Below are 53,598 nucleotides of genomic sequence, written 5' to 3'. Positions count from 1 at the left end.
GTGGATCGGATCGTATGGCATCTTGCGGTACATGTGCACGTTGATCACGTGCGCATTGGCCAGGATGCCCAGCGTATAGCCATCGGGCGCGGCCCGGCGCAGCGCGCTGGCGCCGATGATGCCGCCGGCGCCGGGCATGTTCTCGACCACCAGCGGCTGGCCGAGCTTCTTGCCCAGCTCCGCCGACAGCGTGCGGGCCACGTTGTCGGGTGTGCTGCCGGCGATAAACGGAACGATCAGCCGGATCGGGCGGCTGGGGTAGCTGGATGAAGCGCTGGCGGCGCGGGCCGGCAGCAGCAGGCTGCCCAGCGCGGCGGCGCCGGCGGTGGCAAGCCAGTTTCGGCGGTTCATGCTTGGTCTCCGTGGTCTTGTCTTATGGTGTTCATGCCGGCGGCGACCGTGCCGCCGGCACGGTCAGGCCTTCTGCTGCTGCAGCGGTTCAAGGATAGCGCGCGCAATGGTGTTGCGCTGGATCTCGCTGGTGCCGGTGAAGATGCGGAACATGCGCAGCTTGCGGAAGGTCTGCTCCACCGGATGGCCGCGCGTGACGCCGACGTTGCCGTGGATCTGCACGGCCTTGTCCGCCACCTCGAAGCAGCGCTCCGAGACAAAGAGCTTGCACGCCGCAGCCTTCATGCGCAGGTCGGCGCCGGCATCGGCCAGCGCGGCGGTATGCGTGATCATGCTCTCGCAGGCCCACAGCGCGGCGGCCATGTCGGCCAGCATGTGCTGGATCGCCTGGAAGCGCGCGATCGGCCCGCCGAACTGGCGGCGCTGGCCGGCATATGCCACCGACGACTCATATGCCCTGGTGGCCAGCCCCAGCATGCTGGGGCAGTGCAGCAGGCGGTTCACGTTGATGCGCGACATGCCCAGCTTGAAGCCGTTGCCTTCGCCGCCAAAGATATTGGCGCGCGGCACGCGCACGTTCTCGAAGCGGATGTCGCCGTCGATATGCTGGCCCGACATCGGCACGTACTCGTTGCTTACCGTCACGCCCGGCAGGTCCAGGTCGACCAGCACCGCGGTGATGGCCGGCGGCGTGGTGGTGGCGTCGGTCACGCACATGACGATGGCAAAGTCGGCGAACGGCGCGCCGCTGATGTAGTGCTTGCCGCCGTTGATGACCAGCTCGTCGCCATCGGCCACGGCCGAGGTCCTGATGCTTTGTGCGTCGGAGCCGGAATGCGTTTCCGTCAGTGCGAAGCAGGTCGACTTCTCGCCGCGGATCACGGGCTCGAAGTAGCGCTTGAGCTGGTCCGGCGTGGCGTACTTGAGCATGTTGCCCACGCGCGGCGGGCCGCCCAGGTCGCCCAGCACGTGCGCGGCCAGGGTGGAGCCGCTGGCGGCCAGGTCGGCCTTGAGCGCGCATTGCTCCTGGATGTTCAGGCCCTTGCCGCCGAGCGATGTCGGCAGGCACGCGGCGTAGAAGCCCAGCTCGCTGGAGCGGCGCCAGACCTTGCGCAGGGTCTCGCGCGGCCACGGGTCTTCAGAGCCCAGGCCGAGTTCCTGTTCCAGCGGGCGCAGTTCTTCGTCGATAAAGCGGCGGATGCCGGCGCGGGTTTCCAGCAGTACGGGATTGGTCAGGTGATCGAACATGGCGGGCTCCTTCAGCTCAGTCCTCAATTCACGCGGCGCCCGACGCCTTGCCAGTAGCGTTCGCGCACGATCTTGCGGGCCAGCTTGCCGCTGGCGTTCTTGGGCAGCTCGGCGACGAAGTCCACCGAGCGCGGCGACTTGTAGTCGGCAATGCGCTCGCGGCAGTGTGCGATCAGTTGCTGCGCGGTGGCCTCGCGCCCGGGGCGCAGCGTGACCACGGCCTTGACGCTTTCGCCCCAGGTGTCGTCCGGCACGCTGATGACGCAGGCTTCCAGTACGTCGGGGTGCTGGTACAGCGTGGCTTCCACTTCGGTCGGATAGACGTTGAAGCCGCCGGAGATGATCATGTCCTTCTTGCGGTCGACCAGGTACAGGTAGCCGGCCTCGTCCACGCGCGCCATGTCGCCGGTGTGCAGCCAGCCATCGATGATGGTCTCGCGCGTCAGCGCGGGCTCGTTGAAGTAGCCGTGGAACACGTCTTCGCCGCGGATCACCAGCTCGCCGATCTCGCCCACGGCGACCTCCTTGCCTTGCTCGTCGACCACGCGCACTTCGGTCTCGCCCAGGGCGCGGCCGCAGGAGGCCAGGCGCTCAGGGTGGTTGGCAATGGCGTCGGCATGGTCGGTGGTGGACAGACGTGTGACGCCCGAGGTCGATTCGCTGGCGCCATAGCCCTGCGACAGGATCGGGCCGATGCGCTCCCAGGCCTCGCGGATGCGTGCCGGTGCCATTGGCGCGGCACCGTAGGCCAGGGTCTTCAGGCTGGACAGATCGGCCTGGGCCAGCGTGGGCTCGGCCAGCAGCATGTTGATCATGGCCGGGACCATGAACACGTGGGTGATGCGTAGCCGCGCCACCTCGGCCAGGAAGTGCGCGGGCTCGAATTTCTCGAACAGCACCAGCGTGGCGCCCTGGTACAGGTAGGGCTGCATCAGCATGCCGGAGGCGTGCGTGACCGGCCCGATCAGCGCCAGCCGGTCGCCGGGGCGGGCCGGGCGGTCCATGCCGGACACCATCTTGCGCAGCGCCGCCATGCGGTTGCCGTAGCTCTGCATGGCAGCCTTGATCTTGCCGGTGGAGCCGGACGAGAAGTGCAGCACGGCCAGGTCGTCGGGGGCGGGGGTGATGTCAGGCGGCGTGGTGCCGGCATTGGCCAGCAGCGCTTCATACTCGACATAGCCCGCCGGCGCATCGCCGATGGCAATAAAGGTCTCGATGCTGCCGAAGCCGGCCGTGGTGCGCGCATAGCCGGTGTAGCCGGGGCCGGCGATCAGCACGCGCGGGGTGCAGTTCCCGACCACGTCGCTGGCCTCGGCCGCGGTGAAGCGCGGGTTGAGCGCCGCCTTGACCAGACCCACCTTGTACAGCGCGCATTCCAGTTCGACCAGCTCGGGCCGGTTGCGCGACTGCACCGCGACGCGGTCGCCGGGCTGCAGGCCCAGTGCCAGCAGCGCATTGGCCAGGCGCGTTGAGCGTTGGTCCAGCTGGCGATAGGTCACCACCCGGTCCTGGTAGAGGATGGCGGGCTGGTCGCCCCAGTAGCGCGCGGCGCGGCGCAGGAAATACGCGAAACCCATGCTGTCTCCGTTGATGCCTGTTGATTCCGGTGAGCGCTTTTACGTGTGCTCGTGCGCCGTAGTCTGTAAGATGGCTGGCATCACCACAATGAAGCATTGGCTATAAAGCCATAACCATCGGGAATGTGAGGCAATGGAGACGCGGGATATCGAATACATCCTCGCCGTGGCGGCGCACGGCGGCATCGGCCGTGCCGCCGACGCGCTGGGAATCAGCCAGCCGGCGCTGACCAAGGCGGTGCAGCGGGTGGAGACCCAGGCCGGGCTGCCGCTGTTCGAGCGCACCGCCAACGGCATGACCGCCACCTACGCCGGCACGCGCTTCCTGGAGCGGGCGCGGCGCATCCAGCTGGAATACGAGGACGGCATCAAGGAGATGCTGGGCATCCGCACCGGCGAGCAGGGCATCCTGCGCGTGGGCTATTCGCCGTCGATCCCGGGCAACGTGATCCTGGGCGCTTGCCGGCAACTGGTGCGCGAGCGTCCCGTGGCACGGCTGCGGCTGCGCCGCAGGCTGGCGCGCGACCTGCTGGACCTGCTGGCGGCGGGGGAACTGGATGTGGCGGTGGCACCGGCGCCGTTGGCAGCCTCATCGACCGGCCTGACGGTGCAGCCGCTCTTTGACGACCGGCTGGTGGTGGTGGCGGACGAGGGCCATGCCTTGCTGCAGCGGCGCAAGCTGCGGCTGGCGGACCTGGCGGACCAGGAATGGCTGCTGCCCGAAGGGCATATCACGCTGCGCCAGCAGGTGGACGCGGCGTTCCGCCAGCGCGGCCTGCCGGAGCCGCAGCCGCGCATCGAGATCGACTTTGGCAGCAGTTCGCTGTTTGCGCTGATGCAGGGCACGCAGATGCTGAGCATCGCCAATGAAGGCGGCGATGCCATGCAGCACGGCCTGCGCGTGCTGCCGCTGGGCGTGGAGGAGCTGGACCTGCGCCGGAACATCGGCGTGATCTCGCGCGAGGGCGCCTACCTGTCGCCGCTGGCGCAGCGCCTGACGGTGCTGCTGAGCGAGCACAGCCGCTGAGGCAGCGGCAGGGCCACGCGGTTATTGCAGCGGGATCTTGGCCACCTCCGCCAGCCGCTTCCAGCGCTGGATCTCGTCCTTCTGGTACTGCAGCATTTCGGCAGGCGATGACAGGATCAGCTTGGTCGACTGGCGCGTGTAGTACTCGCGCACATCCGGGGCCCTGCCGGCCTGCGCAAACAGGTCCTGCAGCCGTTTCACCACTGCCGGCGGCGTCTTTGCCGAGACCGCCGCGGCTACCCAGTTGTAGGCCAGGAAGTCCGGCAGGCCGGCTTCGGCGATGGAGGGCACGTCCGGCAGCAGCGGCGAGCGCTGCGGCGCGGTGTAGGCCAGCGCGCGGACCTTGCCGCCGCGGACCAGTTCGATGGCGCCGGTGGCATCCACCACGGCGAAGTCGACATTGGCCGCCATCACGCCGTTGATGGCATCGCCAGCGCCCTTGTACGGCACGGCGGTGGTCTTGATGCGGGCCAGTTCGTTGAGCCACTCGGAGTAGAGCGTGTAGGAGATCGAGCCCGAGCCGTAATTGAGCGCGCCGGGGCGCTTGCGGGCATCTTCCAGCAGTTCCGTCAGCGTGCGGTAGGGCGAGCTTGCCGGCACGATGATCACGCATGGCCCGCGCGACAGCAGCGTGATCGGCGCAAAGTCGGTCAGCGGGTCATACGGCAGCTTGCGGAAGGTGGCGGCGTTGGTCGACAGCGTGGAATTGCTGCCGATGAAGACGGTGTAGCCGTCTGGCGGCGCGTTCAGCGCGGTCTGCACGCCAATGAAGCCGTTGCCGCCGGGCTTGTTCTCCACCACCACGCCCTGGCCGGTCAGCTCGCCGATCTTCTTGGCGAACATGCGCGCGGTGGTGTCGGTGCCGCTGCCGGAAGGGAAGGGCACGACAAAGCGGATCGGGCGGGACGGGAAGGCGTCGGCGGACTCGGCGGCGGGTGCCGCCAGCGGCGTGGCGGTGCCGATGGCCGCCAGTGCGGCGGCAGCCAGTCCAAGGAAGCGGCGGCGGGAACGGAAAACCTGTTGCATGGTGTCTCCTGAGCGTGGAATGCCCGGCGTGTTCCCGCCGGTGCAAGGGGATAAGCGGGGGGCCTAACGGCGCAAGCCGAGCAGGTCGCGTGCGATGACCCAGCGGTGCACCTCGCTGGGCCCTTCGTAGATGCGCATCAGACGGGTCTCGTTGGCCATCTGCTGCAGCGGCAGCTCCTTGGTCATGCCCATCGCGCCGAAGGTCTGCATGGCGTGGTCGATCACGTCCCACGCCATCTCGGTGGCGAATACCTTGATCATCGATACCTGCGTGCGGGCCTCGTCGCCGGCGTCGATGCGGCTGGCGGCTTCGTAGGTCATCAGGCGGCACGCGTGGATGCGCGTGGCGGCGTCGGCCACCCACCACTGGATCGCCTGGCGCTGCGCCAGCGGCGCGCCGAAGGTCTGGCGCTGCGGCGCGTACTCGCAGATCATGTCCAGCGCCCGCTGCGCCCGGCCGATGCACCACGCGGCCATCTGCACGCGGCGCGTGGACAGCCGCGCCTGCATCGGCGCAAAGCCCTGGCCCTCGGTGCCCAGCAGCTGCGAGGCGGGGATGCGGCAGTCTTCCAGCACCACCTCGTAAGTCGATGCGCCGCCGATCATCGGGATGCGGCGCTCCACCCGGAAGCCCGGCGTGCCGCGCTCGACGATAAAGGCCGAGATGCCGCCGCGCGCGCCCTTGGCCTTGTCGGTCACGGCCATGACGATGGTCCAGTCGGCGCGTGCCGCGCGGCTGATCCAGATCTTGCGCCCATTGAGCACCCAGTGCTCGCCGTCGCGTTCGGCGCGCGTGGTCATCATGGCGGGGTCGCCGCCGGCGCCGGGTTCGGAAATGGCGATGGCCGACACGGTCTCGCCGCGCGCGTAAGGGGCCAGGTAGCGCTCACGCTGGGCCTCGCTGGCGCTCAGCATCAGCATGCGCAGGTTGGGCGAGTCCGGCGGCAATTCGTAGGGCGTGATGGTCTTGCCCAGTTCTTCGTTGACACCCACCATGGCCACCGTGGGCAGGTCGGCGCCGCCCATCTCCGTGGGCGCATCCAGGCCCCACAGGCCCAGTTCGCGCGACATCGCGTCAAGCCGCGCATGCTCTTCCGGCAGCAGCGTCATCTGCCCGCCGGCGGCTTCGCGCGCCAGCACCGCGGGTTCCAGCGGGATCAGCTGCTCGCGCACAAAGCGCGCGACCAGGTCCTTGAGCATCCGGTGTTCGCCGTCCAGTTCAAAGTTCATGCCCTGTCTCCTGCTGATTCGTTATGGTTGGCTGACGCCTTGCGCGAGGCCCAGCTCCTGCAGGACTTCGGCGGTGTGTTCGCCCAGTCCCGGCGCATGGCGGCGCAGCGACAGCGGCGTGGCCGAGAAGCGCGCGGCGGGGCGCACTTCGCGCAGCGGGCCTTCGGTGGGGTGCTGCGTTTCCTGGAACAGGCCGACGGCGCGCAGGTGCGGGTGGTCGACCAGCGCGTCCAGGCCGTAGATCGGCGTGGCGGGGATGTCGAGCGACTCGAACAGCGCCATCCATTCATCGGTGGTGCGCGCCGGCGTCAACTCGGCCAGGTGACCGTACAGCGCGCGGAAATTGGCGTTGCGCTGCGCGCGGTCGGCCACCTCGTAGCGCTCGGCCAGGTCGTCGCGGCCCACGGCGCGGAAGAAGGCTTGCCAGTGGCGCTCGGTGTAGGGCAGGGCGCAGATCCAGCCGTCGCGGGTCGGCGCGGGTCGGCGCCCGCCCTGCAGCAGGCGGGCGTAGCCGGCGCCTGTGGGTGCGGGCTCGAAGGTCAGGCCGCCCAGGTGCTCGGCCATCACGAACGCGGTCATGGTCTCCAGCATCGGCACCTCCACCGACTGGCCGACGCCGTGGCGCTCGCGGTACAGCAGGGCTGCCAGCACGGCGTTGGCCAGTGCCAGCCCGGTGGTCTTGTCGGCGATCAGGCTGGGCACGTACTCGGGGCGATCGCCGGTGGCGGAACCCAGTGCGACCAGCCCGCAGCCGGCCTGGATGATGTCGTCGAAGGCCGGCTTGTCGCGGTGCGGACCGTCCTGGCCGAAGCCGGTGGCCACGCAGTAGACGATGCGCGGATTGATGCGCGCCACTTCGGCATAGCCGAAGCCCAGCCGCTCGATCGCGGCTACGCGCATGTTGTGCACCAGCACGTCGGCGCTGGCGATCAGCCCGCGCAGCGCCTCGGCGCCCTCGGGGGTCTTCAGGTCGAGCACGACCGAGCGCTTGTTGCGGTTCAGCGCCAGGTAGATCGAGCTCATGCCGGCGTGCTGCGAGACGCCGTTGGCGCGCATCAGGTCGCCCTCGGGCCCTTCGATCTTGATCACGTCGGCGCCAAAGTCGGCCAGCACCTGCGTGGCCAGCGGCCCGAGCACGACCGCGGTGAGGTCGAGCACGCGGATGCCGTCCAGCGGGCCGGCCGGCGTGGCGCGGGTGTCTTGTTCGCTCATCGGGGCCACTCCTTCAACGGCGCTTGAAAACAGGGGCGCGGCGCGCGGCCATGGCGGCGACGCCCTCGCGGAAGTCTTCGCTGCGGAACTGTCCGTGCTGGATTGCCAGTTCGCGCTGGTTGATCTCGGCGATGCGGTCGGCCAGCCCTTCGCGCAGCGTGGCGCGCGTGGATTCCACGGCCAGCGGGGCAGAGGCGGCGATCTCTTGCGCCAGGGCCATGGCGCGGGCATTGACCTGCGCCTTTTCCACCAGTTCATCGGCCAGGCCGATCTCGACCGCGTCGGTGCCGGTGATGCGCCGGCCGGTATAGAACAGCAGCGCGGCCTGCTGCTCGCCCACCAGCCGCGGCAGCGTCAGGCTCATGCCGAAACCGGGGTGAAAGCCCAGCCGGTTGAAGTTGGCGCTGAAGCGTGCCTCGGCGCAGGTCACGCGGAAGTCCGCCACCAGCGCCAGCCCCATGCCGGCGCCGATGGCGGCGCCTTCCACCGCGGCCACGATCGGCTTGCGGTTGCGGTAAAGCCTCATCGCATGCGCGTAGAAGCCGCCCGGGTCGTTGGCTATCGCGCCCTGGTCGGCGCCGCTGAAGTCGGCCCCGGCGCAGAAGGCGCTGACGCCGGACGCCAGCACGATGGCGCGGCAGTTCTCGTTGTCGTCCAGCGCCTGCAGGGTGTCGGCCAGGCGCCGCATGATGTCGGCATCGACAAAATTGTGCGGTGGGCGGGACAGGACGATGCGGGCGACGTGGCCTTCATGGGTGACCTGGATATTGGCGTCGGCTGACATGCGGGGCGTTCCTCTGTGGTGGATCGGCTCGGGGGCCGGGATGGACACAGTATTCGCGCCGCGCGGCCGTACCGCTATACTCTAATTTCACTAACTGAAATTATGGCGATGCCGGACGCCGTGCTGCCAGAGCCCTCCACCCGCCGCGTCACGCACCAGACCGGCCGCTTTACCCGCGACACCGCGGGCAGCCAGTCGCTGGAGCGCGGGCTGGTGCTGCTGCGGGCCTTCCGTGTTGGCACCACCAGCCTGACCAATGCCGAGCTGGCGGTGCGCACCAGCCTGCCGCGCCCCACCGTCAGCCGGCTGACGCGCTCGCTGGTGGATGCCGGCTTCCTGCGCTATGACGTGAACGAACGCGCCTACCGGCTGGCGCCGGTGGTGCTGAGCCTGGCCGATGCCTTCCACCAGTCCAGCCGCGCGCCGGACATTGCCTTGCCGCTGATGCGCGAGGTGGCCGAGGCCGGCAAGGTCAACGTGGGGCTGGCCGTGGGCGACCAGCTGGAGATGGTGTACCTGGCGTCGATCCGGCACAGCCGCGATAGCGTGTCGCGCACGCGGCGCGTGGTGCCGGGAACCCGCGTGCCGATGGAGATGACGGCGATCGGGCTGTCATGGCTGGCGGCGCAGCCTGAGGGAGTGAGGGAGGACCTGCTGGCCGGCATCGCCGCGCGCCAGGGCGAGGACTGGATCAACATGCGGGCCAAGGTGCTGCGCGGCATCGCCCAGGCGCAGCGGCACGGCTATTGCACCGCGGCCTACCAGCCCGGGCACCTGCTGGCCGTGGGGGCCGCATTTTCCGGGCCGGACCAGCAGCTTTACGGGCTCAATATCAGCTTCCCGTTCAACGAGAGCGAGCGCAGCCGCGACAATGCCCGCTATGCGGCCCAGCTGGAGCGGCTGGTGGCGGACATCCAGGAGGCCTGGCGCCGCGCCGCCGGATAATCCGGGCTCAGTACACCGACGGCATGCCTGCGGGCCGGTTCTTGAAGCGCCGGTGGATCCAGTAATACTGCTCCGGCATGGTGGCGATCTGGGCTTCGAGGAAGGCGTTCATGCGGCGCGAATCTTCCTCGACGCTGCCCGAGGGGAAGCCTTCCAGCGGGTCGAATATGCGCAGCCGGTAGCCGCGGTAGTCGGGCAGCACTTCGGTGGTGAAGGGCACCACGCGCGCGCCGGTCATGCTGGCCAGGCGCGAGGCCGAGGTCAGCGTGCAGGCCGGCACGCCAAAGAACGGCACGAACACCGAATCGTTGATGCCGAAATCCATGTCCGACGCCAGCATTACCGGGCAGCCGGCGCGCAGCGTGCGCACCACCTGCTTGCCGCTGCCGCTGCGCGGGATCATCTCGGCGCCAAAGCGCCCGCGCTGCGTGCGCGAGATGTCTTCCAGCATCTGGCTGGACATCCTGGTGTACAGCGAGGCCACCGGGTGGCGCATCGAATAGAACATGCAGCCGGCCTCGATGCCGACGAAATGGAAGCCCATGAAGATGGTCGGATGCTCCGCGCACGAGGCCAGGTCGATGCGCGAGTCCAGTTCCACCAGCTTGCCCAGGCGCTCGGCGCTGCCGAACCACTGCACGCCGCGCTCCAGGTAGCTGCGCAGGACGTGGCCGAAGTGGTTCCGTGCCAGCTTGTCGCGCGTGTCTGCATCCATGTCCGGGAAGCACAGGGACAGGTTGGTATGGACAATGCGCCGGCGGCGGCTGGGGATGCGATACAGCAGCTTGCCGATCGCATCGCCCAGGCGTGCGGTGACACCGTACGGCAGGGCGGCGACGAGCTTGAAGACTGCGATGGTGAGCGCAGCCTGGAGCCGGTGTTTCATGTAGATCCTAGGAGCGGCAGCGGCGGCTCGGGCAAAGGCCCCGGGCAGGCGGCTGCGCGGCAATAATTCGGCGCCACTGGCTGGTGGCGAACGGGGTGCACCCGAACGACGGGAAGAGCGAGGGCCGGCCCCCGGCATATGCCCGGCGCCTGGCGCGGCACGGTGTGCGCGTCGGAGGCTGACAAAGCAAGGCGGGACGCCAGGGCGGCGCCCCCGGCACGGCGCGCGGGCCGAAGGGCGGCGTGGGTGCGCTATGCGTCGCTGCGCAAGCTTTCTCTGAAGGGCGCACTGTAGCACGATGGCAGCTGCCCGGCGATGACGGTTACTACCAGTAGCAAACAGGGGGAGATTATTGCAGCGCCTGGGTGATTCAGCGGAAATGCTCGGGCCGGGGCAGGGCATTTCCGACTGTGCCGGGGTGCGATCCGGGGAAGGGAAAATGGCGCTGAATAATACGCGCAGGCGGCGTCGTCACGCCTGCAATAATGACCGGCGGGATTATCGGGCAGGAATTGCTCAGGGTTTTTTCAATTCGCCCAGGTAGTAATTGACCTCGGCCAGCAGGGCGCGGTGGAATTCCGCCGGCAGGACATGGTCGTCGGTCAGCGACATCAACTGGTTGATGCGCTGGCGGAAGCGCTGCTCGGCGCTGGCGCGCGCCGCCGGCGGCAGGCCTGTGGTCAGCGAGCACAGCAGCTCGCGCATCACCAGCAGGCGCGCGCCATACTGGATCATGGCATCGCCTTGTGTCTTGAGGTTTTGCGCCAGCTGTTCCGGCATCGTCTTGCCCGGCTCGCCAGGTGCACCCGGAGCGGGAGATTCGGCGGTGTTGTGGTCATTGTTGTCGGGCGCGGCCGCGCCGGTCTTTTTTCCAAGCATGGTGATCCTGAACATGGGCGAGGCTCCCTGGTACAAGCGGGGCCGGCCTGAAACGCCGGCGGCCTGGATGGCAGTAGCACTCATCATGGAAGCCTGCCGTGCACCGGACTGTGCGGCGGCAGACACTGGGACGCCTTGCGCGGCGTCAGCCGGCCAACGCCGCCGGCGCGGGTTTGCGGCCCTTGCCTGCGCGCGCAGGCGGCAGGCACAGTCCGCAGACGTAGCGGTGGCGCGCATCGTCGGCCTGCACGACATACTCGCCCCGGCAGTCCCTGCAGCGCGCCAGCCGCAGCATGCCGCGCTCATAGAAGCGCACCAGCGTCCAGGCGCGGGTAAAGCTGAGCTGCGAGGCCTCGCCGGTGGCGCACAGCTGTTCGCGGTACATGCGGTAGCTGGACAAGACCGCGCGGATCCCGTCCAGGCTGCCGCGGCTGGTCATGAAGCGGTAGGCGCCAAGCAGCATCGAGGCATGGGCATTCGGGCGCCAGGAGACAAACCAGTCCGTGGAGAACGGCAGCATGCCCTTGGGCGGCGACACCCCGCACAGCTCCTTGTACAGCCGGATCAGGCGCACGCGTGGCAGAGACACTTCGGACTCCAGCACCTGCAGGCGGGCGCCCAGGCCGATCATCTCGATTGCCAGGCGGATCTGCTCAACATCCTGCAGCATGCTCTTGCCGGGACGCGGGGGCCTGGCGCGCGGAACCGGGGCCGGTGAGCCGGCCACAGCCGTGCCGGCGATATCGTGTACATCCATTGTTCTCCTCCGATATATCGGGAATGGGCGCGGGCAAGCCGGTTGCTGATCCGGCTTCCCCGGGCCTGTCACCGATAATCATGACCCGGCGTGTCACCGTGCGCGGCACGGCTCCTCGCGGGTCCGGGGCTCAGGTTTCTCGTAGTCGAGGAGGATTTTTGGATCGATCGGGGCGTTATAACCATGACATGCATCAACAATCATATTTCCGCGATTATTGTGTGTCAGGTACGGCGCCTGGATTTAACCGTCCCCACCCTGGTGTAGGAGAAGTGCCCGCACGCTATCGGACTGACGCCGATTTCATTGGCAGGCCAATGGACTACGCTGCAAGAACACCAACGACGGAGCGACCCATGGCTGCGAACTTCCTGATCAGGCAGACGGCGCAAGGCTGGGAACTGGCGGTCGAAAGTGCCCGCAAGGGCCTGGTGCACTGCGAGGATCGCGAAATCGCCGTCAGTATCGGCATGGCTGCGGCCAGGCGGCGTGGCGTCGCGCTGATCGTGCAGGAGGAAGGGGGCGGCAATGACACCCCGAGCGGCATCACACAACTGGCTGCCTGAGAACAGGCCCGCCCCGCCCGATAGCGCGGTACGGCACCTGGCGTGCCATCAGAACACCCCAAGCCCCAATCCCGCTGCCAACCCCTCACCCAACTCCGCGCAACGCGCCAGGTCCCCGGCTTCGATCTGCTTGGGCGCAAGGATGCGCTCCGGTGTCTGCGCATGCGTACAGACGATCAGCCCCGGCGCCACGGCGTTGAGCCGCCAGCCGGTGGCGATGCGCTCGATCTGGCGCAGCGCATTCTGGCCATCGCTGCCGGCGCAGATCATGGTGGCGTAGGGGCGGCCGTTGATGCGGTCCAGCGCGGCGTAATAGCAGCGATCGAAGAAGTCCTTCATCATCCCTGCCATGGCGGCCAGGTTCTCCGGCGTGGCGAAGAGATAGCCGTCGGCGCCAAGGACATCGTCCGGGCCTGCCTCGGCAGCGGTCTTGAGTACGACCGTGATGCCGGGCTGCTGGCGGGCCGCGCCAGCGGCGGCCTCGGCCATCTGCCGGGTGCCTCCGGTCATGGTGTGATAGACGATCAGCAGCGTTTTCATGCTTGCGTGGGGGCGGTGTGCCGTACGCTGAAGACTGTATCACGCAGGCCGGCGACGACAGTTATCGTAGAATCCGGGGCAGCCATCCTGCGCGCCCGGCGCACGTGCCACCCCGTCATGCCGAAAGCCAAAGCCCCCGCTCTTGACCGCTCCGCCAGCGAGCAGGCCATCCAGTTGCTGGATGCCGCCACCGATCATGTTCTCGCCAATGGCCTGGGCGATCTGTCCTTGCGCAGCGTGGCGGATGCGCTCGGCACGAGCCACCGCATGCTGATCTACTACTTCGGCTCCGGGGATGGCTTCTGGCAGGCACTGTTGCATCGCATCCGCCATGCGGAGCAGGCCGCCCGCGAGCGCGTGATGGTGGAAGGCATGGCTCCCGAAGCCGCGATGGAAGCGGCGTGGGAGCGCTATTCCGCCCCAGGCTACCTGCCGATCATGCAGCTGATGTTCGAGATCTACGGCAAGGCCATCCGCGACCGCGAGCGCTTCAGCGGCTTTCTGGAAGACGTGGTCGGCAGCTGGACAACCACGTTGGCGACGCGCCTGCAGCGCGACCTCGGCCTCGGCGCTGCCGAGGCCGGGCTGCGCGCGCGCGTGGAACTTGCCACCATGCGCGGGCTGCTGCTGGACCTGGTCACCACGGGTGACCGCAAGGGCACGACGGCCGCGCTGAAGTACTTCGCCGCCAGGATGGCGGCGCTTCCCCAAACCGGCAAGTAACGGTTTTTTCCCCGGAAATCCGCGTAAACCCCGATTTTTCCCATTCGTGTACCACGTGGTACATTGCATCCCATGCCTTGCGAACGAGGCGAATCGTGGCAAACCAACAGGGTGCAATATGGATCGGCGACAACTACTGGCCTGGGTGGCCGGGACTGCGGTGGCGATGGCGCTGCCAGGGATCGGGCAGGCGCAAACCTTCCCTTCGAAGCCCGTACGGCTGGTGGTGCCGCAGGCCGGCGGCACCGGCAATGATGTGCTGGCGCGCGCGCTCGCGGAAAAGCTCAGCCGTGCCTGGAACCAGCCGGTGGTGGTGGAGAACAAGCCCGGGGCCAACGGGACGCTGGCGATCAGCTATGTGATCGGGCAGCCCGCCGATGGCTACACGCTGTTCTTCGCCGGCGTTTCCAACCTGAGCTTCAATCCCTTCCTGTATCCGAAGCTGCCCTATAACCCGGGTCGGGACCTGACTGGCGTGGCGATGCTCGCCAACTCGCCCTTTGTCTTTGTCGCGGCGCCGTCGCTCAAGGCTGATACGTTCCAGGATTTCGTGCGGATGGCCAAGGCTCGCCCCGGCGAGATCAGCTTCGCGTCGGGCGGCATCGGCAACTCCACCCACCTGGCGATGGAACTGGTCGCGCAACGCACCGGAGTCCGGCTGCAGCACGTGCCGTTCAATGGCAGCGGCGGCTCGACCAGCCTGATGAACGGGCAGACCCCGGTGATGATGAATGTGCTCGCGGGCGTGCAGCCTTACATCGCCGGCAAGAAGCTGATACCGCTGGCGGTCACCGGCGACAAGCGGCAGCCGGCCTTGCCCGCGGTGCCCACCTTCAAGGAGCTTGGCTATGACGTGCAGGTACCCGGGTGGTACGCGATCGTGGCCCGCACAGGCACGCCTGCAGGCGTTATCCGCAAGGTCAATGCCGACATCAACCAGATCCTGGACGACCCGCAGTTCCAGGAGAAGCTTGCCTTCCAGTTCCTGGATGCAATCAAGGGGCCGCCGTCCGAGGTGGAGCGCTATATGAAGCGCGACGCCGATACCTGGGGCCCGATCATCCGCAACCTTGCCATTTCTCTCTGAGGACCGCTGCCATGGCACATCTCACCAAGGCCGTACAAGGCTATCGCCTGGCGGCGATGCACAGGCTGATGGACAAGCTGCGCGTTGATGCGCTGGTGTTCGGCACGCCTGACTTCTTCCAGTACGCGACCAATTTCCAGCTCGATGTCTGGCCGTGGGAGCGCCCGGTGTTCGTGGTGGTGCCGCGCAATGGCGACACCTTCGCGGTCATGAACGAGCTGTCGACCAACCATATGCGCTTTGCGACCGGGAAGGGCTCGGTCTGGCTTGCCGATGTCACCTACTACGCCGAGCATCCCCGTGTCTCGAATCGCCTGCCGCTGCCTGCGCAGCTGCCGGAAGTGGTTGCCGCGCTGCTGGGGGCCAGGGGGCTCGGCATGTCGCGGATTGCGGTCGACGTCCAGCATCCGATCCTGGCCGGTGCGCAGCGCTACCTGCCTGAACTCACGCTGCGGCCCGCCATGGCGGAGATGCGCAGCCTGCGCTGGGTCAAGCATGCGGAGGAGCTGCAGGTCATGCGCGAGCTAGGTGCGCTGACGGACTGGGTGCAGGATCGCTACCGCGAGAACTTCCGGCCAGGCCGGCTGGTGCAGGAGCTTGACCACGCCATGGCGGCGCTGATGTCGGAGGAGGCGGCGCGGCGCTTTCCGGGCGAGGACTTCGACATCCTCAAATGCTGGACGCTGACCGGGCCAGCTTCGGCATCGCCGCATGGCGATGGCGCCGGATGCGGCGCACGGATTTCCGCCGGCGACACCATCGTCAACCTGGTGCTGCCGCGCCTGAACGGGCTGTATGTCGAGAATGAGCGCACCTGGTTTTGCGGCCGGCCCGGCGACGAGCAGGCGCGGTTCTACCAGGTTGCGGCAAAGGCCACCGACGCTGCCGTTGCCGCGGCGGTGGTCGGCAAGCGCGTCTGCGACATGGATGCGGCCGCGCAGGCTGTGATCGAGCAGGCCGGCTGCGGGGACTATGTCTTTCATCGCACCGGCCACGCGGTCGGTCTGATGCTGCATGAATACCCGGAGGACATGGCCTTCAATACCCGCCCGCTGCTTGCGGGAGAGGTGTATTCGGCGGAGCCGGGCCTCTATGTCTACGGCCTTGGCGGCTTCCGGCTGGACGATACCGTGGTGGTTGGCGACCAGCCGGAGGTCATCATCAAGACGCCGAAGACGCTGGAATACGCAACCGTGGACTAGGCGCCCGCCGCGTAGCTCAGTCGAGTGTCACCCCCGTATCCGCCGTCAGCTTGAGCACCACCGGCAGGTACGCCTTGTACGCCGCCTCTGCCTGTGCCGGGGTATTGCCGAGCGGTTCCGCGCCCATGTCCACGATGCGCCGCTGCATGTCGGCGCTGGCGACCAGGCTGGCGGTCTCGCGGCCCAGGCGGTCGATGATGTCCTGCGGCGTCTTCGCGGGCGCCATCAGCGTGATCGGGCCGGTCAGCCGGAACGGTTCGTCGGCGTAGCCGGCCTCGGCGAAGGTCGGCACGTCTGGCAGGCCCTGTGCGCGGCGCGTGCCGGTGACAGCGAGGGGCCGCAGCTTGCCGGTGGCGAAGTGTTGCTTGAGCGCGGTCACGGAGCCCACCGTCACGTTGACCTGGCCGGCGAGCAGGTCGGTCACCATGGGCCCTTCGCCGCGGTAGGGCACATGCAGCATGTCAGCCTGGTACTGCCTGGCGATGTAGGTCTGGATCGTATGCGGCTGCGTGCCCGCGCCCCACGACCCCATGCGCAGCTTGCCCGGCGATGCCTTGGCATAGGCCAGCAGTTCGGCAACGGTCTTGGCCGGCACGCTGCTGTTGACCGCCAGCACGGTGCGCGCGGTGGCGATGTCGGAGATCGGGCGCAGCTCAGTGCGCGGATCGTAGGGCAGCTTCTTGTACAGCGCCAGGTTGGACGTGATCGGGCCGGGAATGGTCATCAGCAGCGTATAGCCGTCAGGCGCCGACTTGGCGACGTAGTCGGTGCCGATGATGCCGCCGGCACCGCCCTTGTTCTCCACCACCACCGTCTTGCCGAGCTGGCGCGACAGGCCATCGCCGATGGTGCGCGCCAGCGTGTCGGTCAGCCCGCCCGGCGGGTAGGCGACGATCAGGTGGATGGGCTTGGCCGGGTAGGCGCCCTGTGCGCCGGCCGGGGCGGGCGCGGCGGCCAGGGCCAGCACGGTGAGCAGGGGCAGGGCGGCTTGCAGCAGCGGGCCGCGCAGCAGGTGGGCAGCGGTCGTCATGATGGCGTTGTCTCCTTGGGATGGATGGTCCGTGTTGCCCTACGTCGAAGGGGAAGTCTCACTCCAGCTTGATGCCGCGCGCCTTGATCAGCTTGCCCCATTTGCCGATCTCCTGGTCGATGAAGGCGGAAAACGCGCTGCCCGGCTCTGGCTGCGGCTCGAGCCCCAGCCCCAGCAGCTTTTTGCGGATCTCGGCATCGGCCAGCACGGCCGATGCCTCGCGGTTCAGGCGCTCGGAGACGGCGGGCGGCGTGCCGGCCGGCGCGACCAGGCCGAACCAGCCGTAGCCGACCATGCCCGGGTAACCCTGCTCGGCAAAGGTGGGCGCATCCGGATAGACCGGCGAACGCTGTTCCGAGGCCACTGCCAGCACGCGCAGCTTGCCGGCCTTGATAAAGGGCAGCGCCGAGGTGATGGCGGTCAGGGTGGCGTCCGCGCGGCCGGCCAGCAGTTCGGTATAGGCGGTGGCGTCGCCGCGGTAATGGACATTCAGCAGCTGGAACTTGCCGACCTGCCCGAATAGCTCGGCGGTCAGGTGCGGGCCGGAGCCTGCGCCCGGGGAGGCCAGCGTCACGCCATCCGGCTTGTCCCGGGCCATGCGCACGAAGTCGGACACGGTGCGAGCCGGCGAGCTGGCATTGACGATCAGGAAGACCGGGCCCAGCACGCGCGGTCCCACCGGCACGAAGTCCTTGTGGACGTCGTAGCGCTGGGCGATGCCTGCCGCGGTATTGATGGCGAAGGGCGCGGCAGCCCACAGCAGCGTGTAGCCGTCCGGCGCGGCACGGGCCACCTGCTCGGTGGCCAGGCGCGTGCCGGCGCCAGGCTTGTTCTCCACCACCACCTGTTGGCCCAGCTTGTGGCCAAGTGCCTCGGCAAGGATGCGGGCAGAGATGTCATTGGAGCCGCCGGCGCCATATGGCGACACCAGCTTGACCGGCCGCGACGGATACGTTTGCGCCTGCGCCGGGCTGGCCAGGCACAGCATCGCCAGGCCGGCCGTCAGCACGGCCCGGGCGAAGATTGTGGTCCGATTCATGATGCTTCCTTCATGCGGCGGATGGGTGGATAGCGGAAGGTGCGTTCCAGGTGCGTGGTGCCGGGCACGTAGAGGCGCAACGCTACATAGAACGGCTCCGCGGGTGCCGGCAGCCAGTTGCCGGCCAGGGCGTTCTCCGAAGGGGGTTGCGCGCCCAGCACGATGCGCAGGCTGCCATCGGGCGCCGGGCGCAGGGCCGGCGAGCGGTCGCCCAGCGAGTAGCGCTGCAGCGGGTTCTCGACCAGCATGCAGTCCGATTTACGGTACATGGTCAGCGACCAGAATGCGCCCACTTGGGGTAGTCCTTGCCGGGGAAACACCAGTTCATACTGGCGCCTGCCGTCCAGCGGCAAGCCGTCGCCATCGCAATCGGCCATCAGGTACATGGCTTCCTCAACGCCCAGCGCACCGATGTAGTTGCGCGCCACTTCGGCGCGCAGAGCGTAGTGGGTGCCGAACGAGGTGCGGATTTCCACCGGCAGGAACCAGCCGCCGCCCAGCGCGGAGACCCTGGGCGCGGCCAGTTCCGCGTCAACCTGCGTCAGCGCGGTGGCCAGCGCCGCGCGCTGTGCCCCGGTCAGCGGCGCGTTGCTGCCGATGCCGGCCGGGGCAAAGGTGCGGACCAGTTCCGCTTCGGCCGCGGGTGGCGGGTTCTCGCGCAGCATGCGGGTGACGACGGCGGCGTAGCGGTCGGGATCGGCCGGCCGCTCGCCGGCTTGCATGCCAGCATCGAATACGGTTGCTGCGCTGGTGCCGTCCGGCCGGCGCAGGCGGATGCCGTCCTGCAGGGCATGTGCACCCGGCAAATCGGCTTCGCCATCGGCCAGGATGCGGCCGATGATCCAGACCGCGTTGGTGGGGCAGGGCAGCGGCGTTGCGCCGGCCGGCACCTCGCCCCGCCAGGCTGGCCCATGCAGCAGCCAGGTGCCGCCTTGCGTGCCGGTAGTGCGGGTGCCGATATAGCCGAACGGGTTGGTATAGGCGTCGAGCAGGCCTAGCACGTAGTAGCGGCCGCGGCAGTCGGGCACGTCGAGCAGCAGCGGGCCGCCGGACAGGTCGAGCCACGCATTGGTGTAGAGCGTGTCGTTGTTCGGCGTGACGACCTGCCGGTGCTGCGGGCCGAGCAGCGTGCGCACGTGCGTGACCGTGTTGATCCAGCGCAGCGTTGTGTCGGGCCCGTCGCCGGCAAAGACCCCGGCGCCATCGCGCCGCGGGCAGGTGGCGGCGCGCATGCGCGCCATCTCGTACAGCGGCAGCGTGTAGCGCACCGCGTCGCACGCCAGCGTGCCGAGCAGGTTGTCGTGGTGTTCCATGGCGCGCTCCATCAGGCAATGCGCCGCAAGGGCGGGATCACGTAGCCGCCGGCCATGAAGCCATCGGTCGGGTGGTAGAGCCGCAGGATCAGGTAGAACGGGCCGTCCGGTGCCGGCAGCCAGTTGTCCTGCGCCTGCGTGGGGCGCTGGTGCGAGATGGTCAGCGTGAGGCCACCGTCGACATCGTATTGCAGACCAGGACTGCGGTCGCCCAGCGCATAGCGCCCGATGGCGTTGTCGGTGAAGAAGCGGTCGGCGCCGTAGAGCGAGACCGACCAGAACGCCTGCGCCGGCGGCAGGTGTCCCGCGGGGAAGTGCAGGGCGTAGGCGTGGCGGCCGTGCAGCAGTTCGCCGTCGGCGTCGTAGTCGGCAGCGGCATAGACGGCCTCGTCGGCGCGCAGTGCGCCCAGGCCCTTCATCGCGGTGACCGCGCGCTGCATCCAGTCGTCGCCATAGCGGCCCAGCAGCAGGCTGTAGGTCCAGCTCTTGCGCGCATGGCTGCGGGTGTTGGCTTCGATCAGGGCCATGCCTTCGTGCCAGGCGCGGACCAGGCCCTGTTGCACCGCAGGCCGCAGCGCGCCCACATCGACGGCGTCGCCGGCGCGGATGCCGCATTTGCGCAGCAGCGACAGCAGGCCGGCGGCGGAAGGCTCGGCGGGATACTCGCGCAGGGCGTTGAAGATGTTGGCGAAGAAGTCCAGCGCGGGCTCGCCGCCCTCCTGCCAGTCGCGCACGCAGGCGGGCTGCATCCTGGCGCCGCCGGACAGGTAGAAGCCGTTCTCGAAGGCGCTCGCCGCCGGCAGATCGTCGGCACCCGTCACCAGCACGCGGCCCAGCAGCCAGACCAGTGCGGTGGGGCAGCGCACCACGTGGTCGCCTTCGGCCTGCTGCCCGGGGCCGGCCAGCACGATGTCGGCGCCGGCCGCGGGAACGTTGCGCGGGCCCAGGTTCTCGAAGTTGTTGGTCCAGGCGTCCAGCAGCTCCACCACGTAATAGCGGCTGGCGTCCGGCAGCGCCGGCACGTGCAGCGTGACCGGGCCGTCGGCCAGGTTGACCCAGGCGCAGAAGTAGAGCAGGTCATTGGCCGGGGTGACGATGTCGCGGTCCTTGTGTGTCCACTGGTGGGTGCTGGCCGACAGCACGTTGACGGGGGCACGGCCGTAGCCGGTGGCCTGGGCTACGGAGGTCTGCAGCCGGCAGGTGCGCAGGCTTTCAAACAGCGGATAGGTGGCGAGCACCAGCGGCAACGCCGCCGCGGCGGTGAGGGCTTCCTGGGGCGTGTCGATGGGTGCGCCGGCAAGGAAGGGCGCAGCGGGTTGGTTCATGGCGTTGTCTCCGTCGGGTTTTGCTTTACTCGTTGATGCCGTCCCCGGCATGCAGCGTGACCACGGCATCGGCCGCGACCACGCCCTGGGCGGTGACGATCAGCGGATTGATCTCCAGCGTGTCCAGCCGCGGCCCGAGTGCGGCGGCGGCCTGCGACACGCGCACCAGCACTTCGGCCACGGCATCGGCGTCGACCGCGGGATGGCCGCGATGGCCGCACAGCAGCGCTTCGGCTCGGCTTGCGCGCAGCATGGTGCAGGCGCGGGCATGGGTCAGCGGGGCCAGGCCGAACGCGGTCTGCCGGAAGATCTCAACTGCCGTGCCGCCGATGCCGGCCAGCGCTACCAGCCCGAAGACCGGGTCACGCCGCACGCCCACCATCAGCTCGCCCCAGCCGCGCACCATGCCGGCGACCAGCGCGCCCTCGAAGCGCGCCGGGCTGCCGTGGTTGGTAGCGGCGGCCTGCACCTGCGCAAACGCCGCACGCACCGCCTGCGCATCGGCCACGTTCAGCACCACGCCGCCTACGTCGCTCTTGTGCAGGATGTCGGGCGAGCACAGCTTGACGGCAACGGGGTAGCCAATGGACTCGGCGATACGCACGGCCTCGTCGGCATCGCGCGCCAGTCCATGGGGTGCGGTGGGGATGCCGCAGGCGGTGAGCCACTGCATGGCATCGAACTCGGACAGCGACGTGGTGTCGCGCGGAAGGTCCGGCGCAGCCAGGGCCGCGGCAGCTACGGCGGGCTTCGCTTGTGCTGCCGCTGCCTGCGCGGCGGCGCGGGCCAGCACGGCCACGGCCTGCACCGCGTGGGCGGGTTCGCGGAAGACCAGCGTGCCGCGCGCTTCGAGCCAGCGGCGCTTTTCGTCATCGACCAGCCCGCTGAACAGCAGCGGCGCCGCGGTGCCGCTGCTGTTCAGGGTCTCGACAGCATCCTGCAGGCCAGGCCAGATGCGCGGCGCACCAACGCCGCCCGCCAGGAAGGCGACGACACTGCCGTAGTCGGGGCTTTGCGCCGCGGCGGCAATCGCGTCCAGCAGCACTTCCGGCTGCGCCACGATCTGCCCGGTGACATCGATGGGATTGGCCGTGCTGGCAAAGGGGATGGCGCTGCGCAGCGCAGTGGCCGCGGCTTCCGGCATGGGCGGCAGGGGCAGGTCCAGCGCCTCGGCCTGGTCGGCCATCATGATGCCGACGCCGCCCGAAACCGTGACCAATGCGACCGGCGTGACGGCGCTTTCCGGCTCTTTCGCCGAGGGCTGCCAGCGCGTCGGCCGACGCCCGCGCGAGAGCACGTAGCCCAGCCGGAAGAAGTCATCCAGCGTATGGGCGCGGAATACGCCGTACTCGTCGAAGACCGCCTGGTAGACGGCGTCCTCGCCGGCCAGGCTGGCCGTGTGCGATTGCGCGGAGCGGGCCCCGGCCTCGGTGGTGCCGACCTTGGTCACCACCACTGGCTTGCCCGCGGCACGCGCCGCCGCCAGCGCGCGGCGCAGGCGGGTGCCGTCGCGGCAGCCTTCCAGGTAGGCCAGGATCACGCGGGTGGCGTCGTCGTGCGCCAGCCATTCGATCACGTCGGCCACGTGCAGGCCGGCTTCGTTGCCGGTGGTGACCCAGTGACTCAGCCCCAGCGATGCCTCGCGCGCCAGCCCAAAGGCATAGGCGCCGAAGGCGCCGCTCTGGCTGACCAGCCCGACTTCGCCCAGCGGCGGCAGCCCGCTCAGCGGCATCGGCGAGAAAGTGGCAAAGACGCGCTCGCGCAGGTTCATCGCACCCAGGCAGTTGGGCCCCAGCAGCGTGATGCCGTGCGCTTGCGCGAGTGCCGCCAGTTCCGCCTGCATGGCGATGCCGTCGCCGCCGGTTTCAGCAAAGCCCGAAGTGAAGAACACCGCGGCGCGCGTGCCGTTGCGCGCCAGCTGGCGCATGGTGTCCAGGCTGGCACTGACCGGCAGCGCCACGATGGCGAGGTCGGCCGGTGTGTCCAGCGCATCCAGCGAGGGCACCGCAGCCAGCCCCTGTACTTCGCGCGCCGTGGCATGCACGGGAATGATGCGGCCGGCGTAGCCCAGTTCGCTCAGCAGCCGCACCGGCATGCCGCCCACCTTGTCGGGCTGGGTGGAGGCGCCGATCACGGCGATGGTGCGCGGCTGCAACAGGGCGCAGAGGTCTGGCATCGCTTGTCTCCGTATGCGTGCGCCATGACTTCCAAGACGGCGCCGCGAATCTTGTCATTGGTGTGTCCGAGCATGTTGTCATGACATGTTATGATGAGTCAATGTTGTTATGATAAGTAGAAGCCCGCATCGGACATGCCGTGAACACCGCCAATCTCGTGACAACAAGCTCCCTGCCTCGCTTCAAGCAGATCGAAGGCGCGCTGCGCCAGCGCATCGTCAACAACGAATGGACTCCGGGCATCAAGCTGCCGTCTGAGTCTGAGCTGATGGCTGAATTCGGCGTCAGCCGCATCACCGTGCGCCAGTCGCTGGCATCGCTGCTTGCCGAAGGGCTGATCGAGACGGTGCACGGCAAGGGCAGCTTTGTCAGCCGTCCGGCGGGGCAGGCGGACCTGGGGCCGTTGACTGGCTTTTTCGACTACATGCGCGCGCGCGGGCACGAAGCGCACGGCAAGCTGCTGTCGACGCGGCTGATCGCGGCGCCGGCCATCGCCACCGATGCGCTGCGCCTGCCGCCGGGAACCAGGCTGCTGTGCGTGACCATGCTCAAGTCAGTGGCCGGCGTGCCGGTGGCGGTCGGCATGACGATGGCGCCCGAACCGCTGATGCGCGCGATTCTGGAGCACGACCTGGAAAACCACGATGCCCTGATGATCGTGGAGGCCCGCCTGGGTTATCGCCTCAAGTACCTGCACACGGAGAGCGCAGCAATCCCTGCCAATGCCGAAACCGCGCGCCGGCTCAAGGTGGCGCCGGGCGAGCCGCTGCTGCGCATCCGGTTCACGCCGCACGACATCGACGAGAAGCCGCTGGCCTTCTCCGAATTCATGTTTCGTGGCGACAAGTTCACCTACAAAGCCTGCGTGCGGCGCTAGCGTCGCCTGGCAGTGGCGCCGGGGGAACTTTTGTGCCGGTGCCGTGGCCTGAACGGCATCGGCGCTGGCGTTAGAATGTGGCGCCCAGTTCTGCCCCAGCCCAGGAGTCCAAGATGCTTTCGCCGCTTTTCCCGCGTTCCCTGTCCACCGCGCTGGTGATGGCGTTGTCGGTCACGTGCGCGTCGGCGGCGCTGGCCGCGGGGCAGGATGAAGCGCCAAAGCCGCGCGGCAAGGACGAGGCCCCGGAGGCCCCGGTCGCCTGCATGAAGGCGGTCAAGGCAGCGCTGCCCAATCCCGCCAGCTTCAAGTGGGTCAGCGGCAAGGCCCGCAAGGTGGCCGAAGACGCCTACAGCGTGGTGGCCGACGTCGAATACCTGGCGCAGGACGGCGCCGTGCGCAAGGCCAAGGTCCAGTGCGACGTGCTGCGCGCCCCGGGCAACCAGTTCGTGGTGCCCAAGGTCAGGCTGCCGCAGCACTAGGTCCCGGCAGGCCAGCGCGGCACAGCAAATCCCAGGTAAAAGTGGACGCTGTCCATTTCATTTGCTAGGCTATGTGTACGGCATCCACAAACATCTGTGGGTGCAATCCAAGGAGACCGCGAATGAAGACCGAAGCGCAGAAGGAGCACCGCTGGCTGCAACGGCTGGTGGGCAACTGGATCGCCGAAGGCGAGGCATCGATGGGGCCGGACCAGCCGGTGCAGAAGTGGGAGATTCCCGAGCGCGTGAGCAGCGTCGGCGACGTCTGGGTCCAGTGCGTGACGCAGGGCGACATGCCCGGCTGCGGCCCGTCCACCACGGTCATGACGCTGGGCTACGATCCCGCCCGCAAGCATTTCGTCGGGACCTTCATCGGCTCGATGATGACGCACCTGTGGATCTATGAAGGCGACCTCGATGCCGGCGGCCAGCAACTGACGCTGCGTGCCGAGGGGCCGGATTGCTCCGGCAATGGCCGCATGGCGCAGTACCGCGACGTGATCACCTTCACCGACGACGACCACCGCACGCTGACGTCCTACATGCTGGGCGAGAACGGCGAGTGGACCCAGTTCATGAACGCCAGCTATCGCCGCCAGCGTTAAGCCTGGCGGCGCTGGGCCGCGAGCCGTGCCAGCCGGCCGCGCGGGCCGGGCGGATCGTCGTGCGGGTGCGCGGCGCTGCCCCCGGCATGGCGCCGGCGCCGGCGGCGGAGCACCAGCAGCAGCGACGCCGGCACCAGCAGCACCAGCGCCAGCAAGGCGAACGTGAACAGGCCCGGATCGCGCGCCGCGGCGGCGACCCGGTTCACCAGGCAGGCAGCGACCACGATGCCGGGCAGCATGCCCAGCGCGGTGCCGACCAGGCAGTCGCGCAGGCCGATGCGCGATGCGCCGATCACCAGGTTGACCAGCGCGAACGGTGCAATCGGCACCAGCCGCAGCACCACCATCGCCACCAGTCCGTGCTTGCCCAACTGCTGGCTGACCCGGTTCAGCCGTCTGCCGCCAAAGCGGCGCACAGTATTGCGCCCCAGCAAGCGGCCGGCCAGGTAGCCTGCGCCGGTGCTCAGCACGGTGCCGCACAGCGCCAGCGCGGCGCCGTAGAGCGGGCCGAAAATGACCACGGTCAGCAGGATCAGCAGCGTCACCGGCAGCATTGTCACCGCGCCGGCCAGGTAGACGCCCATCATCGCCAGCGGTGCCAGCGGCATCTCGTCCAGCTGCTCGACCAAGCCGAGCAGCGCGCGGAAGTCCGCCCATTCGCGCAGCGGCGTATGGCGCCATGCAAATGCCAGCCCCGCCAGCATCAGCGCCAGCACCACCATCATCCCGACGCGCCCGAGCACGCGCGGGCGTGCCTCATGGCTGACGAACTCGGCCAGCACCTGGTCGCTGTCGATCGGCTCGATCGGGTCCAGCAGGTTGGCCGCCGGCGAAGCGGCATCGACATCGTCCGGCAACGGCGGCTCGTAGGCTTCCAGCGAGCGCCCGTCCGCGCGCTGCAGGTTGCGGATGGCCGCAAGCACGCTGCGGGTGGCGGCGACCTCGGCCTGGAAGGTTTCAGGTGCCACATCCAGGTGCTCGCCCAGCAGCCGTGCGCGCATGGCGGCAATGGCCGCCTGCACGCGCGGGTCGCCGCCCGACATCACCACCACATTGCACTCGGTATCCAGCCCCAGCGAGCGGTTGCTGAGGTTGGACGAGCCGATGGTGATGAGGTCGTCGTCGATCACCGTGACCTTGCTATGCACATTGACACATTCGGGCATCAGGCCGGGAATCGACGGGCAGTACAAACAGAAGCGTTCGTGCGTGTCGGCCGCGCGCAGGCGGCGGTACAGGCGAGCGCGCAGCACGCCCATGCTGTGCGCTTCCAGCCAGCCGCTCTCGTTGCGTCTCGACACCAGCACGATATCGGGGCCGTCCTCGTGCCCCAGCCGTGCCTCCAGCGCGTTGGCGATCTCGCGCGAGCTGAAGTACTGGTTCTCCATGTAGATGCTGTGCCGGGCCGAGGCGATGGCATCGTGCAGCAGCATGCGGATCTCGCTGACACCGGGCTCGTCCTCGCACATGGGCATGGTGCGGGCGATGGCGACGCGCACATCGGTCAGCTCCGGCGCCAGGCCTGGCGGCCACGGGTCTGACGAGGTGGCCGCAACCGGGCGCGGCTCGCTGCCGCTGGCGCGCAGCCAGCGCGCCGCGCATAGGGTGCCCAGCGCCGCGGCGGCGGGGCCGTCGAGCGCGCACTGCACGTCATGGAAGGGCGGGTAGGGCTTGCCTTCGGCCATGCGCAACGGCGCGCCGGGGGCATGGCGGTTGTCGTCCCAGCGGCGCAGCGTCAGGTCCAGCCCGCCGACAAAGGCGAGCTTGTTGTCGATCACTACTACCTTCTGGTGGTGCGAGGCGCCCGGGGGATGGTTGCCGTCAAGCCGGAACGCCAGGTGCCGGTGCGCCTGCCAGTGCGCGCTGGCCGACGGCAGCCACTCGCGCTCCATCGCCATCACCATGGCGTAGTCCCAGCTCAGGATATAGATGCGCAGCTCAGGGCGCTGGTCCGCCAGCGCGCACAGGAAGTCGCGCAGGCCCGCCGGCAGGCCGTCCTGTGCGCCCTGCGGCACCAGTTCCATGCGGCTGTCGATATCCCAGCCCAGGATGAAGATGGTGTGCTCGGCGCGCGGCAGCGCTTCGCGCAACGCGCGGAAGTAGGCGTCGGCGTCGACCAGCATGGCAAAGCGCTGGCAGGGCTCGACGCGCCAGCAGTTGCGCCCCGGCTCCGGCGTAAAGGCGGCCGGGGCCTGGTGATCATGCGGAGGGCCAGTGGCGGGAGACGCGGTGGTGCCGGGCGGGTTGTGTTGCCTCATGTCGCACGCTTCGGGGAGGTTCAGCCAGAAACGTCGCGCAAGTTCCGTACCGGTGCGCCAAGCGGGCTGGTCCAGGCGTGCAGGCAATGCCCCGGGGGATAAGGGCCAGCCGTGGGCGGCTCAGGCGCGTGTGCGCTTTACCTGCCCTTTGTAAGAACGGCATGCCGGCGCGGGCGGGTCGGAAGACCCGGCATGCGGCGAAGACGCTACGACGGATGGCCGCGCCGCAGCGCCGTGGGGCGCGCAATGCCCCAGACATCCAGTAACGGCTCGAAATGCGGTTTGCTTTCGCGCGGTGCCGGCGCCACGCGGCGCGGCGGCGGCAAAGGCCGGCCGGTCAGCACTAGCGGGGTATCGGCCTCTGCCGGCGATTCAGGCTCGCCGGCGTAGGCCACTACGCCCATCTGGCGGGCGGACTTCAGCGCGCGCGTCAGTTCCGCGGCGTTCAGGCGGCTGGCGGCGGCAAGCTGGTGCCGGGGCATGGGCCCCTTGGCACGCAGGCTGGAAATCAACGCCATCACGCATTCCCGGGTGGTTCGATTCATTTCGCTGCGTCAGGAAAAAGGGTACAGCGGTGGGCTCGCCAATCGAGCCTGCCGCGTACGGTACCCATTCTTTCGCAGGGGTCATATCCTTGCCAACCGGATATGACACTTGTTCACATTTCCTAGCGCAGAGAGAGGAATCGTCCCTAGGCTAATGCCGCGTTTCCGGGTCGCCGGTCGGAAATCTGCGATCCGCGCGGTCGCGCGGGGTCAGCATCGTGCCATGCCGGCGCCACTTGCGCGCGTGCCTGGCATGGATGTCTTCGGCAAGTTCGTGCAGTTCGGCAACCCTGGCGTCGATCGGGTCGGGATAGATGTCCAGCGGGCGATACCTGAGGAACAGGCGCATGGGGGTCTCGGTTGGTCCTGGATAAGGCGTGCTGCCTTGATTCCAGTATCGGTGACAGACCCGTAGCTTTCACGAGCGCAGACGTAACACATTGATTTCATTCAATGTGTTTCCCGCAATGGATTGTTGTGGCCCGCGTTCGCCGCGGGCCCGGGGGATGCAGGGGGAACCGGCGGTTGACGGTGGCCGGGGTGGTCAGTAGCCGACGCGGGCGGTGCCGCGTGCGTCCCGGCAATAGATCTTGCGTTCGCGCACCAGGCCATCGCGGCCGTGGATGCACAACGGCAGGCCATCCGCGCGCGCGCGCATCCAGCCGGCCGCGATCGCGGCTTCCTGGGTCGGGAAATGCAGCGCGGTGTCGTCGCCACCGTTCTCCAGGCCTTCGATGGTGAGTGCCCATCCGCCGTCGCCGGCGTATTCGGCGTTGTCGGTTGCGGCGGGAAGCACGTGGATGCTGCGTGACGTCATGGTGTTCTCCGGAGGGCGTGGGCTGACATTTGATTTTTAAGCGACGGCGCCGCCGCGGGTATCCGTCGATGTCCTACAAGCGCGCACGCGGTGACGGCCGGTCGCGCCGTCGGCTGACATCCCGGTAGGACGAAAGCCGACTTTTTGCGCTGCGGTGCGTTGCTACGATCCAATTGCCGGTCGGGCAAGCGGCTGCCCGGTCCCAAGCCATTCCGATCCACTCCATCCTGGCGGCGCATGTCGCATCCACACGAAGCAAGGAGATCGTCATGAGAAAGCTATTTGCACTGTTTGCCCTCGCTGGCGTGATGCTGGTCACGGGTTGCAATACCATGGCCGGCGCAGGCAAGGATATCGAGCGCGGCGGCGAGAAGGTACAAGGCGCGGCGGAAAGCACCAAGCAGAAGATGTAAGTCCCGCTGCCTGCCGCCCTGGCATTGCTACGGCCCGCGTCTGGTGACGCGGGCCGTTGTCTTTGTCACGGCGAATTCAATGTGCGGCCGCCGCCGGCGCCTGCGCCGCATCGATGTGGTTGCGGCGCCAGCTGGCGGGCGGCAGGCCGAACTCGCGCTTGAACGCGCGGCTGAACGCGGCCTCGGAATCGTAGCCGACCGCGCCCGCGACCTCGCTGATGGAACGGTTGCCGCTGCGCAGTTCGGCGGCCGCGGAGCGCAGCCGCCAGTGCGCCAGGTACTGCATCGGTGGCTGCCCCAGCAGGTCGGTAAAGCGCTGCGCCAGCGCCGAGCGCGACAGGCCCACGTTGCCCGCCAGCTCATCGACCGTCCACGGGTAGGCGGGCCGCGCGTGCATGCGCGACAGCGCCCGCCCCACATAGCGGTCGCGCAGGGCGGCAAGCCAGCCGCTTTCATTGTCAGGCAGGGTGTCGATGCAGCGCCGCACTGCCTGCACGAACAGCAGCTCAGACAGCTTGGCCAGCACCGTGGCGGTGCCCGCACGCGGTTCCGCCGCTTCAGACGTGGCAAAGGCCAGCGCCGACGCCAGCCATGCCGATTCCAGCCCGCTGCCCAGCCCCACCTTGAACAGCCGCGGCAGCGACGTCAGCAAGGGGTTGCCCATGGTGTCGTCGAACCCCAGGAAGCCGCACACCATGCGCGTGGTCTCGCCGCCGCCGCCGTAGGAAACGCGCATGACCTCGCCCGGACTGTTGCGCAGCATGTCGTACACCAGCGGAGCGGACGGCAGCGGCTGCAGACGCAGGTCGCTGCCCAGCACGTGCGGCTCGCCCTGCGGCACCACCAGCAGTTCGCCGGTGTCGACCCGCAGGCCCGGGCCGGTGCCGTCGACCAGGCGCGCCCAGCAGACGCCTTCGGTAATCAGGTGGTAGGAGACGACGCGGTCGGCGCGGGGCAGGAAGGCGGCGCGCAATTCAGCATCCGCTTCACTGATCAGGCACCACGGCGACTTGAACTCGCCGTTCAGGAACACGGCACCGCTGAGCTGCACGGCGCGCAAGAGGTCGGACAAGGCATCCATGGTCACATTCCTCCAGATCCGGTGTTTCGCGCAAGAAAGCCGGACGCCCGATCATACGGGCAAGGGGACCGGGCTCCGATACTAGCACCGTGCCTGGCGCCATACAACGCCGCAGCGCACGTATCAGACTAGCCGGAGACAACACCATGGAAACCCTTTCCGCAGCGGATGCCAGCGCAGGCGCACAGGCCGACTGGCTCGGCCTGGCCGCGACCCTGGGCCGCACCTTCGACGCACGCGCGCCAGAGATCGATGCCAGCGGGCAGTTCGTCAGCGCCAACTACGACGACCTGCGCGCGCACCGCTTCTTTGCCGCGGCCGTGCCGCAGGAACTTGGCGGCGCCGGGCTGTCGCACCAGGAGCTGGGCGCGGTGCTGCGCGAGCTGGGCAAGTACTGCGGATCGACCGCGCTGGCCTTTGCCATGCACACCCACCCGGTGGCCACGGCCGCGTGGCGCTGGCGCAATCAGCAAGCGCCGGTGGAGGGGCTGCTCAAGCGCGTGGCGGGCGAGCAGATGGTGCTGCTGGGCAGCGGCGGTTCGGACTGGCTGCAGGGCAGCGGCAAGGCTACGCGCGTGGATGGCGGCTTTCGCGTGGATGCGCGCAAGATCTTCGCCAGCGGCGCGCCGGCGGCGGACCTGTTCATGACCTGCGCCGTCCATGACGATCCGGAGAGCGGGCCCACGGTGCTGCATTTCGCGCTGCCGATGAAGTCGCCGGGCGTACGCGTGCTGTCGAACTGGCACACGCTGGGTATGCGCGGCACCGGCTCGCATGATGTGCTGCTTGAAGGCGTGCTGGTTCCGGATACCGCCATTGCCGCCCGCCGCCCCCAAGGCGTGTGGCATCCGATGATGCATACGGTGGCGATGATCGCGCTGCCGCTGATCTATGCGGTCTACGTCGGCGTGGCCGAGGCCGCGCGCGATATCGCGCTGCAGCTGGCGCGCCAGCGGCGCCTGAGCGCACATGCGGTGGAAGCCGCCGGGCGCCTGTGCAACGAGGCCGATGCCGCGCAGCTGGCGCTGGATGCGATGTTCGCGGCGGCATCGGGGCAGGCGCCGGGCGCGGTCACCACCAACCGCATCATGTGCGCCCGCACGCTGGCCGCGCGCGCGGTGCTGGCGACGGTCGAGGCGGCGATGGACCTGGCCGGCGGCGCGGGCTTCTATCGCGATGCCGGGCTGGAGCGGCGCTTTCGCGATGCGCAGGGCGCGCGCTTCCATCCGCTGCAGGCCGGTGCCCAGCAGGAGTACGCAGGGCGCATGGCACTGGGGCTGGATCTCGATGCGCCGCCCGGCGAGGTGCGGCCTGCCGCGCAATGATCCCCGCCCTGGCGCCGCTGCCGTATGACACGCAAGCCTGCAACGACAGCGGCCAGGACGACCCGGCCCGCGCCATCAGCCACGATGGCGCGGCGCGGCGGGCCTTGCGCGATGCGCTGGGGCAGTTTGCCACGGGCGTTACCATCGTCACGGCCGCGGACGCCGACGGCCAGCCGGTCGGCGTCACGATCAATGCCTTTACCTCGGTGTCGCTCGCACCGCCGTTGCTGTTGTGGTGCCTGGCACGCAGCTCCGGCAGCCTGGCGGCGCTGCGTGCGGCGCCGTGCCACGCGATCAATGTGCTGGGGAGCGGGCAGCAGGCCTTGTGCCGGCGCTTCGCCGCGCGCGGTGCTGACCGCTTCGCGGGCGTCGATTGCCGCCCCGGGCCGTTTGGCACGGTGCTGATCGGCGGCACGCTGGCGTACTTTATCTGCCGGCACCACTCGGTGCGCGTGGTGGGCGACCACGTGATCTTTGTCGTGGAGGTGGTGGCCTATGGATCGACGCCGGGCGCGCCGCTGGTGTTCCACGCAGGCGGGTTTGAGGTACCAGCGCCTTAGCCGCGCTTGCCCGCGATCACCAGCGCAATGCCGCCCAGCACCGCGGCCGCGCTCAATGCCAGCCGCAGGCTCAGGGCTTCACCGAGCAGCGCGATGCCGCCTGCCGCCGTAATGACCGGCACGCTCAGTTGCACGGTGGCGGCGATGGCGGCCTTCAGCTGCGGCACCACGGCATACCAGATGACATAGCCCAGCCCGGAGGTGATGGCGCCGGACAACAGCGCATAGGCCAGCCCCGCGCCGTCCAGTGATCGCTGCGCCTGCATCACCGCACCCAGCGCCAGCGCCATCGGCACCGCGCGCAGGAAGTTGCCCGCGGTGGTGGAAGCGGGATCCGCGGCGCGCCTGCCGCGCAGCGAATAAACGCCCCATGCGATGCCGGCCGCGATCATCAGCAGCGAGGACGGCAGCGGCGGCGTGGCCAGCCCTGGCAGCAACAGCCATACCAGCCCGGCCAGCGCCAGGGCCAGGCCAATCCATTGCTGCAGGCGCATGGGCTCGCCGGCATAGAGGCCATAGCCGGTCATGGTGGCCTGCACCGCCGCGAACAGCAGCAGCGCGCCGGTCCCCGCGGTGAGGCGCACATAGGCAAAGGAAAAGGCCGCGGCATAGCAGAACAGTGCAAGCGCGGAAATCCAGTTGCCTTCCACCGGCGGCAGCCGTTGCGCCACGACCGTGCGCACCAACTGGTGCCGCGCCACGACGATGACCCACAGCACCAGCGCCGCCGCGGCGACGCGGGCCAGCGTAAAGCTGGCCGCGTCGATGGTGGTGCCCTTCAGCGCGAGCCGGCACAGCAGTGAATTGCCGGCAAAGGCGAGCATCGCCAGTGCGGTCAGCACCACGGTGTTCGCGCGCGGCATGCGGCGGGGTGGGCGGTGGGCGCTGCGTGGTTCAGGCTGCGGGCGGTTCGTCGCCGATGGCGAACGAGGACAGGTGCTCGATCGCCCTGACCAGTCCGGAATGATCCCAGCCCGCGCCGCCCAGCCCGCTGCAGACATTGAACAGCTGCTGGCACGACGCCGTGTTGGGCAGGCCCACGCCGAGCTGGCGCGCGGTGGACAGCGCCAGCTCCAGGTCCTTCTGGTGCAGCGCGATGCGGAAGCCCGGGTCGAAGGTGCGCTTGATCATGCGTTCGCCATGCACTTCCAGGATGCGCGAGCTGGCAAAGCCGCCCATCAGCGCCTCGCGCACGCGCGCGGGATCGGCGCCGGCGCGGGCGGCCAGCACCAGCGCTTCGCTGACCGCCTCGATGGTCAGCGCCACGATCACCTGGTTGGCCACCTTGGCCACCTGGCCGTCGCCGGCCTCGCCCACGCGCGTGATGTTCTTGCCCATCAGCTGCAGGATCGGCAGCACGCGGTCAAATACTTCCTGCTTGCCGCCGGCCATGATCGACAGCGTGCCCGCCTTGGCCCCGACCTCGCCGCCGGAGACCGGCGCATCGATATAGTCGACGCCGAGCGCTTCGATGCAGCGCGCGAACTCGCGCGTGGCGATCGGCGAGATCGAGCTCATGTCGATCACGGTAATGCCGCCTGCCGTGTCGGCAAGGCCGTCAGCGACCCCCTTCTCGCCAAACAGCACCCGCTCCACGTCGGGCGTGTCAGGCAGCATCAGGATGATGGTTTCCGACTGCTTCGCCACCTCCTCGGCGCTGGCGCAGGCTTTCACGCCGGCATCCTGAAGGTCCTGCGGCACGCCGCTGCGCGTATGGGCGAACACGGTATGCCCGCCGTCGACAAGGTGCTGCACCATGGGCTTGCCCATCACGCCAAGTCCGATAAAGCCGATCTTGCTCATGTCAGTGTCCGGTAGTGGTCAGGCGCCAGGCCGGCCGTGCGTCGCGCACGACGCCGGGTTCATCTCTGATGATAGTCAGTCGCACGCCAGCGCAGACAGCGGCCCCGGCGCAGGCTGCGCGCCGGCGCGCGCGGCCGCCACCCGCGCCGCGGCGTCGTCCAGCTGCGCCAGCGTGCCGGCGTCGACCGGCATATGAGTGGCGCGGGCGGCGCGCCAGGCCCGTTCGGGCTCGCCCGGCAGGCGGATGCCATCCTGCCCCGGCTGCAGCCGCGAGGCCTTCATCCAGTCGGCGAACGCCGCCACCTCATGCCCGAATGACGTGCTGTTGCCCAGGCGCGCGGGATCGAACACGATCGCCAGCATGTTGTTCCAGACCGCGTGCTCATGCCGCAGCGTTTCGGGGCGGATGGTGTGGCCGCCGGTGACCGCGGCACCCAGCAACTCGCACATCACGGCCAGCACATGGCCCTTGTGTTCGCCAAAGGGCCGCAGCGCGCCTTGCGGCGCGCCGTCGGCGGGGTACATCACGGCAGGATCGGCGCTGGGCTCGCCATGCGCGTCCAGCAGGCAGCCGGGCGCCACCGGCACGCCCTTGTTGTGGGCCACACGCACCTTGCCCAGCGCAATCGCGCTGGTGGCGAAGTCCAGCACCAGCGGCGGCTCGCCCGCCACCGGCACGCCGATGGTGAACGGGTTGGTGCCGTAGCGCGCATCGTAGCCGCCGTGCGGCGCCACGATGGGCTTGGACAGCACGTTGACGAAATGGATCGAGATCATGCCGGCGGCGGTGGCCTGCTCGGCCCAGTGGCCCACGCGCCCCAGGTGGTGCGACTGCCGCAGGCCCATCACGCAGACGCCATGCTCGCGCGCGCGGCCGATGGCCATGTTCATGGCCTGCGCCGTCACCGCCTGGCCCATGCCGCGGTTGCCGTCCAGGCTCAGCATGCTGCCGGCATCGTGCAGCACGCTGACCTGCTGGTTCAGCTGCAGCTCGTCGGCCTGCCAGGCCAGCACATAGCGCGGGATCATGCCGACGCCGTGCGAGTCATGCCCGCTCAGGTTGGCGCCGACCAGGTGGTCGGCCGTCAGGCGCGCCTCTTGCGCGCTGCTGCCCGCGGCAAGCCAGAGATCGGCCACCCACTGGTGCAGGGCGGCGGTAGGGATGCGGTGCTCGCTCATATCGGCCTTGGCTAGGGATGAAAAAAGCCCCGTGCCGTGTGACGGCAACGGGGCTTCATGATACGGCCGGCGCGAGCTTGGTGGCGCCGGCATGGCCGGTGATCGGCTACTGCTTACTGGCGCAGCGCAGCCTCGGCAGGTGACTGGCCAAGGATTTCGCGGATACGGGCCAGGTAGGTATCGCCCACCGCGCGGTGCATGCGCGCCGCCTCGGCCGCGAACTGGCGCCGGCTGGGCGGGCGGATGCCCAGGCTGCGGCAGATCGTTGACAGATAAGGCTTGCGCTGGCCGCCCAGGCGCAGCGCCGCGGTCTGCAGCGCGGCATCGCCGATGCGACCGCGCAGCCAGGCAAGCACCTGGCGGTCATAGTCGTTTTGCACACGGATCAGGTGTTCCATGGACGGGACTCCTACTGTTCATCCATACAGGTACTGTAAATATATACAGTATTCAGAGGGATGCAAGGAGTTTGTCCAGGAACACTTCGGGCGAAAGGCCAAGTTGGCTACAAGCCACCCAGGGCGTTCACGGTGAACGCCAGAATCCCCATGTTGAAAAGGAACGCGGCCACGCAGTGGCCCAGGACCACCCTGCGCATGTGTGCGCCGGCGATGGTCACGTCAGAAGTCTGGAAAGTCATGCCCAGCGTGAAGCTGAAATAGAGGAAGTCCCAATAGCTGGGGTGCTGCACGCCCGGCACCTGCAGTCCGCCCTGGTCGCCGGTGGCGGTCTGGAGGTAGTAGAGATGCGCATAGTGCAGCGTGAAAACGGTGTTGGCAAAAAGCCAGGAAAGGATAAGCGTGGCGACGATCAGCGCGATGTCGGCCCAGTGCGGTGTCTCGGGGCGCGCGATCAGCGTGCCGATTGCGACCAGGATCACCATCGAGAGCAGCACGGTGATCGTGAGCAGCGCTGTGCGGTTGGCATCGTTGTGTTCCGCCGTGCGCCGCATGGCCGCAGCATCGGCGCGCAACAGCGGCAGCGCGGCGCCAAGGAAGACAAGGGCCGCGAGATCGAAGCCGATCAGCAGGGCGATGCGTGGCTCTGCGCCGAGCGCACCCGCGGCAAAGGTCGCAACGATCAATATGGCGCCGCACAGCAGAAAGCGTGCGGGTGCGATGCGCTTGCCGATAGCGAAGCGGGCGGGTCTGTTCATGGGGTATTCATCCGGATGGCCCTTCGTCAGGAAAGGAGGCTGGCCATGCGTGAATAATATCCGTGCCGTCGCGCAGTTTGTTACGCTGCATGCGCCTTTCATTTGGCGGCCTCGAGGTCGATAATGGCCCTGTGCCATGACCGGCAAGGAGAGACGCCATGACCAAAAGCTCTTCCTCCACGGATAAGCCCGATCTCACCCAGGGCGTGCCGCTGGCTGACCTTGCTGACGGCGGCACGGTCACAGGCCAGGTTGGCGGCAAACCGGTCTTGCTTGTGCGTCGGGCTGATGAACTGTTTGCCATCGGTGCGACCTGTACCCACTATGGCGGGCCACTGGCGGACGGCCTGCTGGTCGGCGATACGATCCGATGTCCGTGGCATCACGCCTGCTTCAGTCTTCGCACCGGCGAGGTCCTCGGGCCGCCCGCCCAGGACGATCTGAAATGCTGGCGCGTGGAACAGCAAGACGGGAAGGCCTTCGTCCGCGAAGCGCTGCCGGCGGTGCGGCCACCGAGGCTTGCCTCGGCCCGGCTCCCTGAATCCGTGGTGATCATCGGCGGCGGCGCCGCCGGGACTGCCGCGGTCGAAACCCTGCGGCGCGAAGGCTATAGCGGCCCCGTCACGCTGCTGAGTGCCGATCGCTCATTGCCGTACGATCGGCCGAATCTGTCGAAAGACTACCTCGCCGGGACAGCAAACGCGGACTGGCTGCCAATGCGGCCACCGACGTTCTACGCGGATCACGACATCGACGTGCGCTCCGACAGCCGTGTCGTCAAGCTCAGCCCCGAGCAAAAATCCGTCACGCTCTCGGACGGCAGCAACGTGAGCTACGGCGCGCTTCTGCTTGCCGTCGGTGCCGTGCCGATACGGCTGGACGTTCCTGGCGCAACCTTGCCGCACGTGAGCGTGCTCCGCACGCTGGCCGACTGCGACGCCCTGATCGCGCGTCTCGGCACGGCACGCCGATGCGTCGTGGTGGGCGCAAGCTTTATCGGGATGGAAGTCGCGGCAGCGCTGCGAACGCGAGGACTGGAAGTGCATGTTGTCGCGCCCGAAGCGCATCCGATGGAGCGGGTCCTGGGCGCGACGCTCGGCGACATGATCAAGGCGCTTCACGAATCGCACGGGGTAACGTTCCATCTCGGGGCCACGGTGGCAGAGATTCAGCCGGATCGGGTGAGATTGTCGACCGGCGCGGAGCTGGCCGCCGACCTGGTCGTGACCGGGATCGGCGTTCGCCCCGACGTGGCCTTGGCGCAGGACGCCGGCCTCGCACTGGACAAGGGCGTGGCGGTCGATGAATTCCTCCAGACCAGCGAACCTGACATCTATGCCGCGGGCGATATTGCGCGCTGGCCCGACCCGGGAACGGGCCAGCGTATCCGCGTCGAACACTGGGTGGTCGCCGAGCGCCAGGGCGTGGTGGCAGCGCGAAATATCCTGGGACAGCGGCAACGCTTTGCGGCCGTGCCATTCTTCTGGACCCAGCACTATGATGTGGCCATCAACTACGTAGGCCACGCGGAGCAATGGGATCGTTTCGATGTCGACGGCGATCCCGCCGCGCATGACTGTACGGTGACCTATTGGGGCAAGGATAAAAGGCTTGCGGTCGCCACGGTCGGGCGCGACCTGGCGAACCTTCGCGCGGAGGTGGCGTTCGAGCAGGAGACGACAGGACACTAGGCAGGGGCGAGTGCGCGGTCCGCAAGCCCTTCAAGCAGGTCGGCCGACGGGACAAAGAACAGGCTGCCGGTGACCGCCTTGCTGAAGTCAAGCAGCCGGTCGTAATTGCCGGGCGGCAATCCGACGAACATGTTCTCGAGCATCTTCTCGATCGGCGCGGGCGAACGGGCGTAGCCGATGAAGTAGGTGCCGAACTCGCCCGCGCCAGGGCGGCCGAACGGCATGTTGTCACGCAGGATCTTCACTTCCTGCCCGTTCTCGACCAGCGTAGTCAGCGAACTGTGCGATGACGATGGCTTGACCTCTTCGTCCAGTTCGATGTCGGACAGTTTCTTGCGCCCGATGATCAGTTCCTGTGTCTCCACGGGAAGGGCGTTCCACGCGGTCATATTGTGCAGATACTTCTGCACGATGACGTAGCTGCCACCGGCAAACTCGGCATCCTCGTCGCCGATCACCGTGAAATCGACCGCCTCGCGTCCGGCCGGATTCTCCGTGCCATCGACAAAGCCGATCATCGCCCGCATGTCGAAGTTGCGGAAGCCGTGCACCTCGTCGACAACCTGGATCGCATCGCCGAGCTTGCCGAGCAGTTGCGTGGCAAGCTCAAAGCAGAGGTCCATCGATTCGGCACGGATGTGCAACAGCAGGTCACCCGGCGTGGCGATGGCGACGCGATCGCCGGTGCCGAACTCCCGGAACGGGTGCAGCGCCGCGGGACGGGGCTTGCCGAACAGCCTGTCCCACGCGTCGGCGCCGAAGCCGCAGACACAGGACAGGTTGCCTGACGGCACACGATGGCCGACCGCGCGCACGACGGCGGCAACGTCGGCACACCAAGCGCGGACGGTGCCGGCGTGGTCGTCGCCGTCGGTGAGCGTCGCAACGATGAATATGGCGCTGCGGGTGACTGTGCCGGAAACGGCCTGTGGTTCGGGGATCTTTGTAGGCATCGGACTCTTCATGTTGGTTATACCGATTCGGTTTGCGGGCTGACGGAAGAGAATTCAACGCATAAGCCTACACGAATTGAGTGGCGCCTCTGACCTTTCATTTTCTCCTGACCAGGCAGTGTCAGTTGCAGTTGTCAATCCAGGCAGTTGGAGCAAGGCCTGTGCCTGTGACGGCATCCTTGGGTAGTCAGGCGGTTCGGGCGCGCGGCAAGCGCTGCGCGGCCTCCGCGACGGACAAAATGTCCATGCTGAGCCAGGTCTCGCGGGTCATTTTGTCCATTCCGTTGTCACATAAGGCATCGCTTATAGGCACGCAAAGAATCGCTGAATTTACCTTAAGTGGCCAGGCAATTATCTTGTCTCCAACGATGCAGGAACACTAAGCAAAGCGGCATCGAAGCACGCTTCAGCAAGCCTCATCGGCCATTCAAACAAGGATAGGGGAGACCATGCATGATCACGACGAGGATACCCCGGAGACCATCCCTGATGGTCTCCGTCACGTCAGTCTGCCGGGCTACCTGACGCAGCCATGATCGTCGGCACGGCAGGACATATCGATCATGGCAAGACCTGCCTGGTCAGGGCGCTGTCGGGCATGGATACCGACCGCCTGGAGGAAAGGAAGGCGCGCGGCTTCTCGATCGAGCTTGGCTATGCGTACGTGCCGCTCGAGAACGGCGACGTGCTCGGCCTGGTCGATGTCCCGGGCCATCAAAAGCTGATTCACACCATGGCCGCGGGCGCATGCGGCATCGACTTCGCGCTGCTCGTGGTCGCCGCCGATGACGGCGTGATGCCGCAAACGCGCGAGCACCTGGCCATTGTGCAACTGCTCGGCATCCGGCGCGGCGCGATCGCGTTGACCAAGGTAGATCGCGTGAATGACGTGCGGCTACGGCAGGTGCGTGAGGAGATCGCGTCTTTCCGGCGCGGCAGCATGCTGGAAGACGCACCGGTTTTTGAAACCTGTGCAATGCGCGCCGACGACCCGGGTGTGAGCGCGTTGAAGCGGCACCTGCATGCGGCGGCGGCCGCGTCGCGAACGAAGCGCGACGACGGGCTGTTCCGCCTTGCGGTTGACCGGGTCTTCACGCTTGCCGGGCAGGGGACGATCGTGACGGGAACCGTGGTGTCCGGGCGCATCCATGTCGGCGACAGGGTGTTGCTCGCGCCGAAGAACGAGTCTGTGCGCGTGAGCGGCATCCATGCGCAGAATCGTCCTGCTGCTGTCGGGCGGGCGGGGCAGCGCTGCGCGCTGAACCTGGCCGGCATCGACAAGGGCGCGATCGAGCGCGGTGACTGGGTGGTCGATGTGCGCCTGGCGCAGGCGTCGGAGCGCATCGATGTGATGCTGACCCTGTTGCCGGACGCCCCTGCGCTGGAGCACTGGGCGCCCATGCATGTTCACCTGGGCACGCAGCACCAGGTGGCGCATGTCGCGCTGCTCGATGGCCCGACGCTTGCGCCCGGCCAGCGCGCGCGCGTGCAGCTTGTGTTCGAGCGGCCGGTATGCGCGCTGCCTGGCGATCCCTTTGTCGTGAGGAACGCGCAGGCCAGCCGCACCATCGGCGGCGGCGATGTACTGGATCCGTTCGCGCCCGCGCGCAAGCGCCGTTCCCCGGCGCGGCTGGCTTGGCTCGACGCGATGCAGGCCATGCTTGACACCGGATCGGTCGGGGCATTGCTCGAGCAGGCGCCACACGGGCTGTCGCGCGCATTGCTGGAACGCCTGAGCGGCATGCCGGCGGCGGCCATCGAGCTGCCGTGTGACACGCGCGTGATCGAACTTCCGGGCAACGATGCCTTGCTGGTGTCCGGCGCGGCGTGGCGGGCGCTGACGGGGCGATTGACCACTGCGCTCCGGCAATTCCACCAACGCTCGCCGGATGTGCTTGGCCCGGAGGTGGCGCGCTTGCGCAGGATCGCTGCACCGCTGGCGCAAGACGCGTTGTGGTGCGCGCTCGTCGATGACGCCTGCGCGCGCGGCGAGATCGTCCGGACCGGCCCCTGGCTGCACCTGCCTGAGCACACCGTGACGCTCGACGACGCGGATCGCACGCTCGCCGCGACGCTGCAGCAGGACATGAAAGCGGGGCGCTTCGATCCGCCATGGGTGCGCGAGCTGGCGAGCGCGCATGGCGTGCCGGAAGACAAGGTGCGGCAACTGATGCGCAAGCTCGCGCGTCATGGCGAGACGTTTCAGGTCGTGCATGACCTGTTCTATGATCCGGAGGCTATTCGCGAGCTGGCCTTGCTCGCCGCTGTCGACGCCAGCAAGAACGCCGGTACGGTCGTCGCCGGGGCATTTCGCAATGCCACCGGACTCGGACGAAAGCGTGCGGTTCAGGTCCTGGAGTTTTTTGACCGTGTTGGCTATACGCGCTTCGACCGTGGCCGCCATCTGGTGCGCACGGACAGTCGTTGGCTGGAGTTGCTCTGACAGGGAAAACCGCCTGCCGCCATTGAGATTCCTGGGAATTCTCAAGCGTTGCGGGGCTCTCCACTCCTCCCTCCTCCCCACACTACATCCTTATCCACAAATTCGAGGCCGTATTGCGGTGACAGCAATACGACGATTCGCACTTTCGTAACGAACCTCCACCACGCGATCCCGGAATCGGCATCCTGTGCGCCAGCGGACGCGATGCGCGTGCGTCCGCGGTTTCGATGGAATAGGAGATAAATATCATAATTAAATTGGATATAAAGATCATGCTCATTTGAAATACATCGATTAGTCATCATTTTCCCATTTTTAATGCACTGCACGAAAACTGTGCGTGAATTTAAAAAGAATTCAGCGAATATCGTCCGAATACGGCATTTGGTGCTGGCATGCTACTTGCGCTAGGTATGTCCAGGCGCCAACGGCGGCGCAACATTAACTAGTAGTTACGACCAACGGTGGTCGTGATTCCGGGACAAAGGCGTCCGAGTCAGGCGAGCGGTGCTCGCTGGGCCGGATGCATTTTTTTTGTCTGTAAGTGGTGCACAGGGGGAGTCAGGGGTGTCAGTGATGCTGCAATCGATACCAAACACAAAGGCTGTCCAAGCGCCGGTCGTCGTGATCGGCACCGGGCCGGTGGGCGTGCGGCTTGCGCAGGACTTGCATCGTCGCGATCCTTCCATTCCGCTGGTGATCTACGGCAACGAACCATGGGAGCCATACAACCGCGTGCGCCTGTCTTCCTTTCTTGCCGGCGATGCGAGCTGGGCCATGCTCACGCAGGGGCTTGCACTGCCGCAGGGACCCGCGATCGCAGCGCGGCTCAATTGCGCAGTGGTGCATGTCGATCGCGGCGCGCAGGAGATTGAAGACTCGGCCGGGCGCACGCAACGCTATTCCCACTTAGTGCTGGCCACCGGATCACGTCCGCGGATCCCGGACGTGCCGGGCATCGGCCAGGCCAATGTCTACGTTTTCCGTGACATGAACGATACCCAGCGGCTGCTCGCACGCCGTATCCGCAGCCGCCGTACGGTGGTGTTGGGCGGGGGGCTGCTGGGCCTGGAAGCGGCGCGCGCAATGCAGCGCTTCAACACCGAGGTGCTGGTCATTGAGAACAACGACCGGCTGATGTTGCAGCAATTGGACCAGGCAGCCGCGGATCTGCTGCGCGCCCATGTCGAGGCGGCCGGAATCCAGGTATTGACGGGCGCCGCGGTCAGACGCGTGCATGGTGAAGGAGCGGTTACCGGCATCACCCTGCGCACCGGCGATGTCATCGAATGCGATACCGTCGTGATTGCCGCCGGCATCAAGCCGAACACCGACCTGGCCCTGCAGGCCGGCCTGAGTGTGGGGCGCGGCATTCGCGTCAGCGACCGCATGCAGACGTCCGATCCACATATCTACGCCGTTGGCGAATGCGCGGAACATCGCGAACAAGTGTACGGGATCGTCGCCCCTGGCCTGGAACAGGCGGCAGTCGCCGTGCATGCAATCTGCGGCGGCGACGCCAGCTATGCCGGTTCGCTACAGGCAACGCGCCTGAAAGTGCTCGATATGCCGGTGTTCAGCGTGGGCCGCGTCGGCGAGCATGACGGTATCGGCTCGGCGAGCACGGCAGCTTATGAAGACAGGAAAGCTGGCATCTACCGCAAGGTGCTGGTCGAGCGCGGTCGTCTGATTGGTGCGATGGCGGTCGGCGAAGGCGCAGACCTGCGTCGGCTGCAGGACGCGGTCAGCGGCAATCACCGGATACTGCCATGGCAGCTTTGGCGGTTTCGCAGGACCGGCTCGCTGTGGCAGGAGGGCGAAGCCAGCGTCGTCAACTGGCCGGCAAGCGCGGTCGTCTGCAACTGCACCGGCGTTACCCGCGGTCAGCTTGGCGAAGCGGCGGCTGCCGGGTGCCGTTCGATCGAGCAACTCGCAGCGTGCACGCGTGCCTCTACGGTATGCGGTTCGTGCAAGCCGTTGCTGGCTGAGCTGGCCGGTGGCACGGTGATGCGAGAACCGGTGCGCGCGCATCGTCCGCTCCAGGGCGCGGCCGCGGCGGCACTGGCGCTCGCCTTGCTGGCACTCGTTGCGCCTGCCATCCCCTTTGCGAAGACGGTGCAGCTGCAGTGGCGCTGGGACGAGCTATGGCTGGTGAGTTTGTATAAGCAGGTCAGCGGATTTTCCATTCTCGGGTTGAGCGTACTTGCCCTGCTTCTCTCATTCCGGAAGCGCTGGTCGCGCCTTGGCTATGGCGATTTTGCCGTCTGGCGCGTGCTGCATGTGGTGCTCGGATTGGGTGTGCTGGCGGGACTCTATGCGCATACGGGAGGCAGGCTTGGCAGCCAGCTGAATTTCCTGTTGATGGCGAGTTTCACCGGCCTGATTCTGGCGGGCAGCATGTCGGGGCTGATGATCGCGCAAGGGCATCGCCTGCCAGTGGCACTGGTTCGGCGCTGGCGCGACAACAGCACCTGGGTGCACATCTTGCTGTTCTGGCCGGTACCCGTGCTGCTCGGGTTCCACATTCTCAAAACTTACTATTTCTAGAGCCTACCAGCGATGGCAAGCAAAAGCCGCAGAGTTCTGTGGGTCTACTGGGGTGTGTTGAGCGTGGCGATGCTGGCATATTTCTCGATTGGGCTGTTCTACAAGGAGGCGGCGAGGCATCCGCTCCTGGTATCCGCGCGCATGGCATTCCTGCCGGGTCAGACCAGCCACGGCCACTACCAGATCGAACTGGCGTGCGAGAGCTGCCACAGCAAGCCGTTCGCCGGCCAGGAGGCCATCCAGGAGGCATGCGTCAAATGCCATGAGAATGAGCTGAAGGAAGCCAGAGATTCGCATCCGGCCAGCAAGTTCGACGATCCGCGCAATGCCGAGCGGCTGGGAAAGATCGATGCGCAGGCATGCGTCACCTGCCATGCGGAGCACAAGCCGCGCACGACGCTTGCCATGGGCGTAACGCAGCCGCAGGACGTCTGCTACCACTGTCATGCCGGTCCGGACGAGATGCCGTCGGACCACAAGGACTTCAAGTTCGACAGCTGCACCGCGGCCGGCTGCCATAACTATCACGACAATCGCGCGCTGTACGAAGATTTCCTGCTAAAGCATGCGCAGGGCGGCAAGCTGAACGAAAAGCCGCTGCTGCCGCAGCGCGATTTTGCCGTAGCGGTGCGTGAGATGAGCGGCTACCCGGCGGCGAAGTATCCGTTCCGGACACTCTCGGCAGCCGAGCAGGATGCGCCGCACGGCAAGCGCGGCAGTACGGCGTTGCAGGCCGACTGGCTCGGCACCGCGCATGCCAGGGCTGGCGTCAATTGCACCGGTTGCCATGCAACGAAGGGCAAGGACGGTTCCACGAAATGGAGTGACCACCCAGGCAGCCCAGCAGCGTGCGAAGGATGCCATGCGGCCGAGGCCAAGGGGTTCCTGGCGGGAAAGCACGGCATGCGACTGGCGCAAGGCCTGACGCCGATGACGCCCGGCGACGCCCGTCTGCCAATGAAGGAAGCGGCTGCCCACACGGAACTTGGTTGTACTTCCTGCCATTCTGCCCATCGCTTCGATGCCAGGACAGCGGCGGTGGAGTCATGCATGAGTTGCCATGACGACAAACACACCCTGGCCTACAAGAGTTCGCCGCACTACGCGCTGTGGCAAAAGGAGACCGCCGGACAGGCGCCGCCCGGTTCTGGCGTGACATGCGCCAACTGCCACATGCCGCGGGTGCGGATGTCCACCGACGAAGGCTCGCGCATCGTGGTTCAGCACAACCAGAACGATACCCTGCGGCCGAACGAAAAAATGATACGGACCACGTGCATAAGCTGCCACGGGCTCGGCTTCTCGATCGACGCGCTGGCCGACAAGACGTTGATCGACAACAACTTCAAAGGCATGCCGGCCCGGCACGTGAAGAGTATCGACATGGCTGTGGCCAAGGATGCAGAAACGCGCAGCAAGCGAAGCACGCCGTAGCTGCGCGTCGTTCTGGCGCTTGCGGGCTTCTTTTCAACAGTGAAGGAGAGAGAAATGAAACGATATGCGAACTTGCAGGCAAGCAGTCTGGCAATGGGCGCGGCGCTGGCCGTTAGCGCCTTTCCCGCACACGCATCCGGCATCAGTCCAAAGGAAATGGCGGATGCCCTGCACGCCGTGATGGCGGCCGACCGGACCGTGTATACCCGCCTGATCGTCAACCGCCTGCAGAACGAAGAGAAGGTGATCAAGGCGACTGAGCACTGGAAGGATGAGAAGACATTGGTGCTGCCGGCGCAGATGTTTCGCTTCGGCGCGGAGGAGGTAGCCAAGAGCAAGCCGAATTTCAGCTATTCGCTGTTGTCCCTGTGGCCGCTGAATAAGCAGAACGCTGCGAAAACCCCAGTGGAGAAGGAAGGGCTGGACTTCGTCGCCAAGAACCCCGGAAAGAACTTCTACAAGGAAGAGACTCTCGGCAAGAAGACCTATTTCACCGCCGTGTACGCCGACACGGCGATCGCGCCGGCCTGCGTCACTTGCCACAACGGCCATAAGGACAGCCCGCGCACCAATTTCAAGATTGGCGACGTGATGGGTGGCGTGGTGCTGCGCATCCCTGTCAGCAATTGAGCCAGCGAAAAGCTGAGCGATGACGACGTGAAGGCAGTAGCGGATTACATGATCGCAATTATCAAGTAAAGGAATATTCCATGACACCGCAAGAGATCACCCTGGTACAAAGCTCCTGGCAGAAGGTGGTGCCGATCAAGGAAAAGGCCGCCGAGCTGTTCTACGGCAAGCTGTTCGAAATGGATCCCTCGCTGAGGCCACTGTTCAAGGGCGACACCGTTGAACAGGGGCGCAAGCTGATGGCGATGATCAATACCGTCGTCACGAAACTGGACCAGCTCGACGACATCGTTCCCGCTGTACAGGAACTCGGCCGGCGCCACGTCGCCTATGGCGTCAAGGACGAGGACTACGACACCGTGGCCGGCGCCCTGCTGTGGACACTGGGTGCCGGCCTCGGGGACGCCTTTACCGATGAGGTGAAGGGCGCCTGGACCAGCGCCTACGTGATCCTGGCCGGGGCCATGAAAGACGCCGCCGCGACCGCCTGGGACTGACTCAGGAGGAATGAGGCCATGCTGGAAGCAGTGTCACTGACCGCCGCGCGCGGCGACCGGCCGATTTTCATCAGGCTGGGGCTGCGCGTGGAGCCCGGGCAAGCGGTGCATGTCACAGGCGCCAACGGCAGCGGCAAGACTACCCTGCTGCGAATCCTGGCTGGCCTGCTGCGCCCGGAATCGGGCGAGATCCGATGGAACGGGTGTGCGGTGGCGGCGAGCCGGCCGCTGCCCGATTCCGCATACCTCGGTCACCGCAACGGCCTGAAAGCGGAGCTGAGCGCGCTGGAGAACCTGCGCAGTGCCTGCGCGCTGTACGGTTGCCGCACGGATCGTGCGCACCTGCAGCGGGTGCTGGCACAAGTCGGGCTGGCCGCTGGTGCCGACACCGCTCTCGGGCTGTTGTCGCAGGGGCAGCAGCGCCGGGTTGCGCTGGCGCGTGTGCTGTCCAGTGGCGCGAAGCTATGGCTGCTCGACGAGCCGACCACCGCACTCGACCAGTCCAGCATCCGGGCCTTTGAGGGATTGTGCGAACACCATCTGCAGTCGGGCGGCATGCTGGTGTTTGCGAACCACTACCCGCTGCGGCTGGTGGCCGCGCGGATGCGCGAGCTTGCCATCCCGGCAATCGCCGCTCGATCGCAGCAGGAGGCGGCATGCTGGATCCGGTCCTGAAACTGATCGCGCGTGAGCTGCTGCTGGCGTGGCGTCGCCCGTCGGCGGTGCTGACACCGCTCGCCTTTTTTGTCGCGGTGGTCAGCCTGTTTCCGCTGGCGGTTGGCCCGGAGCGGATGTTTCTCGCCAGGCTGGCGCCCGGTGTGATCTGGGTCGCCGCCTTGCTGGCGACGCTGCTGGGCATGGAGCGTTTGTTCGAATCCGATTTCCGCGACGGCAGCCTGGAAGTCATCGCGCTCGCGCCGCAGTCCCTGACCTTGATGGTGCTCGGCAAGGTGACCGGCTTCTGGCTCGGGGCGGGCCTGCCGCTGGTGTTGCTGACGCCACTGCTTGGCGTTCAGCTCGGCGTGCCTGACGGCGAGCTGGCACAACTGGCACTGTCGCTGCTGCTCGGTACGCCGACGCTGTGCCTGATCGCGGCAATCGCTGCCGCGCTGACGCTGTCGCTGCAGCGCGGCGGCCCGCTGCTGGCATTGCTGGTGCTGCCACTGGCAGCGCCGGTACTGGTGTTCGGCTGCGGCGTCGCCGCCGCCAGCACTGCGGCGGAATTGCAGGCGAATCTTTCGCTGCTGGGGGCATGCCTGCTGACTGCCGTTGCGTCGGCGCCATGGGCCACCGCCGCGGCGCTCAGGATTGGATTGGAGTCTGTCTGATGGCCACCTTGAATATCTGGAAGTACGCCGCGCCCCAAGCCTTCTATCCGCTCGCCGGGCATCTGGTGCCATGGTTTGGCGCTGCTGCCGCAGTGTCTGGCGCGATGGCGCTATACCTTGGCCTGGTGGTGGCGCCGCCCGATTTCCGCCAGGGCGAGGTGTACCGCATCCTGTTCATCCATGTCGCGGCCGCCTGGATGTCGATGTTCATCTACGTGGTGATGGCCGTCTACGCCGGGCTTGGCCTGGTGTTCGGCACCCGTCTGTCGTCGCTGATGGCAACCGCGCTGGCGCCCAGCGGTGCGTTGTTCACCTTCCTCACGTTGTGGACCGGCGCACTTTGGGGCAAGCCGACCTGGGGCACCTACTGGGTATGGGACGCGCGCATGACCTCCGAGCTGCTGCTGCTGTTCCTCTATCTCGGCTTCATCGCGCTGCAGGCCGCGATCGACGATCCACGGCGCGCAGCCAGGGCCGGCGGGGTGCTGGCGCTGGTCGGATTGATCAACCTGCCGGTCATCTATTTCTCCGTGACCTGGTGGAACACGCTGCATCAGGGGGCATCGGTCAGTCTGACCAAGGCGCCGCAGATGGCCGGCATCATGATCGTTGCCATGCTGGGCATGACCTTCGCCTTCTGGATGTATGCGATCGCCGTCGCGCTGGCGCGGGTGCGCTGCCTGATCGCGCGCAGCGAGGCCGGCCGCAGGTGGTGGCGGCAAGGCGAGGACATCTGAAACCGACGCGCACTCGGATCAACGCGCTCAACAGCAGGGAGGGAATGATGGATCTGAATGGATTTTTTTCGATGGGTGGCCAAGGCGCTTTCGTCTGGGGCGCATACGGCGTGACGGCGCTGCTGTTCGCTGTCGAAGTCCTGCTGGTACTGCGCTGCGGCGTGTCGACTCGGCGCACGCTGGCAGATGCGCACCCCGCCGCGCCCGGCATGCGGCTGCAAGATCAACGGGGTACGCAATGAGGATGCTCAACAAGGCGCGCGGGCGACGCCTGCTCATGATCGCCGTGGGATTGCTGTTGCTTTGGACGGCTGCCGCATTGATCCTGAATGCCTTCCGCAGCAATATGGTGTTCTTCTTCTCGCCAAGCCAGCTCGCGGCAGGGGAGGGCCCGCGCGACAAGGCCTTCCGCCTTGGCGGCATGGTCGAGCGCGGCAGCCTGCGGCGCGCCCCGGATGGGCTGGGGGCGTCCTTCATACTGACCGATACGGTCAACCGGGTGCAGGTGGTCTACCGCGGCATGCTGCCCGATTTGTTTGGCGAAGGGCAGGGTGCCATTGCGTTCGGCCGCATGGGTGGCAACGGCATCTTCGCGGCCGAGGAGGTGCTGGCCAAGCATGATGAAGCGTACATGCCGCCGGAGGTCGCCGCTTCGCTCAAGCTCGCCGAAGCGGCGCAGAAAGGTGGGGCCAGATGATTCCCGAACTCGGTCAATGGTGCCTGGCGCTTGCGCTCGCGCTGTCGCTGTCGCAAGCGGCGCTGCCGCTGCTGGGGGCGGTGCGCGGCGTCGATGGCTGGATGCGCACCGCACATGCCGCAGCACGCATGCAGTTCCTGTTTCTCTCGCTGGCCTTTGTTTTCCTGTTGGCGGCGCTGCTGGGGAACGATTTTTCGGTGCGCTATGTCGCAAACCACTCGAACAGCAGCCTGCCGGCGATCTATCGCTTTGCCGCCGCCTGGGGCGGCCATGAGGGATCGTTGCTGCTTTGGTCACTACTGCTGGCAGCCTGGTCGGCCCTGGTGAGCTGGCGCAGCGACAGCCTGCCGCTGATGTTCTCGTCACGCGTGCTGGCCGTCCTGGGCATCGTGTCGAGCGGCTTCCTTTGCTTCATGCTGTTCACCTCGAATCCTTTCGAGCGCCTGTGGCCGGCGCCCCCGGACGGCGGTGACCTCAACCCACTGTTGCAGGACATCGGGCTGGTGATCCACCCGCCGATGCTGTATATCGGCTATGTCGGACTGGCGGTGCCCTTCGCGTTCTCGGTGGCCTCCCTTCTGACCGGGCGCATCGATTCACTCTGGGCACGCTGGTGCCGGCCATGGACCATCGGCGCCTGGCTGTTCCTGACACTCGGCATCGCCCTTGGCAGTGCCTGGGCCTACTACGAACTGGGTTGGGGCGGCTGGTGGTTCTGGGATCCGGTCGAGAATGCTTCCTTCATGCCATGGCTGCTTGCCACCGCGCTCATGCATTCGCTGGCGGTCACGGAAAAGCGGGGCATATTCGCCGGCTGGACCCTGTTGCTGGCGATCGCCGCCTTTGGCCTGAGCTTGCTGGGCGCCTTTCTGGTGCGCTCCGGCGTGCTGACCTCCGTGCATGCCTTTGCCGCGGATCCGGGGCGCGGCGTGTTCCTGCTGTCATTGTTCGCATTCATCGTCGGCGGCGCACTCTGTTTGTACGCGTGGCGCATGGGGCGCGTGCGGAGCAGTTCGGCGTTCGCGCCGTTCTCGCGCGAAGGGGTGCTGATGCTGAACAATCTGTTCCTGGCCGTAGCAACCGCGTCTGTTTTGCTGGGCACAGTCTATCCGCTGGCGCTCGATAGCCTGGGCCTGGCGAAGATATCAGTCGGTGCGCCGTATTTCGAGGCGGTGTTTGTGCCGCTGGTCGTGCCAATGCTGTTTCTGATGGGCGTGGGCCCGCTGATGCGCTGGAAGCATGCTTCGCTGCCGGATCTGAAGCGTCGGCTGAAATGGGCGCTGGCCGCGGCGCTTGCCTTTGGCCTGGTCACGCCCTGGCTGCTAGGCACATCGAGCATCGGCATCAGCCTCGGCCTCGCCCTGGCCGGCTGGATCACCTGTGCTCTGGTCGCGACCGCGGCCGAGAGCGTGCGCGACCGGCGCGGGGCAGGGGCGTTGCGCAGTCTGGCCGCCCGTCCGCTGTCGTTCCACGGCATGTTGATCGCGCACCTTGGCATTGCAGTGTGCATTGTCGGGGTCACCATGGTCGGCGGCTATGCAGGCGAACGCACGGTGAGCATGTCGGTCGGCGACTCGCTCGAGTTCCGCGACTACCGCTTCCGCTTCGACTCGGTGGAAACACTGGCGCGCGACAACTACCAGGCCCGGCGCGCGAGCATTACGGTGACGCGAGACGGCCAGCTGGTGACATTGCTGCGGCCAGAGAAGCGCTTCTATCCGGTTCAGCGCAAGGTGATGACCGAGGCGGCGATCGATCCCGGCCTGACGCGTGACCTCTATGTATCGCTTGGCGAAGCGTTGTCCGACGGTAGCTGGACTTTGCGGCTTTACCACAAGCCGTTCATAAGCTGGATCTGGTCCGGCTGCCTGCTGATGGCATTTGGCGGCTTGCTTGCGCTCGGCGACCGCCGCTATCGGGCGCGCACCGCGCCGGCCGCCACGCCGCTGAACCTGGGGGTGGAATGATGCGACGGTTTGTTCCTGCTGCGATCTTCATCATGCTCTTGCTGCTGCTCGGCCTCGGGCTTGCGCCGAGACCGAGCAGTCTGCCATCCCCCCTGATCGGCAAGAGCGCGCCGGCTTTCAGGCTGCCCTTGCTGGACGCGCCTCAGCAAACTGTGGCGCCTGCCGATCTGCGCGGACAGGTCTGGGTGCTGAACGTCTGGGCATCGTGGTGCGGCGCCTGCCGCGAGGAGCATCCGAAGCTGATGGAGCTGGCGCGCCTTACCCGGGTGCCCATCTATGGGCTGGATTACAAGGATGGGCGCGACGAGGCCGGTGCCTGGCTTGCGCGGCACGGCAACCCTTATCGCGCCAGTCTGTTCGATGCCGATGGCCGGGTCGGCATCGACTACGGCGTGTACGGTGTTCCGGAAACCTTCGTGATTGACCGTCGCGGCGTGATACGCCACAAGCATGTCGGTCCGCTGACCGAGGAGGTGGTGCGCAAAGAACTGTTGCCGATGTTGGCGGCGCTCGAGAACGAGCCGGACGTAGCACTGGCAAGCAGGGGAAAAGGGGGCTGACATGAAATCAAGCGTTCGCCGGTGGTGCGTACTTGGGTGTTTGCTGGGCGGTCTGCTGGCCAATGCAATCGGCGCCGAGCCGGCACAGGCCGATGCCGAGCAGGCTCTGCAGGCCCGGGTCATGAGGCTGGCCGTCGATCTGCGTTGCGTGGTATGCCAGAACCAGTCGCTTGCCGATTCCAATGCCAGCCTGGCGATTGACTTGCGCAGCGAGATTGCCGGCATGCTGCGCGATGGGAAAAGCGAGCGCGATGTGACCGAGTTCATGGTGCAGCGCTACGGCGATTTCGTGCTGTACAGCCCGCCGCTGCAGCCCACCACCTGGCTCCTGTGGCTTGGCCCGTTCCTGCTCATGTTGGTGGGAATGGTGGTGCTCTACCGGCATGCTGCCGGATCGCGGGCACGCGAGCGGGCGGGTAAGGCTGGCGGCAACGAGGAGGGAAGCATATGACATCGGCGCAGGTATTTTGGGGATTCGCCACCGCCCTGACCATTGGTGCGCTGCTGACCGTATTGCAGCCAATGGTGGCAGGTATCGCCGTTGCGAAAGGCCGGGCGCGCCGGGTTCAGTTCCTGGCCGGGCTAGCTATCACGCTGGTGGCCCTGGCAGGGTATCTTGCTGTCGGCCGGCCGGACCTGATCGGGCCGGAATCCGGCAGCGGGTCAGGAGCAACGCCGCGGGAAACGTCGATTCCGCATCTGATCAAGCGTCTTGAGGCGCATCTGCAGCAACGGCCTGGCGATGCCGATGCCGCACTGTTGCTCGCGCGCTCATACTATGCCGCAGCCCGTTTCGCCGAGGCGGTGCCGGCGTTCGAGCGCGCATTCGTGCTGAAGGCACCCGCGGCACCGCAGCTTGCCGATTATGCCGATGCGCGTACTGCGCAAACAGGGGGCACTTTTGATGCGCAGGCACAGAAGGCTGTTGAACGCGCGCTGGCACTTGATGCGCAGCATGTGAAGTCGCTGTGGCTGGCGGGCAGCTTTGCCTTCAATGACCGGCGCCCTGCCGACGCGATTGTTTACTGGACGCGCCTGGCGCCATTGCTGCCAGCCGATTCCGAAGAGCTACGCCGTCTGCAGGCCAACATTGCCGGAGCGCGTGCGCAGGTGGGGATCGGTTCGGCTGTTGCGGGCAACAAGAAGCAGCTTTCCGGCACCGTAGCAATTGCGCCCGAATTGCAGGCGTCTGTTGGCAGCACCGACACGCTCTACGTATTCGCACGCGGGCTGCAAGGGCCGCCGATGCCGCTGGCTGTCTTCAAGGCAGTGCCTGGACGCTGGCCGGTGGCGTTTTCGCTGGACGAGAGCATGGCGGTGATGGGCGGTGCGCGCCTGAGTGAGCGGGAAAGCGCGATGGTTGTCGCACGAATCTCACGTTCCGGCCAGGCGATCGGCCAGCCAGGCGACCTGGAAAGCGGGGCGGTACAGGTGAAGGTGGGCGCTGCTGGCATCCAGCTGTTGATTGATACGGTAAGGAAATGAGGGTTGATCCGCGACGATCATAGGGTAGACGACCAGCTGCCGCTGCCCACAACGCCGCCCAGCGTCTCAGTAGCGGATTCTGTGGTCCCGCGATGTGCTGCTTGATCGCAACTTAATGGATTGCTTATGCGTCGGCTAAGAATATATGAATTTACCTTAAGTGGGTGAGCAGTTATCTTTCCAGCATTGCCGCCACGCCGCCAAAGCACGCCTGGTGCATGCATCCCTACATTCACCAGCAGCGGAGTATGTCTTGAGCGTCAGCACTGAGCAGGTCACCGAAGCCCTACGCACCGTCATCGACCCCAATACGGGCAAGGACCTGGTGTCCACCCGCTCGGCCAGGAACATCCGCGTCGACGGCGGCGATGTCTCGCTGGAAGTCGAACTCGGCTACCCCGCGAAGAGCCAGTTCGATCCGATCCGCAAGCTGGTGGTTGCTGCGGTGCGGCAAGTGCCGGGCGTGAGCAACGTCAGCGTGGCCGTGACCATGAAGATCGTCGCGCACGCGGTGCAGCGCGGGGTCAAGCTGCTGCCGGGCGTGAAGAACGTGATTGCGGTGGCGTCGGGCAAGGGCGGGGTGGGCAAGTCCACCACGGCCGTGAAC

General features: G+C 67.1%; 55 protein-coding genes (1 of these 55 only partly in view). 28 read left to right on the top strand and 27 right to left on the bottom strand.

Going from position 1 to position 53,598, the window contains the following annotated elements:
* The 3 genes from AC3WRR_RS20710 to AC3WRR_RS20700 all read right to left on the bottom strand — a co-directional run.
* Nucleotides 1-351, bottom strand: the beginning of a protein-coding gene (locus AC3WRR_RS20710; protein WP_010809626.1) for a tripartite tricarboxylate transporter substrate binding protein. It extends 642 nt beyond the left edge of the window; the window shows 351 of its 993 coding nt (coding positions 1-351); its start codon is at nucleotides 349-351; the stop codon falls past the left edge of the window.
* 63 nt (nucleotides 352-414) lie between these two features.
* Complete coding sequence (locus tag AC3WRR_RS20705; protein ID WP_011616882.1) at nucleotides 415-1,599, bottom strand: acyl-CoA dehydrogenase family protein; 1,185 nt, start codon at nucleotides 1,597-1,599, stop codon at nucleotides 415-417.
* Between the two features lie 23 nt (nucleotides 1,600-1,622).
* On the bottom strand, nucleotides 1,623-3,176 hold the full coding sequence (locus AC3WRR_RS20700; RefSeq protein WP_492297984.1) for an AMP-binding protein: 1,554 nt from the start codon (nucleotides 3,174-3,176) through the stop codon (nucleotides 1,623-1,625).
* A 133-nt stretch (nucleotides 3,177-3,309) separates the two neighbouring features.
* Here AC3WRR_RS20700 and AC3WRR_RS20695 point away from each other — a divergent pair, with 133 nt between their 5' ends.
* Nucleotides 3,310-4,203 carry a LysR family transcriptional regulator gene (locus AC3WRR_RS20695; RefSeq protein WP_492297982.1) on the top strand — a complete coding sequence of 298 codons (894 nt, stop codon included), beginning with the start codon at nucleotides 3,310-3,312 and terminating at the stop codon, nucleotides 4,201-4,203.
* Between the two features lie 21 nt (nucleotides 4,204-4,224).
* On the opposite strand, the gene AC3WRR_RS20690 is transcribed toward AC3WRR_RS20695, so the two are convergent.
* The 4 genes from AC3WRR_RS20690 to AC3WRR_RS20675 all read right to left on the bottom strand — a co-directional run bounded on the left by AC3WRR_RS20690 (nucleotide 4,225) and on the right by AC3WRR_RS20675 (nucleotide 8,455).
* Entirely contained in the window at nucleotides 4,225-5,229 is a 1,005-nt protein-coding gene (locus AC3WRR_RS20690; protein WP_010809630.1) for a Bug family tripartite tricarboxylate transporter substrate binding protein, read from the bottom strand.
* Nucleotides 5,230-5,292: 63 nt separating this feature from the next.
* Entirely contained in the window at nucleotides 5,293-6,459 is a 1,167-nt protein-coding gene (locus tag AC3WRR_RS20685) for an acyl-CoA dehydrogenase family protein (RefSeq protein ID WP_492294561.1), read from the bottom strand.
* A gap of 21 nt (nucleotides 6,460-6,480) precedes the next feature.
* The gene (locus AC3WRR_RS20680) at nucleotides 6,481-7,671 is read right to left on the bottom strand and encodes a CaiB/BaiF CoA transferase family protein (RefSeq protein ID WP_492297979.1); all 1,191 of its coding nucleotides are present in this window, start codon (nucleotides 7,669-7,671) and stop codon (nucleotides 6,481-6,483) included.
* A 13-nt stretch (nucleotides 7,672-7,684) separates the two neighbouring features.
* Nucleotides 7,685-8,455 carry an enoyl-CoA hydratase/isomerase family protein gene (locus tag AC3WRR_RS20675; protein WP_011616888.1) on the bottom strand — a complete coding sequence of 257 codons (771 nt, stop codon included), beginning with the start codon at nucleotides 8,453-8,455 and terminating at the stop codon, nucleotides 7,685-7,687.
* Nucleotides 8,456-8,563: 108 nt separating this feature from the next.
* Here AC3WRR_RS20675 and AC3WRR_RS20670 point away from each other — a divergent pair, with 108 nt between their 5' ends.
* On the top strand, nucleotides 8,564-9,400 hold the full coding sequence (locus AC3WRR_RS20670; RefSeq protein WP_492297977.1) for an IclR family transcriptional regulator: 837 nt from the start codon (nucleotides 8,564-8,566) through the stop codon (nucleotides 9,398-9,400).
* Nucleotides 9,401-9,407: 7 nt separating this feature from the next.
* Here the strand turns inward: AC3WRR_RS20670 and AC3WRR_RS20665 are convergent, their stop codons facing one another.
* The 3 genes from AC3WRR_RS20665 to flhC form a co-directional block, all read right to left on the bottom strand.
* A complete protein-coding gene (locus tag AC3WRR_RS20665; protein WP_010809635.1) occupies nucleotides 9,408-10,286 on the bottom strand; it encodes a lipid A biosynthesis lauroyl acyltransferase in 879 nt (292 codons plus the stop codon).
* A 516-nt stretch (nucleotides 10,287-10,802) separates the two neighbouring features.
* The gene (locus AC3WRR_RS20660) at nucleotides 10,803-11,180 is read right to left on the bottom strand and encodes a hypothetical protein (RefSeq protein WP_010809636.1); all 378 of its coding nucleotides are present in this window, start codon (nucleotides 11,178-11,180) and stop codon (nucleotides 10,803-10,805) included.
* 130 nt (nucleotides 11,181-11,310) lie between these two features.
* The gene (gene flhC / locus AC3WRR_RS20655) at nucleotides 11,311-11,922 is read right to left on the bottom strand and encodes a flagellar transcriptional regulator FlhC (protein ID WP_011616889.1); all 612 of its coding nucleotides are present in this window, start codon (nucleotides 11,920-11,922) and stop codon (nucleotides 11,311-11,313) included.
* A gap of 356 nt (nucleotides 11,923-12,278) precedes the next feature.
* On the opposite strand from flhC, the gene AC3WRR_RS20650 reads away from it, so the two are divergent.
* Complete coding sequence (locus AC3WRR_RS20650; protein WP_439669830.1) at nucleotides 12,279-12,488, top strand: hypothetical protein; 210 nt, start codon at nucleotides 12,279-12,281, stop codon at nucleotides 12,486-12,488.
* Between the two features lie 48 nt (nucleotides 12,489-12,536).
* On the opposite strand, the gene AC3WRR_RS20645 is transcribed toward AC3WRR_RS20650, so the two are convergent.
* A complete protein-coding gene (locus AC3WRR_RS20645; protein WP_010809639.1) occupies nucleotides 12,537-13,028 on the bottom strand; it encodes a flavodoxin family protein in 492 nt (163 codons plus the stop codon).
* Nucleotides 13,029-13,145: 117 nt separating this feature from the next.
* On the opposite strand from AC3WRR_RS20645, the gene AC3WRR_RS20640 reads away from it, so the two are divergent.
* From AC3WRR_RS20640 to AC3WRR_RS20630, 3 genes are all read left to right on the top strand, one after another.
* Nucleotides 13,146-13,751, top strand: a complete 606-nt coding sequence (locus AC3WRR_RS20640; RefSeq protein WP_011616890.1) for a TetR/AcrR family transcriptional regulator — start codon at nucleotides 13,146-13,148, stop codon at nucleotides 13,749-13,751.
* 118 nt (nucleotides 13,752-13,869) lie between these two features.
* Complete coding sequence (locus AC3WRR_RS20635; protein ID WP_058698624.1) at nucleotides 13,870-14,838, top strand: Bug family tripartite tricarboxylate transporter substrate binding protein; 969 nt, start codon at nucleotides 13,870-13,872, stop codon at nucleotides 14,836-14,838.
* Between the two features lie 11 nt (nucleotides 14,839-14,849).
* The gene (locus AC3WRR_RS20630) at nucleotides 14,850-16,040 is read left to right on the top strand and encodes a M24 family metallopeptidase (RefSeq protein ID WP_058698623.1); all 1,191 of its coding nucleotides are present in this window, start codon (nucleotides 14,850-14,852) and stop codon (nucleotides 16,038-16,040) included.
* A gap of 16 nt (nucleotides 16,041-16,056) precedes the next feature.
* Here AC3WRR_RS20630 and AC3WRR_RS20625 read toward each other — a convergent pair whose 3' ends face one another.
* Genes AC3WRR_RS20625 through AC3WRR_RS20605 form a run of 5 tightly spaced genes read right to left on the bottom strand, consistent with a single transcriptional unit; the run spans nucleotide 16,057 to nucleotide 22,923 of the window.
* The gene (locus AC3WRR_RS20625; RefSeq protein ID WP_010809643.1) at nucleotides 16,057-17,070 is read right to left on the bottom strand and encodes a Bug family tripartite tricarboxylate transporter substrate binding protein; all 1,014 of its coding nucleotides are present in this window, start codon (nucleotides 17,068-17,070) and stop codon (nucleotides 16,057-16,059) included.
* A 58-nt stretch (nucleotides 17,071-17,128) separates the two neighbouring features.
* Nucleotides 17,129-18,109 (bottom strand): Bug family tripartite tricarboxylate transporter substrate binding protein, encoded by a 981-nt coding sequence (locus AC3WRR_RS20620; RefSeq protein ID WP_011616891.1) that lies wholly within the window; start codon nucleotides 18,107-18,109, stop codon nucleotides 17,129-17,131.
* Nucleotides 18,106-19,422 carry a DUF1254 domain-containing protein gene (locus AC3WRR_RS20615; protein ID WP_439672580.1) on the bottom strand — a complete coding sequence of 439 codons (1,317 nt, stop codon included), beginning with the start codon at nucleotides 19,420-19,422 and terminating at the stop codon, nucleotides 18,106-18,108. The genes AC3WRR_RS20620 and AC3WRR_RS20615 overlap by 4 nt, the downstream gene beginning before the upstream one ends.
* A gap of 11 nt (nucleotides 19,423-19,433) precedes the next feature.
* Nucleotides 19,434-20,747 carry a DUF1254 domain-containing protein gene (locus tag AC3WRR_RS20610; protein WP_010809646.1) on the bottom strand — a complete coding sequence of 438 codons (1,314 nt, stop codon included), beginning with the start codon at nucleotides 20,745-20,747 and terminating at the stop codon, nucleotides 19,434-19,436.
* Nucleotides 20,748-20,772: 25 nt separating this feature from the next.
* Entirely contained in the window at nucleotides 20,773-22,923 is a 2,151-nt protein-coding gene (locus AC3WRR_RS20605; RefSeq protein WP_492297975.1) for an acetate--CoA ligase family protein, read from the bottom strand.
* A gap of 140 nt (nucleotides 22,924-23,063) precedes the next feature.
* Between AC3WRR_RS20605 and AC3WRR_RS20600 the strand changes: the two genes are divergently transcribed.
* From AC3WRR_RS20600 to AC3WRR_RS20590, 3 genes are all read left to right on the top strand, one after another.
* On the top strand, nucleotides 23,064-23,801 hold the full coding sequence (locus tag AC3WRR_RS20600; RefSeq protein ID WP_010809648.1) for a GntR family transcriptional regulator: 738 nt from the start codon (nucleotides 23,064-23,066) through the stop codon (nucleotides 23,799-23,801).
* Nucleotides 23,802-23,914: 113 nt separating this feature from the next.
* Complete coding sequence (locus tag AC3WRR_RS20595) at nucleotides 23,915-24,280, top strand: DUF2880 domain-containing protein (protein WP_010809649.1); 366 nt, start codon at nucleotides 23,915-23,917, stop codon at nucleotides 24,278-24,280.
* A 122-nt stretch (nucleotides 24,281-24,402) separates the two neighbouring features.
* The gene (locus AC3WRR_RS20590; RefSeq protein WP_010809650.1) at nucleotides 24,403-24,885 is read left to right on the top strand and encodes a DUF1579 domain-containing protein; all 483 of its coding nucleotides are present in this window, start codon (nucleotides 24,403-24,405) and stop codon (nucleotides 24,883-24,885) included.
* Here AC3WRR_RS20590 and AC3WRR_RS20585 read toward each other — a convergent pair.
* The 4 genes from AC3WRR_RS20585 to AC3WRR_RS20570 form a co-directional block, all read right to left on the bottom strand.
* Nucleotides 24,882-27,143 (bottom strand): VTT domain-containing protein, encoded by a 2,262-nt coding sequence (locus AC3WRR_RS20585; RefSeq protein WP_492294391.1) that lies wholly within the window; start codon nucleotides 27,141-27,143, stop codon nucleotides 24,882-24,884. The genes AC3WRR_RS20590 and AC3WRR_RS20585 overlap by 4 nt on opposite strands.
* A 206-nt stretch (nucleotides 27,144-27,349) precedes the next feature.
* Entirely contained in the window at nucleotides 27,350-27,688 is a 339-nt protein-coding gene (locus tag AC3WRR_RS20580; RefSeq protein ID WP_231881494.1) for a hypothetical protein, read from the bottom strand.
* Nucleotides 27,689-27,839: 151 nt separating this feature from the next.
* Nucleotides 27,840-28,037, bottom strand: a complete 198-nt coding sequence (locus tag AC3WRR_RS20575) for a hypothetical protein (protein ID WP_010809653.1) — start codon at nucleotides 28,035-28,037, stop codon at nucleotides 27,840-27,842.
* A gap of 195 nt (nucleotides 28,038-28,232) precedes the next feature.
* Nucleotides 28,233-28,505 carry a DUF2188 domain-containing protein gene (locus tag AC3WRR_RS20570; RefSeq protein ID WP_010809654.1) on the bottom strand — a complete coding sequence of 91 codons (273 nt, stop codon included), beginning with the start codon at nucleotides 28,503-28,505 and terminating at the stop codon, nucleotides 28,233-28,235.
* A 269-nt stretch (nucleotides 28,506-28,774) separates the two neighbouring features.
* Between AC3WRR_RS20570 and AC3WRR_RS20565 the strand changes: the two genes are divergently transcribed.
* Nucleotides 28,775-28,918, top strand: coding sequence for an entericidin A/B family lipoprotein (locus tag AC3WRR_RS20565; protein ID WP_010809655.1), 144 nt, complete (start codon nucleotides 28,775-28,777; stop codon nucleotides 28,916-28,918).
* A 76-nt stretch (nucleotides 28,919-28,994) separates the two neighbouring features.
* Here AC3WRR_RS20565 and AC3WRR_RS20560 read toward each other — a convergent pair whose 3' ends face one another.
* Complete coding sequence (locus tag AC3WRR_RS20560) at nucleotides 28,995-29,999, bottom strand: AraC family transcriptional regulator (RefSeq protein ID WP_010809656.1); 1,005 nt, start codon at nucleotides 29,997-29,999, stop codon at nucleotides 28,995-28,997.
* A gap of 146 nt (nucleotides 30,000-30,145) precedes the next feature.
* On the opposite strand from AC3WRR_RS20560, the gene AC3WRR_RS20555 reads away from it, so the two are divergent.
* Together AC3WRR_RS20555 and AC3WRR_RS20550 are read left to right on the top strand one after the other, a co-directional pair.
* The gene (locus tag AC3WRR_RS20555) at nucleotides 30,146-31,324 is read left to right on the top strand and encodes an acyl-CoA dehydrogenase family protein (RefSeq protein ID WP_439672583.1); all 1,179 of its coding nucleotides are present in this window, start codon (nucleotides 30,146-30,148) and stop codon (nucleotides 31,322-31,324) included.
* Nucleotides 31,321-31,884, top strand: coding sequence for a flavin reductase family protein (locus AC3WRR_RS20550; RefSeq protein WP_010809658.1), 564 nt, complete (start codon nucleotides 31,321-31,323; stop codon nucleotides 31,882-31,884). Before AC3WRR_RS20555 ends, AC3WRR_RS20550 begins: the two co-directional genes overlap by 4 nt.
* On the opposite strand, the gene AC3WRR_RS20545 is transcribed toward AC3WRR_RS20550, so the two are convergent.
* The 5 genes from AC3WRR_RS20545 to AC3WRR_RS20525 all read right to left on the bottom strand — a co-directional run bounded on the left by AC3WRR_RS20545 (nucleotide 31,881) and on the right by AC3WRR_RS20525 (nucleotide 36,160).
* Nucleotides 31,881-32,747, bottom strand: a complete 867-nt coding sequence (locus AC3WRR_RS20545) for a DMT family transporter (RefSeq protein WP_010809659.1) — start codon at nucleotides 32,745-32,747, stop codon at nucleotides 31,881-31,883. The genes AC3WRR_RS20550 and AC3WRR_RS20545 overlap by 4 nt on opposite strands.
* 31 nt (nucleotides 32,748-32,778) lie before the next feature.
* Nucleotides 32,779-33,687 (bottom strand): 2-hydroxy-3-oxopropionate reductase, encoded by a 909-nt coding sequence (locus AC3WRR_RS20540; RefSeq protein ID WP_010809660.1) that lies wholly within the window; start codon nucleotides 33,685-33,687, stop codon nucleotides 32,779-32,781.
* A gap of 75 nt (nucleotides 33,688-33,762) precedes the next feature.
* Nucleotides 33,763-34,866 carry a malate/lactate/ureidoglycolate dehydrogenase gene (locus AC3WRR_RS20535; RefSeq protein ID WP_010809661.1) on the bottom strand — a complete coding sequence of 368 codons (1,104 nt, stop codon included), beginning with the start codon at nucleotides 34,864-34,866 and terminating at the stop codon, nucleotides 33,763-33,765.
* A gap of 113 nt (nucleotides 34,867-34,979) precedes the next feature.
* Entirely contained in the window at nucleotides 34,980-35,264 is a 285-nt protein-coding gene (locus AC3WRR_RS20530) for a CppA family protein (protein WP_011616901.1), read from the bottom strand.
* 107 nt (nucleotides 35,265-35,371) lie between these two features.
* Complete coding sequence (locus AC3WRR_RS20525; protein ID WP_234788276.1) at nucleotides 35,372-36,160, bottom strand: DUF1345 domain-containing protein; 789 nt, start codon at nucleotides 36,158-36,160, stop codon at nucleotides 35,372-35,374.
* Nucleotides 36,161-36,180: 20 nt separating this feature from the next.
* Here AC3WRR_RS20525 and AC3WRR_RS20520 point away from each other — a divergent pair, with 20 nt between their 5' ends.
* On the top strand, nucleotides 36,181-37,713 hold the full coding sequence (locus AC3WRR_RS20520; RefSeq protein WP_058698618.1) for an FAD-dependent oxidoreductase: 1,533 nt from the start codon (nucleotides 36,181-36,183) through the stop codon (nucleotides 37,711-37,713).
* Here the strand turns inward: AC3WRR_RS20520 and AC3WRR_RS20515 are convergent.
* On the bottom strand, nucleotides 37,710-38,666 hold the full coding sequence (locus AC3WRR_RS20515; RefSeq protein ID WP_010809665.1) for a Dyp-type peroxidase: 957 nt from the start codon (nucleotides 38,664-38,666) through the stop codon (nucleotides 37,710-37,712). The genes AC3WRR_RS20520 and AC3WRR_RS20515 overlap by 4 nt on opposite strands.
* 532 nt (nucleotides 38,667-39,198) lie before the next feature.
* Here AC3WRR_RS20515 and selB point away from each other — a divergent pair.
* The 15 genes from selB to AC3WRR_RS20440 all read left to right on the top strand — a co-directional run.
* Entirely contained in the window at nucleotides 39,199-41,109 is a 1,911-nt protein-coding gene (gene selB / locus AC3WRR_RS20510) for a selenocysteine-specific translation elongation factor (RefSeq protein WP_010809666.1), read from the top strand.
* Between the two features lie 576 nt (nucleotides 41,110-41,685).
* Nucleotides 41,686-43,656, top strand: a complete 1,971-nt coding sequence (locus AC3WRR_RS20505) for an FAD-dependent oxidoreductase (protein ID WP_492297972.1) — start codon at nucleotides 41,686-41,688, stop codon at nucleotides 43,654-43,656.
* A gap of 69 nt (nucleotides 43,657-43,725) precedes the next feature.
* Nucleotides 43,726-45,090, top strand: coding sequence for an ammonia-forming cytochrome c nitrite reductase subunit c552 (locus tag AC3WRR_RS20500; protein ID WP_492298008.1), 1,365 nt, complete (start codon nucleotides 43,726-43,728; stop codon nucleotides 45,088-45,090).
* Between the two features lie 54 nt (nucleotides 45,091-45,144).
* On the top strand, nucleotides 45,145-45,720 hold the full coding sequence (locus AC3WRR_RS20495; RefSeq protein WP_011616907.1) for a Tll0287-like domain-containing protein: 576 nt from the start codon (nucleotides 45,145-45,147) through the stop codon (nucleotides 45,718-45,720).
* A gap of 80 nt (nucleotides 45,721-45,800) precedes the next feature.
* Nucleotides 45,801-46,217, top strand: a complete 417-nt coding sequence (locus AC3WRR_RS20490; protein WP_010809670.1) for a globin family protein — start codon at nucleotides 45,801-45,803, stop codon at nucleotides 46,215-46,217.
* Nucleotides 46,218-46,235: 18 nt separating this feature from the next.
* Entirely contained in the window at nucleotides 46,236-46,892 is a 657-nt protein-coding gene (gene ccmA / locus AC3WRR_RS20485; protein WP_010809671.1) for a cytochrome c biogenesis heme-transporting ATPase CcmA, read from the top strand.
* Entirely contained in the window at nucleotides 46,874-47,545 is a 672-nt protein-coding gene (gene ccmB, locus AC3WRR_RS20480) for a heme exporter protein CcmB (RefSeq protein ID WP_010809672.1), read from the top strand. Before ccmA ends, ccmB begins: the two co-directional genes overlap by 19 nt.
* Entirely contained in the window at nucleotides 47,545-48,282 is a 738-nt protein-coding gene (ccmC, locus tag AC3WRR_RS20475; protein WP_010809673.1) for a heme ABC transporter permease CcmC, read from the top strand. Before ccmB ends, ccmC begins: the two co-directional genes overlap by 1 nt.
* 44 nt (nucleotides 48,283-48,326) lie before the next feature.
* Nucleotides 48,327-48,524: a heme exporter protein CcmD gene (ccmD, locus tag AC3WRR_RS20470; RefSeq protein WP_010809674.1), complete on the top strand. Its 198-nt coding sequence runs from the start codon at nucleotides 48,327-48,329 to the stop codon at nucleotides 48,522-48,524.
* Nucleotides 48,521-48,979: a cytochrome c maturation protein CcmE gene (ccmE, locus tag AC3WRR_RS20465; protein ID WP_037023989.1), complete on the top strand. Its 459-nt coding sequence runs from the start codon at nucleotides 48,521-48,523 to the stop codon at nucleotides 48,977-48,979. Before ccmD ends, ccmE begins: the two co-directional genes overlap by 4 nt.
* Entirely contained in the window at nucleotides 48,976-50,946 is a 1,971-nt protein-coding gene (locus tag AC3WRR_RS20460) for a heme lyase CcmF/NrfE family subunit (protein ID WP_492297969.1), read from the top strand. Before ccmE ends, AC3WRR_RS20460 begins: the two co-directional genes overlap by 4 nt.
* Nucleotides 50,943-51,506: a DsbE family thiol:disulfide interchange protein gene (locus AC3WRR_RS20455; RefSeq protein WP_492294376.1), complete on the top strand. Its 564-nt coding sequence runs from the start codon at nucleotides 50,943-50,945 to the stop codon at nucleotides 51,504-51,506. Before AC3WRR_RS20460 ends, AC3WRR_RS20455 begins: the two co-directional genes overlap by 4 nt.
* A 40-nt stretch (nucleotides 51,507-51,546) precedes the next feature.
* Nucleotides 51,547-51,957: a cytochrome c-type biogenesis protein gene (locus AC3WRR_RS20450; RefSeq protein WP_439672595.1), complete on the top strand. Its 411-nt coding sequence runs from the start codon at nucleotides 51,547-51,549 to the stop codon at nucleotides 51,955-51,957.
* Entirely contained in the window at nucleotides 51,954-52,991 is a 1,038-nt protein-coding gene (locus tag AC3WRR_RS20445) for a tetratricopeptide repeat protein (RefSeq protein WP_492297967.1), read from the top strand. Before AC3WRR_RS20450 ends, AC3WRR_RS20445 begins: the two co-directional genes overlap by 4 nt.
* 253 nt (nucleotides 52,992-53,244) lie before the next feature.
* Nucleotides 53,245-53,598: iron-sulfur cluster assembly protein (locus AC3WRR_RS20440; protein ID WP_492297965.1), on the top strand; the 354-nt coding region annotated here is incomplete at its 3' end.

It is taken from the genome of Cupriavidus sp. FW305-3-2-15-C-LB2, from assembly GCF_058787575.1.
This window is presented reverse-complemented; position numbering and strand designations above follow the sequence as displayed.

What these genes read in the sequence shown, in the direction of transcription:
- AC3WRR_RS20535 (WP_010809661.1), bottom strand. Translation starts at nt 34,866, where the DNA reads ATGAGCGAGCACCGCATCCCTACCGCCGCCCTGCACCAGTGGGTGGCC.
- AC3WRR_RS20545 (WP_010809659.1), bottom strand. Translation starts at nt 32,747, where the DNA reads ATGCCGCGCGCGAACACCGTGGTGCTGACCGCACTGGCGATGCTCGCC.
- AC3WRR_RS20615 (WP_439672580.1), bottom strand. Translation starts at nt 19,422, where the DNA reads ATGGAACACCACGACAACCTGCTCGGCACGCTGGCGTGCGACGCGGTG.
- ccmC (WP_010809673.1), top strand. Translation starts at nt 47,545, where the DNA reads ATGGCCACCTTGAATATCTGGAAGTACGCCGCGCCCCAAGCCTTCTAT.
- AC3WRR_RS20515 (WP_010809665.1), bottom strand. Translation starts at nt 38,666, where the DNA reads ATGCCTACAAAGATCCCCGAACCACAGGCCGTTTCCGGCACAGTCACC.
- AC3WRR_RS20500 (WP_492298008.1), top strand. Translation starts at nt 43,726, where the DNA reads ATGCTGGCATATTTCTCGATTGGGCTGTTCTACAAGGAGGCGGCGAGG.
- selB (WP_010809666.1), top strand. Translation starts at nt 39,199, where the DNA reads ATGATCGTCGGCACGGCAGGACATATCGATCATGGCAAGACCTGCCTG.
- AC3WRR_RS20520 (WP_058698618.1), top strand. Translation starts at nt 36,181, where the DNA reads ATGACCAAAAGCTCTTCCTCCACGGATAAGCCCGATCTCACCCAGGGC.
- AC3WRR_RS20660 (WP_010809636.1), bottom strand. Translation starts at nt 11,180, where the DNA reads ATGTTCAGGATCACCATGCTTGGAAAAAAGACCGGCGCGGCCGCGCCC.
- AC3WRR_RS20620 (WP_011616891.1), bottom strand. Translation starts at nt 18,109, where the DNA reads ATGAATCGGACCACAATCTTCGCCCGGGCCGTGCTGACGGCCGGCCTG.
- AC3WRR_RS20455 (WP_492294376.1), top strand. Translation starts at nt 50,943, where the DNA reads ATGATGCGACGGTTTGTTCCTGCTGCGATCTTCATCATGCTCTTGCTG.
- AC3WRR_RS20680 (WP_492297979.1), bottom strand. Translation starts at nt 7,671, where the DNA reads ATGAGCGAACAAGACACCCGCGCCACGCCGGCCGGCCCGCTGGACGGC.
- AC3WRR_RS20630 (WP_058698623.1), top strand. Translation starts at nt 14,850, where the DNA reads ATGGCACATCTCACCAAGGCCGTACAAGGCTATCGCCTGGCGGCGATG.
- AC3WRR_RS20445 (WP_492297967.1), top strand. Translation starts at nt 51,954, where the DNA reads ATGACATCGGCGCAGGTATTTTGGGGATTCGCCACCGCCCTGACCATT.
- AC3WRR_RS20690 (WP_010809630.1), bottom strand. Translation starts at nt 5,229, where the DNA reads ATGCAACAGGTTTTCCGTTCCCGCCGCCGCTTCCTTGGACTGGCTGCC.
- AC3WRR_RS20460 (WP_492297969.1), top strand. Translation starts at nt 48,976, where the DNA reads ATGATTCCCGAACTCGGTCAATGGTGCCTGGCGCTTGCGCTCGCGCTG.
- AC3WRR_RS20675 (WP_011616888.1), bottom strand. Translation starts at nt 8,455, where the DNA reads ATGTCAGCCGACGCCAATATCCAGGTCACCCATGAAGGCCACGTCGCC.
- AC3WRR_RS20695 (WP_492297982.1), top strand. Translation starts at nt 3,310, where the DNA reads ATGGAGACGCGGGATATCGAATACATCCTCGCCGTGGCGGCGCACGGC.
- AC3WRR_RS20525 (WP_234788276.1), bottom strand. Translation starts at nt 36,160, where the DNA reads ATGGCACAGGGCCATTATCGACCTCGAGGCCGCCAAATGAAAGGCGCA.
- AC3WRR_RS20670 (WP_492297977.1), top strand. Translation starts at nt 8,564, where the DNA reads ATGCCGGACGCCGTGCTGCCAGAGCCCTCCACCCGCCGCGTCACGCAC.
- ccmA (WP_010809671.1), top strand. Translation starts at nt 46,236, where the DNA reads ATGCTGGAAGCAGTGTCACTGACCGCCGCGCGCGGCGACCGGCCGATT.
- AC3WRR_RS20575 (WP_010809653.1), bottom strand. Translation starts at nt 28,037, where the DNA reads ATGCGCCTGTTCCTCAGGTATCGCCCGCTGGACATCTATCCCGACCCG.
- AC3WRR_RS20565 (WP_010809655.1), top strand. Translation starts at nt 28,775, where the DNA reads ATGAGAAAGCTATTTGCACTGTTTGCCCTCGCTGGCGTGATGCTGGTC.
- AC3WRR_RS20555 (WP_439672583.1), top strand. Translation starts at nt 30,146, where the DNA reads ATGGAAACCCTTTCCGCAGCGGATGCCAGCGCAGGCGCACAGGCCGAC.
- ccmB (WP_010809672.1), top strand. Translation starts at nt 46,874, where the DNA reads ATGCTGGATCCGGTCCTGAAACTGATCGCGCGTGAGCTGCTGCTGGCG.
- AC3WRR_RS20580 (WP_231881494.1), bottom strand. Translation starts at nt 27,688, where the DNA reads ATGAATCGAACCACCCGGGAATGCGTGATGGCGTTGATTTCCAGCCTG.
- AC3WRR_RS20640 (WP_011616890.1), top strand. Translation starts at nt 13,146, where the DNA reads ATGCCGAAAGCCAAAGCCCCCGCTCTTGACCGCTCCGCCAGCGAGCAG.
- AC3WRR_RS20595 (WP_010809649.1), top strand. Translation starts at nt 23,915, where the DNA reads ATGCTTTCGCCGCTTTTCCCGCGTTCCCTGTCCACCGCGCTGGTGATG.
- ccmD (WP_010809674.1), top strand. Translation starts at nt 48,327, where the DNA reads ATGATGGATCTGAATGGATTTTTTTCGATGGGTGGCCAAGGCGCTTTC.
- flhC (WP_011616889.1), bottom strand. Translation starts at nt 11,922, where the DNA reads ATGGATGTACACGATATCGCCGGCACGGCTGTGGCCGGCTCACCGGCC.
- ccmE (WP_037023989.1), top strand. Translation starts at nt 48,521, where the DNA reads ATGAGGATGCTCAACAAGGCGCGCGGGCGACGCCTGCTCATGATCGCC.
- AC3WRR_RS20705 (WP_011616882.1), bottom strand. Translation starts at nt 1,599, where the DNA reads ATGTTCGATCACCTGACCAATCCCGTACTGCTGGAAACCCGCGCCGGC.
- AC3WRR_RS20590 (WP_010809650.1), top strand. Translation starts at nt 24,403, where the DNA reads ATGAAGACCGAAGCGCAGAAGGAGCACCGCTGGCTGCAACGGCTGGTG.
- AC3WRR_RS20650 (WP_439669830.1), top strand. Translation starts at nt 12,279, where the DNA reads ATGGCTGCGAACTTCCTGATCAGGCAGACGGCGCAAGGCTGGGAACTG.
- AC3WRR_RS20570 (WP_010809654.1), bottom strand. Translation starts at nt 28,505, where the DNA reads ATGACGTCACGCAGCATCCACGTGCTTCCCGCCGCAACCGACAACGCC.
- AC3WRR_RS20550 (WP_010809658.1), top strand. Translation starts at nt 31,321, where the DNA reads ATGATCCCCGCCCTGGCGCCGCTGCCGTATGACACGCAAGCCTGCAAC.
- AC3WRR_RS20645 (WP_010809639.1), bottom strand. Translation starts at nt 13,028, where the DNA reads ATGAAAACGCTGCTGATCGTCTATCACACCATGACCGGAGGCACCCGG.
- AC3WRR_RS20635 (WP_058698624.1), top strand. Translation starts at nt 13,870, where the DNA reads ATGGATCGGCGACAACTACTGGCCTGGGTGGCCGGGACTGCGGTGGCG.
- AC3WRR_RS20560 (WP_010809656.1), bottom strand. Translation starts at nt 29,999, where the DNA reads ATGGATGCCTTGTCCGACCTCTTGCGCGCCGTGCAGCTCAGCGGTGCC.
- AC3WRR_RS20665 (WP_010809635.1), bottom strand. Translation starts at nt 10,286, where the DNA reads ATGAAACACCGGCTCCAGGCTGCGCTCACCATCGCAGTCTTCAAGCTC.
- AC3WRR_RS20540 (WP_010809660.1), bottom strand. Translation starts at nt 33,687, where the DNA reads ATGAGCAAGATCGGCTTTATCGGACTTGGCGTGATGGGCAAGCCCATG.
- AC3WRR_RS20585 (WP_492294391.1), bottom strand. Translation starts at nt 27,143, where the DNA reads ATGAGGCAACACAACCCGCCCGGCACCACCGCGTCTCCCGCCACTGGC.
- AC3WRR_RS20505 (WP_492297972.1), top strand. Translation starts at nt 41,686, where the DNA reads ATGCTGCAATCGATACCAAACACAAAGGCTGTCCAAGCGCCGGTCGTC.
- AC3WRR_RS20685 (WP_492294561.1), bottom strand. Translation starts at nt 6,459, where the DNA reads ATGAACTTTGAACTGGACGGCGAACACCGGATGCTCAAGGACCTGGTC.
- AC3WRR_RS20530 (WP_011616901.1), bottom strand. Translation starts at nt 35,264, where the DNA reads ATGGAACACCTGATCCGTGTGCAAAACGACTATGACCGCCAGGTGCTT.
- AC3WRR_RS20490 (WP_010809670.1), top strand. Translation starts at nt 45,801, where the DNA reads ATGACACCGCAAGAGATCACCCTGGTACAAAGCTCCTGGCAGAAGGTG.
- AC3WRR_RS20625 (WP_010809643.1), bottom strand. Translation starts at nt 17,070, where the DNA reads ATGACGACCGCTGCCCACCTGCTGCGCGGCCCGCTGCTGCAAGCCGCC.
- AC3WRR_RS20610 (WP_010809646.1), bottom strand. Translation starts at nt 20,747, where the DNA reads ATGAACCAACCCGCTGCGCCCTTCCTTGCCGGCGCACCCATCGACACG.
- AC3WRR_RS20700 (WP_492297984.1), bottom strand. Translation starts at nt 3,176, where the DNA reads ATGGGTTTCGCGTATTTCCTGCGCCGCGCCGCGCGCTACTGGGGCGAC.
- AC3WRR_RS20495 (WP_011616907.1), top strand. Translation starts at nt 45,145, where the DNA reads ATGAAACGATATGCGAACTTGCAGGCAAGCAGTCTGGCAATGGGCGCG.
- AC3WRR_RS20605 (WP_492297975.1), bottom strand. Translation starts at nt 22,923, where the DNA reads ATGCCAGACCTCTGCGCCCTGTTGCAGCCGCGCACCATCGCCGTGATC.